This window comes from Micromonospora sp. ZG13, assembly GCF_059359355.1.
In genome coordinates, this window is sequence record NZ_JCADBQ010000005.1 from 343741 (window position 1) to 401411 (window position 57671).

Below are 57671 nucleotides of genomic sequence, written 5' to 3' on the forward strand. Positions count from 1 at the left end.
CTCTACCACGCCGGCTCCGGCAACAACTGCGTGGTCACGATGAAGGAGACCGCGGTGGGCACGGCGACGACCGCCTCGGCGTGGCTGGAGGTGCGCGGCCGGGCACGCAGCACCGACAGCGGGTCGTTCTCCTACTACGCCGGGCCGGTACGGGCGAAGGCCGCCGGGGTCTGCGTGAAGTGGGGCGGCGCCACCGGCGGGGCCAGCTACGGCAGCGGGTTCGAGCACTGCGGCTGAGCGCGCCCTGCCCGACGACGACCGGCGGCTCGGGGCCGGGGCGGAGCGCAACGCACCTCCGGGGGGCCGCGCCCGGGTGCTGGCTCTAAAGTACGGGCATGTCCGTTGACGGGTGGAACACGGTCCTGGTGCTCGGCGGTATCCGGTCCGGAAAGTCCGAGTTCGCCGAGTCCCTGGTCGCCGACGCGCCGACGGTCCGCTACGTGGCCACGGCCGCCGACGCGCCCGCCGACGACGCGGAGTGGGCGGCCCGGCTGGCGGCGCACCGCGAGCGCCGACCGGAGACCTGGACCACCGAGGAGACCGCGGCCGACCCGCGCCGCCTCGCGGACGTGCTCGCCGCCGCCGGGCCGAACGAGACGCTGCTCGTCGACGACCTCGGCGGCTGGGTGACCGTGCTGCTCGACCCGGCCCACCAGCCGGCGGACGACACCGCCACCATCGCCGAGCTGGCTGCGGCGGTGCGCTCCTGCGCGGCCCGGCTGGTGCTGGTCAGCCCGGAGGTCGGGCTCTCCCTGGTGCCCACCACCCCGCTCGGGCGGGCCTTCACCGACGCGCTGGGCGCGGCCAACCGGGCGGTCGCCGACGCCTGCGACGCGGTCGTCCTCGTGGTCGCCGGCCAGGCCGCCTGGCTCAAGCCGGGCGCCCCGCACCCAGCCACCGTCCCCGTGCAGGCCGGACCCGCGCAGGCCGGGCCCGCGCAGGCCGGCGCGGCGGGCGTTCCCGGCGGCGTTGGCGGGTCGGTGGCAGCGTCGGAGCCCTCCCCGGACGTGTTCACCCCCACGCCGCCGGCCGCCCCGGACGCGGTGCACGGTGCCGAGCCGACCGGCACCGCCTGGGCCGCCCCGACCATGGCACTGCCGATGGTCGCCACGGGCCTGGTCATCCAGCCCGGCATGGAACTGCCCATGCCCGACGAGTACACCGGCCCGCAGGCGATCGAGCGGCTCGCCACCCTGGACGTGCCCGGGTCGGGGCTGGGCGTGCTGGAGCGGGCGGTCGGGTTCGCCGCCGCCACCCAGGGCACCGCCACCCCGGCCCCGTGGGGCGCGGTGCGGGTGCTGCTGCTGCACGGCGACCACCTCGGTGGCGCCGCCGCCGGCACCGTCGAGGGCGAGTCGGCGCGCCGCGCCCGGCAGGCCCGCGCCGGGCAGGGGGCGCTGGCCCGGCTCGCCGCCGAGAGCGGCGCCGAACTCCAGGTGGTGGAGGCACCGTCGTCCGCACCGATGGAGGCCGAGCCGACGTTGACCGGCGAGCAGGTCGAGGTCGCCCTGCGCTACGGCTGGCGGCTCGCAGAGGAGGCCGCCGACGCGGGCGTACGGCTGCTGGTGCTCGGTGCGTGCGGCGCCGGCACCGAGGCCGCGGCGGCGGCGGTGCTGGTGGCGACGGCGGGCGCGGAGGCGCCCGCGGTGCTCCCGCGGGTGCTCACCGACTCGGGCGAGATCGACGACGCGGCCTGGATGACGCGGTGCGCGGCGGTGCGTGACGCCCTGCACCGGACCCGGAACTCGCCGCGCAGCGCCAAGGACGTGCTGGCCGAGCTGGGCGGTGGGGACGTCGCCGTGGCCACCGGCGTCCTGCTGGGCGCCACCGCCCGTCGGCTGCCGGTCATGCTCGACGGGCCGGTCGGGGTGGCCGCCGCCATGGTCACCCGCGACCTCGCCGGACAGGCCCGGCACTGGTGCCTGCTGGCCGACCACGGTGGGCACCCCGCCGTGCGGCTCGGCGCCGACGTGCTCGGCCTGACGCCGCTGCTCGACCTGCGGCTCGACCTGGGCGAGGGCGCGAACGCGCTGGCCGCGCTACCGCTGCTGCGCTCGGTGCTGGCGCTGGCCGCCGCGCTGCCGGCCCACCCGTCGCTCGACGGCGGACCGGAGACGGCCCCCGACACCGACGAGCCCGACTTCCGCGAGCCGGAACCGGCCGGGCCCGGACCGACCAGCACCGAGCCCGACTTCCGCGAGCCGGAGCCCGCCGGCCCCGGCCCCACCAGCACCGGGCCGGAGTCGCAACCGGTGGACCCGTCCGGCCGGCGTGCCGGCTGAGTCGCGGCTCGCCGACGGGGCGCGGCTGGCGCTGACCACCTTCACCACCCTGCCGGTACGGGCCGGTCGCATCGACCGGGCGGTGGCGGGGACGGCGATGGCGCTCGCCCCGGCGGTCGGCGCGCTGCTCGGCGTCGTGCTCGCCGGAATCCTGCTCCTGCCCGGTGCGCTCGCGCCCCCGCTGGTCGCGGCGGCGGTGACCGTCGGCGCCGGGGCGCTGCTCACCCGGGGGCTGCACCTGGACGGGCTGGCCGACACCGTGGACGCGCTGGGGTCGTACCGGCGCGGAGCGGCCGCGCTGGAGATCATGAAGAAGCCGGACGTGGGCCCGTTCGGGGTGGTCGCGCTGGTGGTCGTACTCATGGTGCAGACGGCGGCCCTCGCGGAGCTGGCCGGACGGTCGTGGCCGGCGGCGCTCGCGGCCGTGGTCGCGGCGAGCGCCGCCGGCCGGCTCGGGGTGGCGGTGGCCTGCCGGCGCGGGGTGCCGGCCGCCCGCCCGGAGGGGCTCGGCGCCCTCGTCGCGGGCACCGTCGGGCCGGTCGCCCTGGCCGCCGGGGCGGTCGCCGTCGCGCTGCCGGCGCTCGCGGCCGTGCCGGGCCGCCCGTGGCAGGGGCCGCTCGCCGTCGCCGCCGCCCTCGCCGTCGCGGTGGGGCTGCTGCGCCACGTGGTACGCCGACTCGGCGGCGTCACCGGCGACGTGCTCGGCGCCACCGTGGAGGTGGTCACCACGCTGGTCTACCTGGGAGTGGTGCTGTCCGGCTGAACGGGGCACACCGCGCCGGGTAGCGTTCTCCCACGACAGCACCGGCGCGGCCAACCGGGGGACGACATGCTCATCACGGACGACTTCCTGCCCGTACCGGTTCCGGAGTCGCTGAGCGCGACCTACCTGGTGCCGATGACGGGGCTGCCGAAGGTGAGCGCGAAGACCGCCGTGGCGCGGCTGAGCGGCCGGCTGGCCGAGCCCGTGCACGGGCTGGCGCGGCAGATGCTCGACAGCCCGCTGATGAGCGTGGACACCCGGCCGATCGGCGAGTTCCCCGAGCTGCCGCCCGATCTGCTCACCGCGTTCGGCGCCACCGAGGAACAACTGGCCCGGCTGGCCGCCGCGAGCCACCTGGTCGTGGTGCAGGCCGAGTACCGGCCCGGCTGGCCGCCGGCCCACGAGTGGGCGGCCCGGGCGGTGGCCGCCGCCGTCGCCGAGTCCGTCGACGGCGACGTGGTGGACGTGTTCGGCCTCCAGTTCCTCGACCCGGCGACGGCGCTGCGCTCGCTGCCGGACGCACAGGGGCGGATCCGGCTGGTCGACTGGGTGCTGGTGCCCTACTCCTCCGACGCCGAGGGGCTCTGGTTCACCACGAAGGGGCTGCGCCGCTTCGGGCTGCTGGAGTTGCAGACCCAGGGCGTACCGGACCACCTGACCCGGGCCTGGGGGGCGGTGATGACCGGCGCCGCCCGGCGGCTGCTGCGGGACTGGACCGACGGGCTCTCCGGCGAGGAGGTGCCGGCGTTCGTGCAGCTGCCGGTGCTGGCCACGGTGACCGGGCACGACATCGCGGTGGCGTACGGCAATCCGGAGCAGCACGGGGCGACGGCGCCGGTGCTGCTGCGGCTGGAGCTGGATCCGGCCACCGATCCCGACGCCGACTCGTTCCTCAGCCTGCGCCCGCCCGCCGGGCATCCGGGGCCGGACGGCCGCTACTACGCCGCCGCCTGCGCCACCCTCTTCGCCGGCATCCAGCCGGACGTGCGCTACGCCCGGGCGGGCGACGCGATGAGCAGGGCGGTCGCCACCGCCCGCGCCGGGCTGGGCGACATCCGGGCCCGGTTCCTCGCCGGCCAACTGCCCCCGGAGACGCAGCTCGTGGTCAAGTACGGCCTGCCCGGCGACGACGGCCCCGAGTACGTCTGGGCGGGGGTGACCTCGTGGGACAGTCCGGAGCGGATCGTGGCCGCCAGCGCGTGCGACGCCAACACCGACCCGACCGTGCGCATCGGCTCACCCGTCGTCGTGGAGGCCACCGACGTCGTCGACTGGGCCGTGCTCGACGGCACCGGCGTCATCGAGGGCGGCTGGACGCAGGCCGTCCTGGACGCCGGCGAACGCCCCCGCCCCCCGGTCTGAACCGGGGGGCCGGGGCGGGGGGTCAGCGGACCGAGGGGGTGACGAACGGGGGGCGGGTGACGCGCATCTGGGCGCGGCGGCCGCGGATGTCGACCTCGACCAGGTCGCCGTCGGCGAGCTTCGCGGCGGTGTCCAGCAGCGCCAGGGCGATGCCCTGCTTCTTCGTGGGCGAGAACGTGCCGCTGGTGATCGTGCCGACCCGCGCGTCGCCGACGTGCACCGTCATGCCGGGGCGCGGGATGGCCCGGTCGACCGCCTCCAGGCCCCGCAGCGTACGCCCCGGGCCGGCGGCCCTCTCCGCGAGCAGCGCGTCGCGACCCCAGAAGGCCGGCTTGTCCCAGCCGACCGCCCAGCCGGAGCGGGCCTGCACCGGGGTGATCTCCGGCGACAGGTCCTGGCCGTGCAGCGGGTACCCCATCTCGGTGCGCAGGGTGTCCCGGGCGGCCAGCCCGCAGGCGCGCAGCTCGGGGTCGGCCGCGAACAGCGCGTCCCAGACCGCGACCACGTCGGCCGCCGGCACCACCAGCTCGTAGCCCAGCTCGCCGGTGTAGCCGGTGCGGCACACCGTCAGCTCCACCCCGTTGAGCGTCGCGGTGGAGAAGCTCATGTAGTCGTGCCCGGTCGGCAGGCCCAGCGCGTCGAGCAGCTCGACGGAGCGCGGGCCCTGCACGGCGAGGACGGCGTACGCCTCGTGCTCGTCGGTGACCGTGACCGACGGCGGCGCGGCGGCGCGCAGCCGGCGCACCACCTCGGCGGTGTTAGCGGCGTTCGGGATGAGGAAGACGTGGTCGTCGCCGTGCAGGTAGGCGATGATGTCGTCCACCACGCCGCCGGTGGCGTCGTCGCAGCAGAGCGTGTACTGCGCCCGGCCCGGCCCGACGCGGCCCAGGTCGTTGCTGAGGCAGGCGTTGACGAACTCCGCGGCGCCCGGCCCGGTCACCCGCGCCTTGCCCAGGTGGGAGACGTCGAAGACGCCCACCCCGCTGCGCACCGAGGTGTGCTCCTTCAGCACCCCGCCCCCGGCGTACTCCAGCGGCATCTCCCAGCCCCCGAACGGGGCGAACTTGGCACCGAGAGCGGTGTGCCGCTCGTGCAGCGGAGAACGGCGCAGCCGGGTCGCGGCGGCGTCGGAGGTCACGTCGGTCATGGGTGGGAACTTACCGGGAGCTGGACGGCTGGTTAGCATCGGCGGGACCCGTCGGAGCAGTCGGCGGGACAGCCCCGACCTCCGACGGGTACGTTCCGCCGGAGACCTCCATCGCCGGTACGCGACGACGCGACCGGCCCGGCCCGCCCGGAGTAGCTTCAGTGACATCGCCCAGCACCACCCTGAGCCTGGTCGACACCGACCCCGCCGAGCTCGCCGTCGACGCGATCGTGATCGGCGTGCACAGTCAGACCGCAGAGCAGGCCACCACCGTCGGCCTGGCCGGGACCCTGCTGCTGGCCAGCGGCGCGGAGAGCATCGCCGCCGCCTTCGACGGCAAGCTGACCGAGACGCTGGCCCTGCTCGGCGCGACCGGTGGCCCCGGCGAGGTGATCAAGCTGGCCACGCTGGGCACCGTGACCGCCCCGGTGGTCGTCGCCGTCGGTCTCGGCCCGGAGCCGACCGGCGCCGCGCCGGCCCCGGAGACCCTGCGCCGGGCCGCCGGAGCGGCCGTACGGGCCCTCGCGGGCGCGCCCCGGGTGGCCCTCGCGCTGCCGCTGCCCGACGACGCCGACGCCCCGGCGGCGCTGCGCGCGGTGGCGGAGGGGGCGATGCTCGGCGGCTACCGCTTCGCCGGCTACAAGACCCGGCCCCAGCCGGCCCGGCGCGAGCCGGTCGCCGAGGTGCTCGTCGCCGTGCCGGACGCCGGGGACGCCGGCGCCCAGGCCGAGATCGCCCGCGCCCAGGTGGTCGGCGGCGCGGTCCGGCGCAGCCGGGACTGGGTCAACACCGCCCCGAACGAGCTGCGCCCGCCGTCGTTCGCCGACTCGGTGGCGGACGCCGCCCGGGAGGCCGGCCTGACGGTCGAGGTGCTCGACGAGGCGGCCCTGGCCGCCGGCGGCTACGGCGGCATCATCGCCGTCGGGCAGGGCTCGGAGGCCCCGCCGCGGCTGGTGAAGCTGAGCTACACCCCGGCCGGCGGCGGCAACGGCAAGCGGGTGGCGCTGGTCGGCAAGGGCATCACCTTCGACACCGGCGGCATCTCGATCAAGCCCGCGCAGGGCATGTGGGAGATGAAGTCCGACATGGGTGGCGCCGCCGCGGTGGCCGCGACCATGCTGGCGATCGCCGCGCTCAAGCCGTCGGTGGCCGTGACGGCGTACCTGCCGATGGCGGAGAACATGCCGTCCGGGCGCTCGTACCGGCCGGGTGACGTGATCAGCATGTACAACGGCAAGAAGGTGGAGGTGCTCAACACCGATGCCGAGGGCCGGATGATCCTGGCCGACGCGATGGCGCGGGCCTGCGAGGACGGCTGCGACTACCTCTTCGAGACGTCCACCCTCACCGGCGGGCAGGTGGTCGCGCTGGGCAAGCGGATCGCCGGCGTTATGGGCACCCCCGAGCTGTGCGAGCGGGTCCGCACCGCCGGCGACGCGGTCGGCGAGCCGGCCTGGCCGATGCCGTTGCCGGACGACGTGCGCAAGGGCATGGACTCCGACGTGGCCGACATCTCCCAGGTCAACGCGGGCATGGACCGGGCCGGTCACATGCTCCAGGGCGGGGTCTTCCTGCGCGAGTTCGTCACCGCCGACGTCGCCTGGGCCCACATCGACATCGCCGGCCCGAGCTACCACTCGGGCGAGCCGACCGGCTACTGGACCAAGGGCGGCACGGGCGTGCCGGTCCGCACGCTGGTCCAGCTGGTGGAGGACGTCGCCGCCAACGGCTGACGTACGCGACGGAGGGCCCCTCGTTCGACGAGGGGCCCTCCTCGCGTTTCACCCGGCCGGGCGCGGACGCCGGCTCAGAACAGCTCGGGGCGGCGCTTGCGGCGCTCGTTGTAGTCGCGCATCCGCTGCGGGTAGCCCATCAGCCGCACGTCGTAGACCGGGATGCCCATCCGGTACGCGAAGCGGCGGGCGCCGTCGGGCCCGTCGATGCGACGGCGGGTCCACTCGCCGTCGTCGGCGATCAGCATGACCGTTGTCTCGGTGACGGTGGTCCGCGGCTCGATGTAGGCCTCGACCCCGCGCCGGCTGCGTACGAAGCCCTCGAGGTGTTCCAGGTCGCCGCGGTCGGCGGCCCGGTCGAGGCTGACCGCCCGCGTCTTCTTGCGTCGCCGGAACAGTCCCACCGAGCGTCTCCCCCTCTGGTCCGTGATCGAAGCCAGTGCCAAGCGTACGTGTCACGGACGTGTCGTTGGGCACCTCAGTACGCGGGCGGCGGGCGGTGGTGACAAGATGACCGAGGTGGGGTGTGCCCGTGTTACCCCGCCGTGACCCCCCGAAGCAGTGACGCGACCTGGGAGTTGGACGTGAGCGAGCCGAACGACGCAACCTTCGACATCGTCATCCTCGGAGGTGGCAGCGGCGGCTACGCGACCGCCCTGCGCGCCGTCCAGCTGGGCCTGAAGGTCGCGCTGGTCGAGAAGGGCAAGCTCGGCGGCACCTGCCTGCACAACGGCTGCATCCCCACCAAGGCGCTGCTGCACGCGGCCGAGATCGCCGACCAGACCCGCGAGTCGGAGCAGTTCGGCGTGAAGGCCGAACTGGTCGGCATCGACATGGCGGGGGTCAACGCGTACAAGGACGGCGTGATCTCCCGGCTCTACAAGGGCCTTCAGGGCATGCTCAAGGGCAACAAGGCGATCACCATCGTCGAGGGCCACGGCAAGCTGGTCGGCAAGAACGTCGTCGAGGTCGACGGCAAGCGCTACACCGGCCGCAACGTCGTGCTGGCCTCCGGTTCGTACGCCAAGAGCCTGCCCGGCCTGGAGGTCGACGGCGAGCGGGTCATCACCAGCGACCACGCCCTCACCCTCGACCGGGTCCCCGCCTCGGCGATCGTGCTCGGCGGCGGCGTGATCGGCGTCGAGTTCGCCAGCGTGTGGAAGTCCTTCGGGGTGGACGTCACGATCGTCGAGGCGCTCCCCCGGCTCGTCGCGGCCGAGGACGAGGAGTCCTCGAAGGCGCTGGAGCGGGCGTTCCGTAAGCGGAAGATCAACTTCAAGGTCGGCAAGCCGTTCGAGAAGGTCGAGAAGACCGACAAGGGCGTCAAGGTCACCATCGCCGGCGGTGACACCGTCGAGGCCGAGCTGCTGCTGGTCGCGGTCGGCCGCGGCCCGAACACCGCCGACCTCGGCTACGAGGAGCAGGGCGTCAAGATGGACCGCGGCTACGTGCTGACCGACGAGCGGCTGCGCACCAGCGTGCCGAACGTCTACGCCGTCGGCGACATCGTGCCCGGTCTCCAGCTCGCCCACCGGGGCTTCCAGCAGGGCATCTTCGTCGCCGAGGAGATCGCCGGCCAGAACCCGGCCGTCATCGACGAGGTCGGCATCCCGCGGGTCACCTACTCCGACCCGGAGCTGGCGTCGGTCGGCCTGACCGAGGCGAAGGCCAAGGAGCAGTACGGCGCCGACAAGGTCAAGACCTACAACTACAACCTGGGCGGCAACGGCAAGAGCCAGATCCTCAAGACGGCGGGCTTCGTCAAGCTCGTCCGGGTGGAGGACGGCCCCGTGGTCGGCGTACACATGGTCGGCGCCCGGGTCGGCGAGATGGTCGGCGAGGCGCAGCTCATCTACAACTGGGAGGCGTACCCGGCCGAGGTGGCGCAGCTCGTGCACGCCCACCCGACGCAGAACGAGGCCCTGGGCGAGGCGCACCTGGCGCTCGCCGGCAAGCCGCTGCACGCACACGCCTGATCACGACAACCGCGGCGTCCGGCGACGGGCGATGATCCCACCAGGGGAATGAAGGAGTCTTTGAAGATGCCGGTATCGGTCACCATGCCCCGGCTCGGTGAGAGCGTCACCGAGGGCACCGTCACGCGCTGGCTCAAGCAGGAGGGCGACACCGTCGAGGTCGACGAGCCCCTGCTCGAGGTGTCGACCGACAAGGTCGACACCGAGATCCCGTCCCCGGCGGCGGGCGTGCTGAGCCGGATCGTGGTCGGCGAGGACGAGACCGCCGAGGTCGGCAGCGAGCTGGCCGTGATCGCGGGCGAGGGCGAGTCCACCGGCGGCGGCGAGGCCGCCGGGCAGCAGGAGGAGCCGGCCGAGCAGGCCGCCGAGGCCGCCGAGGAGCCGCAGGCCGAGGCGGAGGAGCCGGCCGTCGAGGAGCCGGCGCAGGAGCAGGCCGCCCCGGCGCCGTCGGGCGAGGGCACCCCGGTCAAGATGCCGGCCCTCGGCGAGAGCGTCACCGAGGGCACCGTCACCCGCTGGCTCAAGCAGGTCGGCGACACCGTCGAGGTGGACGAGCCCCTGCTGGAGGTCTCCACCGACAAGGTCGACACCGAGATCCCGTCGCCGGTGGCCGGCACGGTCCTGGAGATCAAGGTCGCCGAGGACGAGACCGCCGCCGTCGGCGCCGACCTGGCCGTGATCGGTGCCGCCGGCGCCGCCCCGGCCGAGGCGAAGCCGGAGCCGAAGGCCGAGCCCAAGGCGGAGCCGAAGCCCGAGGCCAAGCCGGAGCCGAAGCCTGAGCCGAAGGCCGAGGCCAAGCCGGAGCCCAAGGTCGAGGAGCCGACCCCGGGCATGTCGTACAACGAGCCGTCGGCGGAGGCCGAGACCTCGGCGCGGCCCGCGCAGGCCGAGCAGAAGGCCATGCCCTCGGCCCCGCAGACGCAGCGCCCGTCGGCGCCCGCCCCGAGTGGCGGCGAGGAGGCTGCCGGCTACGTGACCCCGCTGGTGCGCAAGTTGGCCGGCGAGCACGGCGTCGACCTCTCCTCGGTCAACGGCACGGGTGTCGGCGGGCGGATCCGCAAGCAGGACGTGCTGGAGGCGGCGGAGAAGGCGAAGGCGGCCAAGGCCGCGCCGGCCCCGGCGCAGCAGCCCGCCGCGGCGGCCCCGGCCAAGCCGGCCGCCAAGCCGCAGCCGAGCGCCAAGCGCGGCACCACCGAGAAGCTCCCCCGGATCCGGGCGACGATCGCCAAGCGGATGCAGCAGTCGCTGCACGAGATGGCGCAGCTGACCACCGTGGTCGAGGTGGACGTCACCAAGGTCGCCAAGCTGCGGGCGCGGGCCAAGGAGTCGTTCCAGCAGCGGCACGGCGTGAAGCTGTCGTTCCTGCCGTTCTTCGCCCTCGCGGCGGTCGAGGCGCTCCAGGCGTACCCGATCGTCAACGCCAGCATGGACCTCGACGCCGGCACGATCACCTACCCGGAGTCGGAGCACCTCGGCATCGCCGTGGACACCGAGCGGGGTCTGATGGTGCCGGTGATCCACGGTGCCGGTGACCTCAACCTGGGCGGCATCGCCAAGCGCATCGCCGACCTGGCCGAGCGCACCCGGACCAACAAGATCAGCCCGGACGAGATCGCCGGGGCGACCTTCACGCTGACCAACACCGGCAGCCGGGGCGCCCTCTTCGACACCCCGATCGTGCCGTCGCCGCAGTCGGCGATGCTCGGCACGGGTGCCGTGGTCAAGCGTCCGGTCGTGGTCAACGACCCGGAGCTGGGCGAGGTCGTCGCCGTCCGGTCGATGGTCTACCTGGCCCTGTCGTACGACCACCGGCTGATCGACGGCGCGGACGCCGCCCGTTTCCTGGTGGCGGTCAAGGAGCGGCTGGAGGCCGGCAACTTCGAGGCCGAGCTCGGCCTGTAGTTCCCGCCTGGACCACACGACGGGCGCCCCGGTCACCGACCGGGGCGCCCGTCGCCGTTCCGGCGGCCCGCCCGGCCCCACCGGTCCGCCACCCCGACCGGCCTGCCCGGCCTCACCGGCCCGCCACCGCCGGCCCGGTAGGCCCACCGCCCGACCGGTCCGGCCGCGCCGTCCCGCCCACCGCCCGACCGGTCCGGCCGCGCCGTCCCGCCCGCCCCGTCCACCGCGGCCCCGGGGCCCTCGGCGGGCTCACGCGATTCCGGCCCGGTGGTGACAGGGCGCTGCCAGAGTGGATGGGGTGGGCGGCATCCGATGGCGCGGGCGGCTGGGACCGGCCGTCTCGATCGCTCCCGGCGCCCGCGTCGACCGGTTCGAGATCTTCTTCGACCTGGTCTTCGTCTTCTCGTTCTTCATCATCACCCGGGCCACCGCCGCCCACATCTCCGGCTGGCAGCTCGCACACGCCATGCTCGTGCTCGCCGTGCTGTGGTGGTGCTGGGTGGTGCACTGTGTGGTCGCCACCCGCGTAAGGCTCGGCGAGGGCTTCGTCCCGGTGCTGATGGTCGTCGGCATGGCGGCGCTGTTCTGCTTCGCGCTGTCGCTCCCCCAGGCCTTCAGCGACGCGACCGACGTGGCCGCCGGCCCGATGGTGGTCGCGCTGAGCTACGTGGTGATCCGGGGCGTGCACCTGTCGCTGTACTGGCACGTCGCGCGGGAGAGGCCCGGGGAGCGCCGGCTGTTGCTGAAGTACTCCCCGGAGATGGCGGTCAGCACCCTGCTGCTCATGGCCGCCGCGCTGATCCCGCCGCAGATCGACGACCCGGGGCGGGCGGCGCTGCTGCGCGACGGGCTCTGGGTCAGCGTCGTCCTGCTCCAGTACGGCATGGGCCTGGTCGCGGGCGCCTGGGGCTGGACGGTGACGTCCGCCGAGCACTGGACCGAGCGGTACGACCTCATCCTGATCATCGCCCTGGGCGAGTCCGTCATCTCCGTCGGCGTCGGCAGCAACCTGCTCGGCCAACCTCCGACGTGGCCGGCGGTCGCCGCGGCGGTGCTCGGCATCTTCTTCACGGCCGCGCTCTGGTGGGCGCACTACGACGTGATCGCACCGGCCGCCCGGATCGCCCTGCACGCGGCCGAGGGCCGGCCCCGGGTCTCGATGGCCCGCGACGCGTACGCCTACCTCCACCTGCCGATGATCGCCGGGATCATCCTGTTCGCCCTCGGCGCCGAGGAGATCGTGCACCAGGTCGCCGACCCCGAGGTGCCGGTCGCGGACCCCGCGCACGGCCCCGGCGTCCTGCTGCTGTTCGGCGGGGTCGCCTGCTACCTGTGCGCGAACATGCTGTTCCAGTGGCGCACCCTGCGCACCGTCTCGTGGACCAGGGTCGGTGCCGTGCTCCTGTTGGCCGCCACCGTTCCCGTCGGCCAACGGCTGCCGGGGTTGGCCGCCCTCACCCTGCTCACCGCGATCTGCGTCGGTCTGGTGGCCGTCGAGGCGGTGGTCATGGCGGACTCCCGGCGTGCCCTGCGCGAGATGGTCTTCGAGGAGAAGACCACCCACGAGGCGCACGAGGCCGCCTGGCGCGCCCGCTGGCGCGAGCCCACCCCGGACGAGCCGTCGACCTGACAGTTGGGCACCGGAGCACACCCTCCTCGGCAGGTGCGTAGCACTTCGTAGCACCCTGAACTAGGATCGTGTCGTGGCAGAGCACGCTCACCGGGAGATAACACAGCGGGAACTGCGCAACGACTCGGGCGCGATCATGCGGCACGTCGAGTCCGGCGAGTCCTTCGTCATCACCCGCAACGGCACCCCCGTCGGGAAGCTCATCCCGCTGCGGCGGCGCACGTTCGTCCCCCGGGCGGAGGTGCTCGCCGCCTTCGCGACGGCCCCCGTACTCGACGGCGAGAGGTTCCGCGCGGACATCGATTCATCGGTCGAGCAGGACCCGTTCAGCCGTGAGTGGTGAGGCACCGGTCCGTGGCCTGATCGACACGAACGTCGTGATCCATCTCGGCGCCCTCGGCCCGGAGGACCTGCCCGAGCAGATGGTGATCAGCGCCGTGACGCTCGCGGAGCTCTCCGCCGGCCCGCACCACACCGACGACCGCGCCGAGCGGGCCCGGCGGACCAGCGTCCTCCAGCACGCCGAGGCCGTGTTCGAGCCGCTGCCCTTCGACGCCGAGGCGGCGCGGGCCTTCGGCCTGGTCGCCAGTGCGGTCCTGGCCACGGGACGCACCACCCGCCGCCGGCTGGCGGACCTGATGATCGCCTCCATCGCGTACGCGAACGGGCTGTCGCTCTACACCACCAATCCGGCCGACTTCGTCGGGCTGGAGGAGTTGGTCTCCGTCCGGCCGGTCCGTCGCCCCTGACCGGGCACGTGTCGCCGTGCCTGCTGTCGTAGGCTGGGCGCAGCGTCGCGGTGCACCCGGCAAGGAGACCGCCGAGGGCATGGAGGCGCGGGACAGCATGGGACACACATGCCCCCCATCACGCCGCACGAGCGCCTGAGGGCCTTCGGCAACCAACTGGTCGAGATCCACCTCTGGCTCCGCGAGGAGCTGGCCCGCCTGCGCGAGGGGGTGGACGACCCCGGCGTACGGCCGAGGGACCTGCGGGCCCACTGCCTGGCCTTCTGCGCGGCACTGACCCGGCACCACACCGGCGAGGACGCCGGGGCGTTCCGGGTGCTGGGCGAGCAGGTGCCCGAGCTGGCCCCGGTGCTGCGCGAGCTGGAGGCCGACCACCACATCGTGGCGGACGCCCTGCGCCGGGTCGAGGAACTGGTCGGTGGGGCCGCGCCGCCCGACGAGGTGCGGGCCGAGCTGGACACTCTCGCCGCGCTGCTCGAGACACACTTCCTCTACGAGGAGAAGAAGCTCGTGCGCGCGCTCAACGGGCTGACCGAGGGCAGCACCGAGAGCCTCCTCGGGGTGCCCCTCCCGCCGCCGCAGGACGGGTAGGTCTGCCGGTAGCAGAATCGCCCCCGTCGGGCTTGGTCGGTCGGGCCGTGCCCGGCAGGGTGGGCCCATGGCGACCTTCACCCTCCAGGCGACCCCGTCCGACGGCCCGAGCTGGCTGGAGCTGGCCCGGCGGACCGAGGCGGCCGGCTTCGACGCCCTGTCCACCGCCGACCATCCCGGGGCCGCCGCGTCCCCGTTCGTCGCTTTGGCCGCCGCCGCGGCGGTGACCGAGCGGATCGGCCTGGGATCGTACGTCTCGAACGCCGGCGTCCGGGAGCCGATGCTGCTCGCCTCGGACGTGGCCTCCCTCGACCTGCTCTCCGGCGGGCGGGCCCGGTTCGGCCTCGGCGCCGGCCACACCCCGGCCGAGTGGCGCGCGATCGGCCGGGAGCGCCCCGACGTCGCCGGGCGGGTGCGCCGCTGCCTGGCCGTGGCGGACGCCGTCCGAGCCCTGCTCGACGGCGAGGAGGTCAGCGTCGACTCCCCCGACCTGGTGCTTCGGGGCGCGCGGCTGGACACTCCGCGCCCGGTGCAGCGGCGGATCCCGTTCACCCTCGGCACGGCGAACTCCGCGATGCTGCGCTGGGCCGGCGCGCACGCCGACGTGGTCGGGCTGTCCGGGCTCGGCCGCACCCTGCCCGACGGCTACGCGCACACGGTGCGCTGGCGCGAGGCCGACATCGACAGGCAGCTCGACTGCGTCGCGGCCGGGGCGGCCGGGCGGGCCGAGCCGCCGGTGCTGGAGGCGCTCGTGCAGCACGTGGCCGTCACCGACGACGCCGAGGCCGCCGCCGCTCCCACGGCAGCCGACGTCGGGCTGACCGTGCCCGAGCTGCTCGCGACGCCGTTCGTGCTCATCGGCACCGAGGACGAGATCGTCGCCGCGATCGCCGGGCACCGGCGCCGCTGGGGCGTCACCCGCTTCGTCGTACGCGAGGACGCGCTCGACCCGCTCACGCCCGTGCTGGCCCGCCTCGCCGCCTGAGCGACGCACCGGCCGACTCTCAGTACGAAACGATCCCGAGATCCTCGACGAACTGCCAGACGTCGGTATATGGATCGCGCCGGCTGAGCGGGGTGCGGTCGTCGTGCTGCTCGTTGATCTGAAGGGCACGCTTCTTCGCTTCCAGGAACCCGCCCTGAATCTGGTTCAACGTGACGGCCTTTCGCTGCTGAGCGGTGGTGCCAGGAGCGAATCGGATGCGACGGGCTGCCTCCTCGCAGCTCCCACCGAACGTGGCCGTGTACGACTGCTGATGCAGCAGCCGCCACAGCTCGAAGCACGGGTGGGAGAAGGCCACCTTGACCCCCGCCTGTCGGGCACAGCGGATCGCCTGGTCGACCCCCTCGTGCTGATCCCGGTCGAAGATGCACCACACGACCGGGGCGAACTCGTCCGGCTGGCCGCCAGCCTGCCGTTTCAGTTCGGCGAGCCGCGCGATCGCCGCCTCCACCAGCTCTCTGGGCTTGCGATCCCCGCGACCGTCGCCGCTGCCGCGTCTTCCTCCATCCCGCCGCGTGTCGTTGGCGATGTGGACCTCGTTGCGCCGCACCGGCTGCATGTCCTTGACCAGGTCCACGTACTGCGGCTCGGTGAGTTCACCCTCGGTGAAGACCCACACGTCCCGCCGTCGCCGGTTCTCGCGGGACCGACGCTCGAAGGAATCCCGACCACGGGTCCTGCTCATCAGGCGGCCCCTCTGGTTGCCCGCAGCGCACGGAGTCTCCGGCCGATCTGCCCTTCGGTGAGGGCAGGCACCGCCCCGAATCGACCGGCAAGATACGACTGGGCGAGATCCTCAGCGGAACGGGGCTCCGCGTCCGCCAGCGCGAACAGCTCGCTCGCGCCGGCCTTGTCCTTCTCCACGAGCCACACCTGGCCTGAGTCGAGCAGACGCGGCTCCGCCGGCCCGCTGCCGAGGATCGTGACGTCGTGCGAAGTGAAGATCAGCTGACTGCCAAGCGTGTTGACCTCGGGGTCCTGGAACAGGCGGATGATCTCGGCGGCCAGCCTCGGGTGCAGGCTCGCATCCAACTCGTCGACGAGCAGCGCGCGTCCCTCGTCGAGCGCGATCAGCATGGGGCCGAGAAGGGCGAACCAGGAGCGGGTGCCGAACGACTCGTCCTCCCACTTCACCGGGTAGGCGTCCCCGCCCGTTCCCCCATGCCACAACCGCACTTCCTGCTGGTCAGCGGCCTCCGCAGAATTGACGACCTCTACGCGTTGGATCCCCAGGTCGGCGACGCGAAGTAGTTCCTGAATCCGCTCGCGCTTGGGTCGGCCCAGCAGTTCCTTGCGGGTGAACTCCTCGCGGACGTGCAGATTCTTGTCGGGGCTCGCCCACAGCAGGTTCCGCCTGAACCACTCGAAGATCGGGCCCAGTTGCGGATGGTTGCTTGTGCCAGCGACGGAGAGGAAGAGTGCATCGGGTCGGGTCAGCCGCACGAGCTGTGCCCGGTCCTTCAGCCGACCGCCGGGAAACTCGAACTCCTTGGTCCGGCCGACCGCCCGGTCAAACCATACTTGCCGATGCCCTCGCGGATAGGCGTGCAGCCACTCCCCTTCGACCCGCGCCGCGCCCAGTTCGAAGCCGTACGTGTAACGCACGCCGCCGTGCACGAAGTCCAGCTCGAAGAAGGAAGCCCGACCGGCCGCCTCGGGGTCGAGGCCGAACACCTCCCGCGGTACCTCGGACCGGGATGCCCAGTCGGCATAGGAACGAAGGACCGCCTGGCGCATCTCGTACAGCGCCGTCAGCAGGTTGGACTTGCCCGAGGCGTTCGCCCCGAACACGCCGATGACGGGGTAGACATCAAGGTGTTCACCGGTAGTCAGCCGGACTTCACGTGCCCAGGCCGCGTCGGCGCCATCAGGCACGACGAGCACAAGCTCCTGCTCGTCGCGGAACGATCGCACGTTGGCGACCCGAAACCTCAGCAGCATGCCGCCTCCTTCAGGCTGCCAGCGTAGCGACGCGTCTTCCCGCGACTCGGCAGCGACGCCGCTGCGGGCCCACTCCTCACGTACCCTTCGATGGTCAACTGGACATGGCCGACGGCATGGGGACCGAAGCTACGTGATCACTGGTGAGTTGAAGAGCAGGATCGACCGCATCTGGGACGCCTTCTGGTCGGGTGGGATCTCCAACCCGCTGGAGGTGATCGAGCAGATCACCTACCTGCTGTTCATCAAGCGCCTGGACGACCTGCACACCCTCGAAGAGAGCAAGGCCGCGCGCACCGGCAAGCCGATGACGCGCCGGATCTTCCCCGAGGGCTGCGACGACCAGTGGCGCAAGTACGACGACCTACGTTGGTCGCGGTTCAAAAGCGTTGCGCCCGGCGAGATGTACGAGATCGTCGGCGAGCGGGTCTTCCCATTCCTGCGGACACTCGGCGGCGATGGCTCGACATACTCGCACCACATGCGCGATGCCCGGTTCACCATCCCCAACCCGGCACTGCTGTCCCGGGTGGTCGACATGCTCGACCAACTGCCTGCTGACGACCGGGACCCACAGGGCGACCTGTACGAGTACATGCTCGGCAAGATCGCCACGGCCGGTCACAACGGACAGTTCCGCACCTCGCGGCACATCATCCAGCTCATGGTCGAAATGACCAAGCCGACACCCACCGACGAGATCTGCGACCCGGCCTGCGGCACCGCCGGCTTCCTCGTCGCCGCTGGCGAGTACGTCCGCGACCATTACCCGGACGCCCTGCACGACGCAGCGCAGCGAAAGCACTTCCACGAGAGCATGTTCCACGGGTTCGACTTCGACGGGACCATGCTGCGCATCGGCAGCATGAACATGCTGCTGCACGGCGTCGAGAACCCCGACATCCGCTACCACGACTCCCTCGCGGAGAACGTCAGCGGCGAGTCGGAGAAGTACTCCCTCATCCTCGCCAACCCGCCCTTCGCCGGCAGCCTCGACTACGAGAGCACGTCAAAGGACCTCCAGCGGGTCGTCAAGACCAAGAAGACCGAGCTACTGTTCCTCGCGCTCTTCCTGCGGCTACTCAAGCCCGGCGGCCGTGCGGCGGTCATCGTGCCAGAAGGGGTGCTCTTCGGATCGAGCGGGGCGCACAAGGAGCTGCGCCGCATCCTGGTCGAGGAACAGAAGCTCGACGGCGTGGTCAAGCTGCCCAGCGGCACGTTCAAGCCGTACTCCGGAGTGTCGACGGCGATCCTGCTGTTCACCAAGACCGACAGCGGCGGCACCGACAACGTCTGGTTCTACGAGGTAACGGCCGACGGCTGGAGCCTCGACGACAAGCGCACTCCCCTACTGCCTACCGAGAAGCTCGGGCCGGCACCCGAGGTGGCCCTGACCGAGGACGAGCACGCCAAGAACAACCTGCCCGACGCGCTGGCCCGCTGGTTCCGGCGCGACGGCGACGAATTGCAGCGGGCGCGGACCGAGCAGAGCTTCTGCGTCCCCAAGGCCAACATCGCCGAACAGGGCTACGACCTCAGCCTCAACCGCTACAAGCAGCGCCCGGAGAGCAAGAGACTCTATCAAGAAGGAGCTCAGAGACTAGGTGATATTGCAGAGGTCTTCGCCGGCTGGGTAAGTGCCTCCGAGACAGAAGCAGCCCGCGAGGCATCAAGAGAGGAGCGAGTCCTACACCCATCGCTGCTAACTTCAACTCTGCCCTCAGTAGACGGACTTCCAGCGAGAAAATTGGGAAGAGAACCGAAGCGGCGACTTCAGGCTGGCGACATTGTGGGGCGAGACCTGGCAGAATCGCGCCACTGGACGATCCTTCCTGCGGAGTACGAGGGAGTCCAAGCCGGGCGAGGAATCATCGTAATACGAATGACGCAAGGCACCACTCCAGCCGATTACCTGGTCGAATTCCTGTCGAGCTCACAGGCGGAACAGCAGTTCACACGATATGATGTGATCCCAAGGATCCAAGTGGCAAGCTTGTACGAAGTCCTGATCCCCCCTTGCGACGGCACCACTTCCTCGATCAGCGCAGCCATCGCAAGCATGAGCGACGCCTCAGCAGAAACACGAATGATTCAAAGGACCTTGGATGAGTCGCGTGCGCGAGTCTTCGAGGACTGCTCTAGTGCGGAACGCCGGACCCGACTAGAGAAGGCAGCCGAGATCAGCGCTCTAACGGCCCGGAACTTACGTAAGCAGCGACATCCATACCAGGTATTCCAGGATACCTACCCTTATGCAATCGCCCGGTCCGCCCGGAAGTACCGTCACAGCACCACACTAAGAGAGAGACATGAAAGCGCACTCCAATGCGCCGAGTCCCTCATCTTGTCTTTGGGCATCGTCTCGCTAGCACATTGCGCCGACAGGGGATGGCACGACTTGAATGACGTTGCCGCCTGGTCGAGACACGTTCAGCAAGGAGGCGCATCGCTCGGCCATTGGCTGGGAGTAATCAGGGCGACAAGCAGCTTCGCCAGGGAACAGCGAGAAGAGGCGGCGGGACTTGTGGAAGCCACTGCATCCAGGAAGAAAGGAAAAGGCCTACTCAACGATTTAGGGAAGTTGGTTTCCCTCAGAAATACGATCCGACACGGCGGAGGGCCGCGAACAAAGGCGGAAATAGCAAAGAGCTTGGAGGAGGTGGAATCCTTGCTAGTGAGCGCTCTTTCAGCCAGCACCTTCCTGGCCAAGGCAAAGTGGGTGTACATGACTAGGTTGCGGTGGTCGGCTCGCGATACGACCTTTAAAGTGCAGGGCCTCGCGGTTATGGGAGATCACCCAGACTTTGAACCCACAGAATTTGATGCAGCCCGCCCCCTGGAGGAGGACCGATTGTACCTGGTCACCCAAGGCGGGGAGATACTTTCGCTCGCGCCCTTTTGCATCCTCGATGATTGTCCAGCCTGCTTGGCGCCAGAGCTATACTTTCCGGATCGCTTAGTTAATTCGGTCGCAACCTTAAAGAGCTTGGATAGAGGGCATGAACTTGAAAGCCCATCTATTTTCGCGGAACTGCAAGCGTGGATGAACCGAAACTAGCGGCAGTTGCAGATGTGACTACCGGTAACGAAAGAGACCGCCTACGTGATCACTGGTGAGTTGAAGAGCAGGATCGACCGCATCTGGGACGCCTTCTGGTCGGGTGGGATCTCCAACCCGCTGGAGGTGATCGAGCAGATCACCTACCTGCTGTTCATCAAGCGCCTGGACGACCTGCACACCCTCGAAGAGAGCAAGGCCGCGCGCACCGGCAAGCCGATGACGCGCCGGATCTTCCCCGAGGGCTGCGACGACCAGTGGCGCAAGTACGACGACCTGCGCTGGTCGCGGTTCCGAAGCGCCGAGCCGAAGCAGATGTACGAAACCGTCGGTGAGCGGGTCTTCCCATTCCTGCGCACACTCGGCGGCGACGGGTCGACCTACTCCGGCCACATGAAGGACGCCCGGTTCACCATCCCCAACCCGGCGCTGCTGTCCCGGGTCGTCGACATGCTCGACGGCATCCCGATGGAGGACCGGGACACCAAGGGCGACCTCTACGAGTACATGCTCAGCAAGATCGCCACCGCCGGGCACAACGGACAGTTCCGCACCTCGCGGCACATCATCCAGCTCATGGTCGAAATGACCAAGCCGACGCCCAGGGACCAGATCTGTGACCCAGCCTGCGGCAGCGCCGGCTTCCTGGTCGAGGCCGGGGAGTACGTCCGCGACCACCACCCGGACGCCCTGCACGACGCGGAACTGCGGGAGCACTTCCACAAGCGCATGTTCCACGGCTTCGACTTCGACGGGACCATGCTGCGCATCGGCAGCATGAACATGCTGCTGCACGGCGTCGAGAACCCGGACATCCGCTACCGCGACTCCCTCGCCGAGAGCGTCAGCGGCGAGTCGGAGAAGTACTCCCTCATCCTCGCCAACCCGCCCTTCGCCGGCAGCCTCGACTACGAGAGCACGTCAAAGGACCTCCAGCGGGTCGTCAAGACCAAGAAGACCGAACTGCTCTTCCTCGCGCTCTTCCTGCGGCTCCTCAAGCCGGGCGGCCGGGCGGCCGTCATCGTGCCGGACGGCGTGCTCTTCGGCTCCACCAAGGCCCACAAGGAGCTGCGCCGGATCTTGGTCGAGGAACAGAAGCTCGACGGCGTGGTGAAGCTGCCGAGCGGCACGTTCAAGCCGTACTCGGGGGTGTCGACGGCGATCCTGCTGTTCACCAAGACCGACAGCGGCGGCACCGACAACGTCTGGTTCTACGACGTGACGGCCGACGGCTGGAGCCTGGACGACAAACGCACACCGCTGCTGTCCGCCGAAAAGCTGGGGCCGGCGCCCGAGGTGGCGCTGACCGAGGACGAACACGTCAAGAACAACCTGCCCGACGCGCTGGCCCGCTGGTTCCGGCGCGACGGCGACGAGTTGCAGCGGGCGCGGACCGAGCAGAGCTTCTGCGTCCCCAAGGCCGACATCGCCGAGCAGGGCTACGACCTCAGCCTCAACCGCTACAAGGAAGTCGTCCACGAGGAGACCGAACACCGTCCACCGCTGGAAATCCTCGCCGACCTGGAACGCCTGGAATCCGAAATCCAGCAGGGCATGTCCGACCTGAAGGCGATGCTCGGATGACCAACCTTCCTCCTAGCTGGAAACTCGTATCACTCGACTCGATCGCAGAAGTGCGACTCGGCCGCCAGAGGTCCCCCAAGAACCACACGGGGGACCAAATGCGACCGTACGTCCGAGCGGCAAACGTCGGCTGGCGCGGCCTGCTGCTTGATGACGTGAAGTCGATGAACTTCACAGACGCTGAGATGGAAACATACCGACTCCAGCCGGGTGACCTCCTGCTGAATGAAGCGTCAGGCAGCCCCTCAGAGGTGGGAAAGCCCGCCCTGTGGCAAGGCGAGATCCCGGAGTGCGCCTTTCAGAACACTCTAATCCGAGTGCGTCCGAAAAATGTAGAGCCAAGATACCTTCTTCATTTCTTCCGCTATCAATCATCGACACGAAAATTCGTTGCGGCATCGCGTGGAGTCGGAATTTATCATCTCGGCCGCGAGACTCTGGCCTCGTGGCAGGTCCCATTGCCTCCATCCGAAGAGCAGCGAAGGATCGCGGAGGTGCTGGATCGGGCGGACAAGCTGCGCGCCAAGCGCTGGGCAGCCCTCGGCTACCTTGACGATCTCACCCAGTCCATCTTCCTCGACATGTTCGGCGATCCCATGAACGCGGCAGGCCGGTGGCCTACCATTCCTCTCAAGGTAGTTGCGTCAGTGCAGATCGGGCCGTTCGGCTCACTCCTGCATCAGGAGGACTACGTTAACGGCGGCATCCCTTTGATCAATCCAATGCACATCGTCAAGGGGGAAATCCAGCCCGACGTCAAATACACGGTCAATCCCTCCAAGCATGCGCAGCTCGCGCTGTACCATCTTCGGGCTGGCGACGTCGTATTGGGACGGCGCGGCGAGATGGGCAGATGCGCAATCGTGAATGATTCACAGGCGGGTATGCTTTGCGGAACGGGATCCTGCATCATACGACCCGACGAAGCGAGGGCGACGAGTTCCTTCTTGCAGGCTACGCTCTCACATCCGAGCACAAAGCGATATCTGGAGGGAGCATCGCTGGGGGCAACGCTACCCAACCTTAATCGGACGATCGTGGGGAACATTCCGATCCCCCTACCTCCGCTACCAGTTCAGAATGACTTTAGAGTCCGAATCGCTATGGCAAGAACCGTGAAGGGCCGACAGCACATGGGCCTGGCGGAAATTAACGCCCTGTTCGCGTCATTGCAGGATCGGGCTTTTCGAGGTGCGCTCTGATTGGCAATCGGAGAGGCAAGAACGCCGCTTCCCCTAAACCGCGGATACACAAGAGCAGAGGTCAGAGAACTTCCTCTGGCCTTTCGCGCTGGAGTGATTCAGGCGTCCCGAGCGCTGCAGTCGGGGCGTCGTCCAGGTAGAAGCGCCCGCTCCGGCGTCGGGGCGAGCGCTGCTGTGGGTCTACGGTCGGTCAGCTTTGCTCGGCGATCCGGGCGACGAACGCCTGCCAGGCTACCGGCGTGAAGACCAGCGCCGGGCCGCTCGGGTCCTTCGAGTCCCGGACGCCGATGACGCCAGGCAGGTTGTCGGCGACCTCGACGCACGAGCCACCGTTGTTGCCGCTCTTCGTGCTCTTGCGCCACCGCGCACCGGTCATGTCCATGATCCTGCCGCTTCCCTGATCAGCTCTAAGGATTGGGTTCGGGAGAGGGCTTCGCCCCTGATGCGCTCCCACCTCCGGCTCAGCGTAGCAACGTCCGCAGGCTGCTTAAGGATCTGCGCGGGGGCTTGGCTGTCAACGTGTGCGACGTGCTCGCCGTCCGGCAACTCGGCGAGGATGAATCCCCCACCAAGGCCCGGATACATACCGACATCTTTCGGCACGATGTGCACTTGGACCGTGGCCAGGGTCGCGCACTGTGCAAGGTGCTCGGTCTGCTCGCGCATCAACGCCCGGTCACCGTACGCCGATTGATAGAGCACTCCTTCGAAGATGACAGCAGTCAGCAGTGGCGGGCGCTCCCGGCGCAGGATGGCCTGACGCTCGAGACGAGAACCGACCAGTTCGTCCACCTCGGCGGGGGTCAGCGCCTCCCCGGCCAAGGTCGCCCGTGCGTACGCCTCAGTCTGGAGCAGCCCGGGTATCCACGCGTGCTCGAACCACCGCAGCGCGACTGTCTCCCGTTCCCAGTCGACCCACTCGCGGAGCCACTGCGGCTCGCGTCGCTTCAGGACATCGGGCCATAGGTCGCCAACGTTCCGCCCAAGGATCGCAGCCACTTGCACACGGCGGCGCGGTTGCGGCACGCGTCCCGGCGAGACCCAACGCGCTGCAGTCTTTGGATCAACGCCCGTCTGAGCTGCAAGGCTCTCCGCAGTCTCCCCAACCTCAACCATTGCCGCTTGGAGTATGTGATTCATCCCGCCTCCCCTGTGGACGTCCCGGATATCTCCGCACCATACATTAACGCTGTGTACTGATCCCATGACTCTCGGCAAGGTGGCTTGCATGCGGCGCTACCTGGTGGAGGCTCGATGCCCGGCGGGAGCGCTGTCGGGGCCGCCCTCGGGCGAGCAGCCGGGGCGGCCCCTTCCAATCCGCGAAGGAGGCCCGCCGTGAACCTGCGCTTCTGGCGCCGCAAGCCCGCCCCGCCCCCGCCGCCTCGGCCGCCCGTCGGGGGCACGAACCTGCCGGCCGCCCTGTTCGCGCCGACCCGGCCGATCCCCACCGTCCAACCCGGCCGCGCGGGGACACTGACTCCGGCACAGCAGTGGCGGGCGAACGGGGGCCGCTGGTGAGCGCCGGCCCGCTGCGCGCCGGGGACGTCGTCCTGCTGACCCGCGAGGCGTCGCCTCAGTTCACCCGGCCGCTGACCGTGCGCGTGATCCGGGAGCTGACCGACCGGCACCCGTACGCCGGCTGGTTCTGGTTCGAGGGCTACGAGCTGAACCGGCGCGGCGCGGCGGTCCAGCAACGCGAGCTGTACGCCCTACGCGCCGGCGTCCGCTGGCTGAGCAGGGCGATCCGCGAGGTGCCGGCTGGCCGCCGCACTCCGGTTCCGCCCGTTCCCGCACGGGCAGGCACCCGGTGAGCCGCCGCAGCCGCGACCACCTGCCGAGCCGGCCCACCTGGCGCTGCTCGGCCTGTGGCATCGCCTGGCCCTGCTCGTCGGCGAAACTCCGTCTCCTGGGCGAGTACCGGGAGAGCCGGACGGCTCTGCTCGTCTACCTGGCGACGCTCCAGGTCGAGGCCGCGCAACAGCTCGCCGAGCTGGACGGCGGCACGCCGCCGGACAACCTCGCCGAGCGCTTCACCGCCTGGGCTCGCGCCCGGTAGCCGTGGGCAGCCACCACGGACGCCTTCAACTCACGCACCCGGGACAACGTTGTCGAATGCCTCATCGGGCCACAGGGCCACATTGTGCTTGCGCAGGGTCCCACCGACCAGGTCAGCACCCCCATCAACCGGTGATGAGGTGCTCCAGGTGGTAGTGATTCCACCAGCTTGTGCGGTGTGTACGGATGACGCCGTTGGTGCGGGTCAGGAGGAGGTAGTTGCCATCCTGGATCAGGGCCGCGTCCTCGTTCCGACCGGCCAGCACTCTGGCCACCGTCGTCACCATGTTGGGGATGCCCTTGTCGACCAGGTCGTCGGCGTGCATGGAGAAGGTGACGTTGACGTACGTCTCGGGTTCCCATTCCCAACGAGAGTCGCCGTCGGTGTCGGCCTCGTAATAGCCGTGCGTGCCGGAGCGGAGGGTGATGGCATAGCCGCGTTGGTCGTACAGGCGGGCGGTGAACAAGCGCCGATCCGACGTCGGTTGTGGCTCCTCGCGGGGATCGGCGGCAGTCAGGACGGCGATCTCGTCGACGGGCGGATCACCGGCCAGGATCAGACGGAACTCGACGGCCATGTCTGCCCCTCTCAGTCGCGCCGGATGATCTGTTGGATCGTACCGTCGGGTTTCACCACGACCAGCTCCTTCAGCCCGTCGATGGGCCAGTCGTCGAACTGGCGCCGCAGAGCCGTCATGTCACCCTTCCAGTCCTTGAGGTGCACCACCACGCGCTGGGTCTGTTCGTCATCCACCTTTTCCCGCACCTGGCTCCAGACGTTGCGCACCGACGTACGAGCTGTCGGTGAGTAGCAGTCGAAGACATGACCTTCGACGAGGTAGTCCGGATCCTTGTCAGCGTTGCCGCTGTCGCCGGTGCGAAGGCGGGCGTCCCCAACTTCCTGCCGGGTCGGATTCTGGTGTATCCGGTAACCCCTGCCTGCCACGGTGTCGGCACACTCGTTCTCCAGCTCCAGCGCTCGTCGGGTGCTGGCGTCCACTCTGGGGCCGATCCTGGTACGCGATCCGGTCGGTCTGCCGTTCCTGACTCCCGTGGGTTGCCTGCTCCACGGCGGGAACTCGTCGTGGTTGTCCCGCACCTCATCAGATTCGACAGGCGGCGGCTCGTTACTGGTGGTCGGGGCGGGGCTGGCCGCTGGGCGACGGACAGCCCCGATCAATTTCCCGACGCCCCCAGCTGTCGAGCCTGGTTGGTCGCCGCTTCGACGGCCTGCTGGGCGCTGCCACTGCGCTGCACGAGGAGCACCGACACCTGCTTGACGGCATCGAGGGCCCCCAGGAGCGGACCGGGTTGTCCGCCATGCAGGACCACGCTGACGATTTGTCGGGCGTTGTCGACCTGCGCTATTACCGTGGTGGTGGTCTCGCGCGCCCTGGCGACACCCTGCTGGACCGGCGCCAGTCCGGCGACGGTCTCCTGCGGAGTTGCCTGCCGTGGCACGGACGCGGCGGCGCTGTTCGCCTCCCCGACCGCAGTAGCAGCACTACTCAGCCCGGCCTGGATGGTGGAGACGGCGGCCCGTACCCGGGCTATTCCGGCAGCGACCCCGGCGAACCCCGTGCCGGCAGCCCGCACGGCGATCTCCCGGGCCTGGTTGTCAACCGCAGCCGCGAGGCGCTGGGCCCGTTCAACAGCCGCTGCCAGGGCATGCAGTTCACCGGTGATCTCTTCGATACTCGACACGTACCAGCCATCCCGACCGAGAACGGATTCCGGAGCCTGCAACCTGGGCATTCACCCTGCCCGCCGCTAGGACGAAAGGAGCACCGGCCGGGCGCCCCTTTCGTGGTCGTTCTGCGCTTTTCAGCTCAGCGCGAGCCGTTCGTCCCCGAAGTCCGCGACGATCTCCACCTTCACAACAATCGTGTTCCTTGGTTCAGACGTGCGGATTGTCATCACCACAGCGCAGCACGTACGCGGAGCGGCCCACAAGGCCCCGTAGACGCTCAGTCGGATCCACGACCATCTCGACATCCGGGCCGGAAGTGTGCGGCGCTGGCGTGAGAAGATCAGGGGCTGCTGTCGACTGTGGGGGTTGGCGCTACATGAGCAATTTTCTCTTCCTGCGTGCCGAGTGGCCCGACCTGTTCCGGGAAGCCGCCAAGGCCGAGCGGAACACGGTGCTCGATCCGCGTACCGCCTGTTTCTATGCCCGTCGCACGTTGGAGCACACCCTCACGTGGCTGTTGGAGGCCGACCGCACGCTCGCTCCGCCGTACAAGAAAGACCTGGCGGCGATGATCCACGAGCCGACGCTGCGGCACCTGGTCGGGCCGGCGCTGCACGCCAAGATGGAGATCATCCGCAAGCAGGGCAACTGGGCGGTGCACAAGAGCGCCCCGGTCAAGTCGACCGATTCCCTGCCGGTCGTGCGCGAGCTGTTCCACGTCCTCTACTGGGTGGCCCGCCGCTACACCCGCGACCAGTCGCAGGTGCCGCCGAGCGCGCTCGCCTTCGACGAGACGATCATCCCCCGGCCGGCGCACGGCAGCCCGCAGCAGACCAGCCAGGCCGACCTCAAGGCGCTGGCCGACAAGCTCGCCGCCCAGGACGCGACGCTCGCCGCCGAGCGGGAGAAGAACGCCAGCCTCGACGCCGAACTGGCGAAGCTGCGTGCCCAGGTCGCCGCCGCGAAGGCCGCGAACGAGGCTCGGCCCGACGACCACGACTACGACGAGGCGCAGACCCGCGATCTCTTCGTCGACGTGCTCCTCAAGGAGGCCGGCTGGGCGCTCGACCAGCCGCGTGACCGGGAGTTCCCGGTGATCGGCATGCCCAACGGCAGCGGCGCGGGCGTTGTCGACTACGTGCTCTGGGGGGACGACGGCAAACCGCTCGCCGTGGTGGAGGCCAAGCGGGCCCGCCGCGACGCCACCGCGGGCCAGCAGCAGGCCAAGCTCTACGCCGACTGCCTGGAGCAGACGTACGGGCAGCGCCCCGTGATCTTCTGCACCAACGGCTACGAGCACTGGCTCTGGGACGACACCGCCTACCCGCCCCGCCCCGTACAGGGCTTCTACACGAAGGCTGAGCTGCACCTGCTCGTGCAGCGGCGGGAGACCCGCCGGCCGCTCGTCGGGTCGGAGATCAACGAGCGGATCGTCGAGCGGCACTACCAGAAGCGGGCCATCGGGGCGGTCGGTGAGGCGTTCGAACTGCACCGGCAGCGCCAGGCTCTGCTGGTCATGGCGACCGGGGCGGGCAAGACGCGCACGGTCATCGCCCTCGTCGAGCAGCTCATGCGGGCCAACTGGGTCAAGCGGGTGCTCTTCCTCGCCGACCGCACCGCCCTGGTCAAGCAGGCCGTCAACGCCTTCAAGGCGCACCTGCCCGAGGTGGCCACGGTCAACCTGGTCACCGAGAGGAACACGGACGGCCGGGTGTACGTGTCGACGTACCCGACCATGATGGGCCTGATCGACGAGACCGTGGGTGGCGTGCGGCGCTTCGGCCCCGGCTATTTCGACCTGGTCGTCATCGACGAGGCGCACCGCTCGGTCTACCAGAAGTACCGGGCGATCTTCTCCTGGTTCGACGCGCTGTTGGTCGGCCTCACCGCGACCCCGCGCAACGAGATCGACCGCAACACCTACAGCCTCTTCCGCCTGGAGGACGGCGTGCCCACCGACCACTACGACCTGGACGAGGCGGTCGAGGAGAAGTACCTGGTTCCCCCGCGCGCGGTGTCCGTGCCGCTGAAGTTCCAGTGGGACGGCATCCGCTACGACGACCTCAGCGAGGACGACAAGGAGCGGTGGGACGCCCTGGACTGGGGCGAGGACGGCCCGCCGGACGGGGTCGACCCGGACGGGGTCAACAAGTGGCTATTCAACACCGACACGGTCGACAAGGTGTTGCAGACCCTGGTGACCCACGGGCACAAGGTCGCCGGCGGGGACCGGCTCGGCAAGACGATCATCTTCGCCAAGAACAAGGACCACGCCAACTTCATCCGGGACCGCTTCGACCTCGCCTACCCCCACCTGGCGGGTCACTTCGCCCAGGTCATCACCCACCAGGTCGACTACGCCCAGAAGCTCATCGACGACTTCTCCGTCAAGGAAAAGGCCCCGCACATCGCGATCTCGGTGGACATGCTCGACACCGGCATCGACGTGCCCGAGGTCGTCAACCTGGTTTTCTTCAAGGTCGTACGGTCCAAGTCGAAGTTCTGGCAGATGATCGGCCGCGGCACCCGTCTCTGCCCCGACCTGTACGGGCCGGGCCAGCACAAGCAGGACTTCTACGTCTTCGACTGCTGCCGCAACTTCGAATACTTCAGCCAGGACGTGCCGGTCACCGAAGGGTCGCTCGGCCAGTCGCTCACCGAGCGGCTGTTCAGGGCGCGGCTCGAACTGGTCTACCGGCTCGACCAGCGCCTGCCGGCCGAGGCCGAGCCCGAGACCGACGGCACCCGCAGCGAGGCCGGCCTGCGCTGGGACGTCGCCCACCACCTGCACGAGCGCGTCGCCGGCATCAACCCGGAGAACTTCGTCGTACGCCCCAAGCGCCGCGCCGTGCAGTTCTACGTCGACTTCGCCAACTGGCACCGGCTGACGCCGCAGGCGTACGACGAGATGGGGCGCCACCTCGCCGGGCTGCCGAGCGCGGTCAGGGACGACGACGAGACCGCCAAGCGCTTCGACCTGATGATCCTGCGGCTCCAGCTCGGCCAGCTCGACGGGAAACCGGCCGACGAACGGCTGCGCAGGCAGGTGCAGGAGATCGCGTCGGCCCTGCTGGAGCAGACCAGCATCCCGGCGATCCGCGAACAGCAGGAGCTCCTGGACGAGGTGGCCGGCGACGAGTGGTGGCAGGACGTCACCCTGCCGATGCTGGAACGGCTGCGTCGCCGCGTCCGGTCGCTGGTCCGGCTGATCGAACGCTCCCGGCGCACCATCGTCTACACCGACTTCGCCGACCAACTCGGCGAACTGACCGAGGTCACCATCCCGCGGGCGAGGATCGGCACCGACCACGAGCGGTTCCGGATCAAGGCCCGCGCCTACCTGCGCTCCCACGAGGATCACCTGGCGTTGCAGAAGCTGCGGCGAAACCGGCAGCTCTCCCCCGCCGACCTGGCGGAGCTGGAGCGGATGCTGACCGAGAGCGGCGCCGGTGCCGCCGAGGACGTCGAGCACGCCCGGCAGACGACGGACGGACTCGGGCTGTTCATCCGGTCGCTGGTCGGCCTGGACCGGGCCGCGGCCGTGGAGGCGTTCGACGAGTTCCTCGTCGGGCGGAGCCCCACGAAGAACCAAATGCACTTCATCCACATGATCATCGGTCACCTGACGCAGAACGGGATGATGGAGGTCGACCGGCTCTACGAGTCGCCGTTCACCGAAATCGCCCCGCACGGGCCGGAGTCGCTCTTCGCCTCCGACGACGTGGACCGCATCGTCTCGATCCTCAAGTCCGTACGCGCCACCGCCGCGCCGGCTCACGAGGTGGCATAGCCGCCCGGAGCCAGCGCATCAATAGCCTTCGACCGCTTCCGGTCCTCGGAGCTTTCTGACATCATCCGGCAGATACATCGAAGGTTATGACCGTGGAGGTTCGGATGCGTACCCGTCTGACGAGTTCCCTCAGCGTCGCCCTGCTGGCCACCGCCGCGTTCCTGGTGCCGGCGTCGCCCGCCGCCGCCGCGCCGTCGTTCCGCACGCCGTTCCCGTGCAACCAGACGTGGTCCGGTGAGACCCGCACCGGGCACAGCCCGCAGTACGCGATCGACTTCAACCGGGCCAACGACCACGGCGATCCGGTCAAGGCCAGCGCCCCGGGCACGGTGGACGTCGTCGCCAACCTCGGCGACACCAGCTACGGCCGGTACGTGCGGATCAACCACGGCAACGGGTACACCACCTACTACGCCCACCTGAGCGGATTCAACGTCTCGGTCGGCCAGTCCGTCGGTTACAGCACCACCATCGGGTACGTGGGCAACAGCGGCGGCTCCGCCGGCTCGCACCTGCACTACGAGCAGCGCCTGAACGGCAGCGACATCAAGGTGCGCTTCAGCGGCAACCTGGCGCTCTACTTCGGGACGCGCAACTACACGCGTACCGCCGGCTGCTGATCCACCGGGACGCGGCGCGCCGCCGGCCGTCCGGTCGGCGGTCGCGCCCGGTGGGGGTGCGCGACCGCCTCAGCGCATCCGATCGGCCCTCCGTGCCCGAAGATGGGAGCATGCGGATCCTCATCGCCGGCGCGTCCGGCTTCCTCGGCACCCGGCTGGTCGACCGGCTCACGGCGGACGGCCACCAGGTAACCCGGCTGGTCCGCCGGCTGCCGCGCACCGCCGACGAGCGGCAGTGGAACCCCTCCGCCGCGCAGCTCGACCCGGCGGTGGTGGCGGAGGCGGACGCGGTGGTCAACCTGGCCGGGGCGGGCGTGGGCGACAAGCGGTGGAACGACGAGTACCGGCAGCTGATCCGTTCCAGCCGGGTCGACACCACCACCACGCTGGCGATCACCATCGCCGGCCTGCCCCAGGCCGACCGGCCCGGGGCGCTGCTGAACTCCTCGGCGGTCGGCTGGTACGGCGACACCGGCGACCGGGCCGTCGAGGAGGACGCTCCGGCGGGCGAGGGCTTCCTGGCCGACGTCTGCCGGGTCTGGGAGGCCGCGACCCGGCCGGCCGAGGACGCGGGCGTACGCGTCGTGCGGCTGCGCATCGGGCTGCCGCTGCACCGCGACGGCGGACTGCTCAAGCCGCAGCTGCTGCCGTTCCGGCTGGGCATCGCCGGCCGGCTCGGCAGTGGCCGGCAGTGGCTGCCGTGGATCTCCATGGCGGACTGGCTGGACGCCACCCGGTTCGTCCTGGACCGCGACGACCTGGTGGGGCCGGTCAACCTGGTCGGGCCGGCCCCGGTGACCAACGCCGAGTTCACCCGGGAGCTGGCCCGGCAGCTGCGCCGACCGGCGATCGTCCCGATCCCGGCGCTGGCGTTGAAGGTGGTGCTGGGCGGCTTCGCGCACGAGGCGCTGACCAGCACCCGCGTCCTCCCCGGCGTGCTCACGGGGGCCGGCTTCACCTACCGCCACCCCACCCTGGCCACCGCCCTGCACGCGGCCCTCACCGATTAGCGCGGCGGGCGGGGTGACCGGCTGGCCGAACAGCTCGCGCGGCCGGGCTAGGCGTGTGCGCCGACGCTGATCGGACCGACGGTCAGCGACGGCGTGCCCTCCAGGATCTGACCGACCCGCTCGACCTGCGCGTCCAGTGCCCGCCGCCGGTCGGCGCGCAGCTCGGTCAGCGGTTCCACGGTGACGTGGATCCTGCGACCGGAGCGGCGCTGGTGCCACACCCCGGCGACCGTCCCGTCCACCAGCAGCACCGGATAGTTCCCGGCCTGGCCGCCGGCCAGGGCACGTGAGCCGGCGGCGCCGGGGAACAGCAGCTCGCGCGGGTGGCAGCCGACCTGGTAGGTGTCGAAGTACGGCAGCAGCCACACCCCGGTGGGGCCGTCGGGTGGGAAGTCGGTGTCACCGGCCGCCACCCACGCCCGGGTGCCCTCGACGGTGACCTGTTCCAGGTCCAGCGACCCGAACAGCTCGGTCGCCCACCGCCGGGGCACCGCCAGCCACTGGGCGAAGTGCGCCGGGGTGGCCGGGCCGTACGCGTACAGGTAGCCGCGTGCCAGCTCGGCGAGGGCGGCCGGGCCGGCCATCGGGGCGAACCCGGGCAGCCAGCGCGCCGGGCTGGTGTGGGTGGTGACGCGGCCCCGGTTCGGGCCGGAACACATCGCCCCACGCCGGGTCGCCGCCGCCATCGCGGCCATCCAGCGCGGCCACCTGTCCTGGAATGCCTCCATCACCCGGTCGCCGGCCCACGGGCCGGTGCGGGCCACGACCTGCTCGGTCAGCTCCTCGGTGGTCAGCTCGGCGTCGCGCAGCGCGTCGGCGACGGCCGCCACCACCTGCTCGGCCTGCGCGGGAGTGAGCAGATCGCGGTTCTGCCCGTGCGGCGGGACCGGCATCGCGGACAGCGCGCCGATCCACATCGGCAGGTCGGCGGCGGCGAGCAGGTGCACGGTGCCGCGCGGCCCGCGCGTCTTGACCAGGGTGCGGTCCGCCCACAGCGCCTGACGGACCGTCGTCCGGGTGGCCCCGGCGACCCGCAGCCCGACGGAGAGCTCGGCGGCCGAGGCCACCTGGGCGTGCGCGCCGCAGATCGCGGACACCACCCGGGCCACCGGGTCCGCCGCCGGAGCGCTCCGGGTGGCACCCGCGTCGAACGCCCCGGGGGCTGAGAGCGCGTGCCGCTCCAGCCGCCGGGCGTGCACCCGGGGCCAGGTCAGGCCGGTCACCGCAGGCCGCCGAAGAACGCCCGGATGTCGGCCGCGTGGGCCTGCGGTTCCTCCATCGCGACGAAGTGGCCGCCCGGGTTCCCCGCCGGCCAGTGGATGATCTTGTTGTGCCGCTCGGCGAGGCGGCGGAACAGCGGCGGGCCACCGCCGTAGACGCCGCTGGGCACCAGCGCCTGCCCCTTCGGCCAGGCGAATCGGGTGCTGTCGTACATGAACCAGGACGAGGTACCGGCGGTGCCGGTCAACCAGTACAGGGTCGCGTTCGTCAGGATCAGGTCGCGGGCGATGGCCTGCTCGGGCGTGGGCGCGGTGAGGGTGAACTCCTTGAACTTCTGGACCAGCCAGGCCAGCAGCCCGACCGGCGAGTCGTTCCAGGCGTACGCGAAGGTCTGCGGCGCCGCCCGCAGCAGCGCGTGGTGGTCCACGCCGCCGCTCATCCACTGCTGCATCTCGGCGTAGAGGGCACGCTCCTCGTCGCTCATGTCCGGCACGTCGGCTTCGGTGGGAAAGCCGAGCCCGCCGTCGACGTGGACCCCGACGACGTGTTCCGGGTCGGCCAGGGCCACCTCCGGCGCCACGTAGGCGCCGAGGTCACCGCCCTGGGTGCCGTACCGGTCGTAGCCGAGGCGACGCATCAGCTCGGCCCACGTCCGGGCGACCCGGCCGACCGTGCAGCCGGTCTGCGGCGGTGCCTGGGAGAACCCGAAGCCCGGCACCGACGGCACCACCACGTGGAAGGCGTGTGCCGGGTCGGCCCCGTACGCCCGGGGATCGGTCAGCGGCCCGATCAGCTCGGTGAACTCCACGAACGAGTTCGGCCACCCGTGGGTGAGGATCAGCGGCAGCGCGTCCGGCTCCGGCGAGCGGACGTGCAGGAAGTGCACGTCCAGCCCGTCGATCGCGGTGACGAACTGCGGGAACGCGTTCAGCCGCGCCTCCTGCGCCCGCCAGTCGTAGCCGGTCGCCCAGTACCCGGCCAGGTCGCGCAGGTAGTCCAGTGGCACCCCGCGGCTCCAGCCGTCGCCCGGCAGTTGCCGGGGCCACCGGGTGCGGGTGAGCCGGTCGCGCAGGTCGTCGAGGTCCGCTTGCGGGATGTCGATCCGGAAGGGCGTCATGCCGACCACGCTAGGAGCCATGTAGGTCAGCTTCTGTCACACATCGCTGGCATTCTCGGCGCCGTGCCCGACACCCCCGGCCGACTGCTGACCCTGCTGTCGCTGTTGCAGACCCCTCGCGAGTGGCCCGGCAGCGAGCTGGCCGCGCGGCTCGGCGTCAGCCCGCGGACCATCCGCCGCGACGTGGAGCGCCTACGCGAGCTGGGCTACCCGGTGCGCGCCACGATGGGCGCGGTCGGCGGCTACCGGCTGGTCGCGGGCCGGGCCATGCCGCCGCTGCTGCTCGACGACGAGGAGGCCGTGGCGATCGCGGTGGGCCTGCGGACCGCCGCCGGGCACGCGGTGACCGGCATCGAGGAGGCGTCGGTCCGGGCGCTGGCGAAGCTGGAGCAGGTGCTGCCCGCCCGGCTGCGGCACCGCGTCGGTGCGCTGGGCGCCGCCACCGAGCCCATGCTGACCTGGAGCCGGCCGACGGTGGGTCCCGAGCAGTTGACCGGGCTCGCCGCCGCCATCGCCAACCGCGAGCGGCTGCGGTTCACCTACCGTCGGCACGACGGCGTGGCCGCCGAGCGCCGCGTGGAGCCGCACCGGCTGGTGTCGGCGGGACGCCGGTGGTACCTCGTCGGCTATGACAACGACCGGGACGACTGGCGGATCTTCCGGGTGGACCGCATCGGCGAGCCGGTCTCCATCGGGGTGCGCGCCGCGCCACGGCAACTGCCCGCCCCGGACGCCGCCGCGTACGTGACGGAGAAGCTACTCGAACGGACCCCGGTGCACCGTGCGGTGGCGACCCTGCACGCCCCCGTCGAGGCGGTGGCCGGCCGGGTCGGCGACGCGCCCGGCGATCTCGTGCCGATCGACGCCGGCAGCTGCCGGCTGAGCGGGCACACCGACACCCTGGAATGGCTGGCCTGGCGGCTGCTGACGCTCGGCTGCGAGTTCGAGGTGCACGAGCCGCCGGAACTCGTCGCGTACCTGCGTGAGATCGGCGGCCGGGCCGCCCGGGCGGCGGGCCCGGCCCCCATGGGAGCCGGGCACACGCCGCCCGAGGTCGGGAAGGGCAGCGCGTAGCGGATCAGCAGCCGATCACCCAGTGGTTGGGGCCGGTCTGCTTGAGGGTGCTGGTGTAGAAGGTGTTGTAGAGGCCCATCCGCTGGTTGGAGCCGTTGGCGTAGGCGTAGCCGCCGGAGTGGTAGGCGCGGCCGGCGGTGACGTGGGCGTAGTTGCTGGCCGTGACGCAGGTCGGGGACGCCGTCGGGGAGGCGGTCGGGGTGGCCGTGGGGGTCGTGGTGGGGGTCGTGGTGGGGGTCGCCGTCGGCGTCGCGGTGGGGCTCGGGCCGGGGTTCCCGTTCAGGCCGAAGAAGACCGCGTCGTGGTACGCCGAGCAGATGGTGTCCAGCAGGTACGCCCCGGCGGTGCCGCACTGCTCGGCTCCGGGACCCGGGTCGACCGGGGTGCCGTGGCCCATGCCGGAGACCCGGTAGACGCGCACGTCGTCGTTGCCGTACACCTCCAGGGCGGTGTTGGCGGGCAGCGACGCGGTGCGGGTGGGGGTCTGCGGGACACCCCGGACGTTGGTCCACTGGTCGCGCAGCTCGGTGGCGTTGGCCGGTACCACCGTGGAGTCCGAGGTGCCGTGCCAGACGGCGACCCGGGGGCGCGGGCCCGTGTGCCCGGGATACGCGGCCCGCACGAGGTTGCCCCACTCCTGCGGGGTCTTGTTCACCCCGCTGTACTGGCAGGTGCTGGTGGAGGCGGGCGGGGAGCAGCGGTACGGCAGGCCGGCCACGACCGAGCCGGCGGCGAAGACGTCCGGGTAGGTGGCGAGCATGACCGCGCTCATCCCCCCGCCGGCGGAGAGCCCGCTGACGAAGACCCGGCGGGCGTCGGTGCCGTAGTTGTTGCGGGCGTGGTCGACCATCTGCTTGATCGACAGCGCCTCGCCCGAGCCGCGGGTGATGTCCTGCTCCACGAACCAGTTGAAGCAGCTCAGCGGCTGGTTGGCGCTGGACTGCTGCGGCACGATGAGGGCGAACTTCCACTGGTCGGCGAACTTCTGCCAGCCCGAGTTGGCGAAGTAGCCGGCCGCGTTCTGGGTGCAGCCGTGCAGCAGTACGACGGCCGGGGCCCCCGCCGGCAGGTTGTCGGGCCGGTACGCGTACATGGCGAGGTTGCCGGGGTTGGAGCCGAAGTTGGTGACCTGGGTCAGGGTGGCGGCCTGGGCGGGGGCGGCGACGGCCGTCACCGCGGCGGCGGCGAGGACGGCCCCGGCGACCACGCCGGTCAGCCGGGCGAGCAGGGACGGGGAGCGGCGCACGGGGGCCTCCTGGGGACGGGGTGTGAACTGGGTCACCCGCGAATTGCCGCGACGTTACGTCGATGCGTCGATGTTGTGACATGGGGCACGCTCACACATTCCCGTCCCGAGGGATGTGCGTCCTGACCGGCCTGCCCCGGTGCGGTTGGTAACGTCCGCTGCGTGCCGACCTCCCCGTCCCTGGCGCCTTCGCCGGCCCCGCCGCCCCGCGTCGTCCGCCACCGGCGGGCCGACCTGACCGTGGCGCTGGTCGCGCTGGCGCTCGCCGTCTGGGTGACAAGCGGGCTGTGGCGGGACCCGAACACCCGCACCATCACGGTCAACTCCAGCGACCAGGCGCTCTTCGAGTGGCTGCTGGCCTTCGGCGGCCACGCGGTGACCCACGGCGACAACCCGCTCTTCACCTACCTGGTCAACGTGCCCGACGGGGTGAACCTCGCGGTCAACACCTCGATCACCGTCTACGCGGTGCTCTTCGCGCCGCTGACGTACCTCATCGGGCCGCCGGCCACGTTCCTGGTGATCCTCACCCTCAACCTGGCCGCCACCGCGCTGGCCTGGTACTGGCTGCTCTCCCGGCACCTGCTCCGCAGCCCGCTCGCCGCAGCCGTCGGCGGGCTGTTCATCGGCTTCTCCCCCGGCATGGTCTCGCACGCCAACGCCCACCTGAACTGGACGGCGGGCTGGCTCGTACCGCTGCTGATCTGGCGGACCTTCGCGCTGCGCCGCTCCCGCCACCCGCTGCGCGACGGCGCGATCCTCGGCGCGGTCGTGGCCGTCGCCTTCTCCATCGCCGCCGAGGGGCTCTTCTTCACGGCGCTGGCGCTCGGCGTCTTCGTCGCCGTCTGGGCGCTGCACCCGGCCCACCGCGCCGAGGCCCGCGCGGTGCTGCCGACCTTCCTGCGCGGCCTCGGCGTCACCGCCGTCGTCGCGGGCGTGCTGCTGGCGTACCCGCTGTGGCTGCACTTCGCCGGCCCGCAGCGCTTCCACGGCACCGGCTTCGACGCCGTCATCCACTCCGAGGACGTCGTCGCCTACGCGGCGTACCCGCGCCGCTCGCTCGCCGGGGAGGCGGGGCTGGGCACCCAACTCGCGCCCAACCCGACCGAGGAGAACTCCTTCTTCGGCATTCCGCTGCTGCTGCTCACCGCCGCCTGCTTCGTGGCGCTGTGGCGCCGGGCCGACGCGGGCCGCCGGGCGACGCTCTGGGCGCTGGGCGTGACCGCCGCCGTCTTCACGGTGCTGTCGTTCGGCCCCGTGGCCAAGGTCGACGGGCGGCGCGTCGACCTGCCGATGCCGTTCGACCTGCTCGGGCACCTGCCGGTGGTCAACGCCGCCCTGCCGGCCCGGCTGGCGCTGATCGTGGCGCCGGTGATCGGAGTGCTGCTCGCGTACGCCGTCGAGGAGCTCCGGGCCGCCCCACCCCGGCGCCGCCGGACGCGGCTGGCCTGGTGGGCGGGGTTCGCGCTGGCACTGCTGCCGCTGGTGCCCACCCCGCTGCTGACCATCGAGCGCGAACCGATCCCGCGCTTCATCACCGCCGGGACGTGGCGGGAGTACGTCTCCCCCGGCGGGGTGCTGACCCCGGTGCCGCTGACCCTCGACGTCTATCCCGACGGCCAGCGCTGGCAGGCGTACGCCCTGGCGCACCGGCAGGGCGAGTTCGCGATCCCCTCCGGCTTCTTCCTCGGCCCCGGCGGCCCCGACGGCCGGGGGCGCATCGGCCCGACGCCACGCCCGTTCGGCGCGCTGGTGGACCAGGCCGGCCGGAGCGGGCTGGTGCCGATCATCACCGAGGGCAGCATCCAGGAGGTCCGCGCCGACCTGCGGCACTGGCGCATCGAGACGGTCGTGCTGGCCGACGAGGTGCACGGGGCGAAGTGGCCGGTCGACGAGGAGGCGATCCGGCGTACGGTGACCGCGCTGCTCGGCCCGCCCGAGCGGGTGGACGACGTGTGGCTGTGGCGGGTCCCGCAGGGCTGAGCCGGGCCGCCCGGGCCGCCCGCCGCCGGGTCCTCCTCGTGAGCCGCGTCACCGATGGTGACCGGCCGGTACGGGTCTAGGCTTGGCGGCGTGACCACGACGACCTCCGGCCTCACGGCCGTCCGCGCCGGTGTCCTCGACTACCAGGCCGCCTGGGACGAGCAGCGCCGCCTGCACGAGTCGGTGGTGGCCGGCGAACGCGGTGACACCGTGCTGCTGCTGGAGCACCCGAGCGTCTACACCGCCGGCAAGCGCACGGAGCCGTGGGACCGCCCCATGGACGGCACCCCGGTCGTCGACGTGGACCGGGGCGGCAAGATCACCTGGCACGGCCCGGGGCAGTTGGTCGGCTACCCCATCGTGCGGCTGCCCGACCCGGTCGACGTGGTGGCCTACGTCCGCCGCACCGAGCAGTTGCTGATCGACGTCTGCGCCGAGTTCGGGCTGACCGCCGGCCGGGTCGAGGGGCGCAGCGGGGTCTGGGTGCCCGAGGACGACCGGGGGCCGGCCCGCAAGGTGGCCGCCATCGGCATCCGTGTCGCCCGCGGGGTGACCCTGCACGGCTTCTCCATCAACTGCGACTGCGACCTCGGGCACTTCGACCGGATCGTGCCCTGCGGCATCCGCGACGCCGGCGTCACCTCCCTGACGGCCGAGCTGGGCCACCCGGTCACCGTCGCCGACGTGCTGCCGTTCGTCGAGCGTCACCTGCCCACCCTCGTCACGGCCTGACCGGTGCGGATCGACCTGGTCACGATCGTCGTGGCCGAGTACGACCCGGCCATCGACTTCTTCACCGAGGTGCTCGGCTTCGAACTGGTGGAGGACTCCCCGTCGCTGACCAACGACGGCCGGCCGAAGCGCTGGGTCGTCGTCCGCCCGCCGGGGGCGCAGACCGGGCTGCTGCTGGCCCGCGCCGACGGCGACCGGCAGGCCCGATCGGTCGGCGACCAGGTCGCCGGCCGGGTCGGCTTCTTCCTTCAGGTCGACGACTTCGACGCCGTCCACCGGCGGATGGTCGAGGCGGGCGTCGAGTTCGTGAAGCCGCCGCGCGCCGAGCCGTACGGCCGGGTCGCCGTCTTCCGCGACATCGCCGGCAACCTCTGGGACCTCCTCGGCCCACCCCGCCCCTGACCCCACCCCGGCCCACCGCGGTGGGCCGGGGGTCGGGGGCGTTACGGGGTCAGGCGGTGGAGGTCGCGGGGGAAGGCCGTGACCTCGCGGACGTTGGTTGCGCCGGTGAGGCGGGCCACGAAACGTTCCAGCCCGATGGCGAAGCCGCCGTGCGGGGGCATCCCGTGCCGGAACGCGTCGACGTAGCCGGCGTACGGCTCGACCGGCTCGCCCCGGGCGGCGAGCGCCGCCAGGTAGTCGGCGTGCCGGTGCAGCCGCTGCCCGCCCGTCACCAGCTCCAGGCCCCGGAAGAGCAGGTCGAACCCGTTGGAGTACGCGGGCCGCGCCGGGTCCGGATGGGTGTAGAAGGGTCGCTTCGCCATCGGGTAGCCGGTGACGAAGAGGAACTCCGAGCCGTGCTCCCGCCGCGCCCACTCGCCCAGCGCCCGCTCGTGCGCCGGGGCCAGGTCCGGCTCGTCGGCCGGCGCGCCCGCGATCCGGAGCGCCTCGGTGAAGTGCACGGCCGGGATCTCCGCCGGCACGTCCGGGGCGGTGACGCCCAGCGTGGCCAGCGCGGCACCGGCCCGCTCGGTGACGCTGCCCAGCATCCCGGCCAGCGTGTCGCGCAGCACGACCATCACGTCCCGGTGGTCGGTGACGAAGCCCAGCTCGGCGTCGAGCGAGGTGTACTGCGCCAGGTGCCGGACGGTGTCGTGCGGCTCGGCCCGGAACACCGGCCCGACCTCGTAGACGCGCTCGAAGACGCCGACCATGAGCTGCTTGTAGAACTGCGGCGACTGGGCCAGGTACGCGGGCCGGCCGAACCAGTCCAGCGCGAAGACGTTCGCCCCGCTCTCGGTGGACGAGCCGACCACCTTCGGGGTGTGGATCTCCACGAAGTCGCGGGCGTCGAGCGCGGCCCGGAAGCCGGCCACCGCCGCCGCCGAGACGCGCAGCGCGGCCGCGCGGGTCGGGTGGCGCAGGGCCACCGGAGCGTGGTCGAGCTGGGTGGGCAGGCTCGCGGTGAGCGCCGGCCGGTACAGGTCGAACGGCGGCGGTACGGCGGGCGGACCGAGCGGTCGTACCGTCGGCGCGGTCAGCTCGACCCCGGCGGGGGCCGTCGGGTTCGCGACCACCGTGCCGGTGACCTCGACGACCGTCTCCTCGGTGAGTGCCTCCACCTCGGCGCGCACGGCCGGGTCGGCGACCACCACCTGGGCGAGGCCGGCGGCGTCCCGCACGATCAGGAAGGCCACCGACTTGAGCAGGCGGCGGCGGTGCACCCAGCCGGCGATCCGGACGGGCACGCCGACATGGGCGGAGAGCTGGGTGGAAAGGATGCGTTGCACGGCGGTACCTCCTCGATAATCGCAACGCGATCCCCGGGAGGTGTGGGCGAGCGGGAAACCTCGCGGTGCCACCACACCTTCGCCCCCGCTGGCGGGGGCCTCGTTCGTCGCCTTTTCACCGGGGCCAGCCGGGCGGGCTCTACTGGGCGGGGTGCCGTCCGCGCAGTCGCGCGGCGTCGGCCACCCGCCGTTCTTCCCGCAGCTCGGGAGGGTCTTCACGCGCCCGGTGCCAGACCGCCTCACAGCAACCGGCGGCTCTCTTCAACTGGCGGGTCGGGGCGCTACTCGGCTCCGTCACAGCTCTGCCGGGCACGCTAGCACCCCCGCCGACGCTCCTGTGACGGGATTTCCCCTGCCCCGGTGGCCGGCGTCACAAGGTTCCCGGGGTGACGCCCGTCGCCCGCGCTACATCGACGGCGACCGTCGGGCGTAGGCTCGGTTTCGTGACGATCGAGCACTCCGCGCCGACGACCGGCCAGGCAGCGCGCACGACGACGCCCGCCCCCGAGGGGCGGCGCCTCCTGCGGATCGAGGCGCGCAACGCCGAGACGCCGATCGAGCGCAAACCGCCGTGGATCAAGGTCAAGGCCAAGATGGGGCCGGAGTACACCCAGCTGCGCGGGCTCGTGACGCGCGAAGGGCTGCACACGGTCTGCCAGGAGGCCGGCTGCCCCAACATCTACGAGTGCTGGGAGGACCGGGAGGCCACCTTCCTCATCGGTGGCGACCAGTGCACCCGGCGCTGCGACTTCTGCCAGATCGACACGGGCAAGCCGGCCGAGTTCGACGCCGACGAGCCGCGCCGCGTCGCCGAGTCGGTGGTCTCGATGGGCCTGCGCTACGCGACCATCACCGGCGTGGCCCGCGACGACCTGCCCGACGGCGGCGCCTGGCTCTACGCCGAGACCGTCCGGCAGATCCACGCCCTCCAGCCCGGCTGCGGCGTCGAGCTGCTGATCCCCGACTTCAACGCGGTCCCCGAGCAGCTCGCCGAGGTCTTCGGCGCCCGGCCGGAGGTGCTGGCGCACAACGTGGAGACCGTGCCGCGGATCTTCAAGCGGATCCGGCCGGCGTTCCGCTACGAGCGGTCGCTGGACGTGATCCGGCAGGCCCGCGCCGACGGGCTGGTCACCAAGTCCAACCTGATCCTGGGCATGGGCGAGGAGCGCGCCGAGGTCTCCCAGGCGCTGCGCGACCTGCACGACGCCGGGTGCGAGCTGATCACCATCACGCAGTACCTGCGCCCCACCCCCCGGCACCACCCCGTCACCCGCTGGGTGAAGCCGGAGGAGTTCGTCGAGCTGCGCGAGGAGGCCGAGGAGATCGGCTTCGCGGGCGTGATGAGCGGGCCGCTGGTGCGCTCGTCGTACCGGGCCGGGCGGCTCTACCGGCAGGCGCTCGAGGCCCGCGGCATGCTTCTTGCTGAGGACAGGGTCCAATAGCTGCTGCGTACGCCGCTAGGCGTTGGTCGCAACCGCCTTCAGGCGATCGTGCAATGATTTGCCGTAGGCGCTGACCCGGTTTCGTGGCAGTTCAACCAAGGTTGATCCCTTGGCCAGGAAAACGCTACACCGTCCCAGCCAAGGGATCACAGACTACGCAAACCTCGATCTCTATTGACTCGCCATCAAGGTTGACGGGTCACATCGCCAGCATCGTCATCGTTGTCGCCATACCAGACGTTCGTACATTGCAGGGCGCCGGATCGACGAAGGCAGACCCGCACGTAGCGGTGAGCGCCATCAATTCGCTGTGACGTAAGGGTGCCACTCGAGCTTGCCGTCTTTTGACAGTAGTCCCAGGTCCCCAACGCCTGAATTTGGCTGGTCGTCTTCCAGTAGTGCTCCGCCGTACCAGTCACGGAGAAATTGGACCTGTCGATAGAGACAACGTCCCCCGAAGAGGCGTTCTCGACCTTCGCGATCACTGACGCGTTGGCGCGGTTGCTGTAGAGGCGCACGGTCTTCCCATGCAGGGTCGCAGGATAACGCGTGTCTCCGGTCGTACCGCTGCGGAGCACCTCGCCGTCCCCCAGCGCATTCCAAGCTCCCGAGACGCACCGTTCAGCGGCTTGCGCCGGGGCAGTCGCCGCCACCTGCACTCCCACTATCCCCCCGGCGGCCATAACTAAGGCAACGAATCCCCGCCCCGCACTAAGAATAGGCCTTCTCACTGCACCCTCCCCCGCTTCGGTCAATATTTCTCCATCGATACAACCAGATGCACTAGTCGGAGGCAAGACCCCGAGAACATCGACCTACCCCGCTCCGCCCACCTCACAAACCGCCTAGAGAATTGCGCTTGACCTGGATGCGCCCACTAAATAGAATGTCGCCCCTTCGCAGGATGAACCACGACGCGGAGATAGATATCCAGCTTGACCAGAGGCCCGCCTCGACCAACAACTGACCCCACTACGCAACATTTGCAATGGGGCCGGCGCCAAAACCGCGTTGACCGAGGTACACAGCCCGGTCACCCGGAACTGGTCAGGGTCACTCATCTACGGGATCGCGCCGAACAAATTCGCCGCTAGAAGGATCTCAGCGAGGCGATCCCCCTCGCTGCACGCCGGCCTGACGCTCTGGAGAAGCAGGGGTATCACTCCTGATCTTCGCCCGGCGCCCCTCCTTACCCCGGGCCGCCGGGGCGCCGGGGCGGCGTAAGGTACTCAGCCCGGCCGCGGACAGGGCGACGTGCGGCGACCACTAGACTCTGCGGCATGGCAAAGCCCCAGGAGAAGGTCTCGTTCGGCCAGCGGCTGAAGCAGATCGGGATGGTGTTCAAGTTCACCGCCAAGCAGGACCGGTGGTTCGCGCCGATGGCCGCCGGCGCGGTGCTGATCCCGCTCGCGCTCACCGTGGTCGCGGTCATGCTCTGGGGCTGGATCTGGCTGCCGCTGGGCATTCTGTTCGCCCTGCTCTGCCTGCTGATCGTGCTCAACCTGCGCTCCAACCGGGCGATGATGAACGCCGCCGAGGGGCAGCCCGGCGCGGCGGCCCAGATCATGGAGAACATGCGCGGCGACTGGCGGGTCACCCCGGCGGTCAGCTCCACCACGCAGATGGACATGGTCCACCTGGTCATCGGCCGACCCGGGGTGATCCTGCTGGCGGAGGGCAACCCGCAGCGGGTACGCGGCCTGCTCGGCCAGGAGAAGCGGCGGCTGGCGAAGGTGATCGGCTCCGCGCCGCTCTTCGACTACGTGATCGGCCAGGAGGAGGGCGAGCTGCCCATCCGCAAGCTGCGGATGACGCTCATGCGGCTGCCGCGCAGCCTCAGCGGCAAGGACGTCAACTCGCTGGACAAGCGGCTCAAGGCGCTCACCGCCCGCCCGCAGATGCCCAAGGGCGCGATCCCGAAGAACATGCGGCCCGCGCGGGGCGCGTTCCGCCAGACGCGCGGTCGCTGACCCACGACGCGTACGCGAAAGAGCCGGGCCTGCTCGCAGGGCCCGGCTCTTCGCCTGTGTCAGGAGCGGGGGGCGTCGGTGACGACGGAGCCCGTCAGGCGGTCGTGCAGGCCGCGGCGGTGGCCGTCCATCAGCAGGGCCGGAACGACCAGGGCGAGCAGCAGACCACGCAGCAGGGCCCGGGCGACCCCGATGCGGCCGCCGTCGGCCCAGGCGACGCAGCGGATCTTCGTGATGAACATGCCCGGCGTCTGCGCGAAGAGCCCGAGGAAGAAGCCGTACTCGACGATCAGCACCAGCACGGGCGCCCACCCGTCGCGGACCGGGTCGGCGAAGCCCCTGGCGGCGAGGAGGCAGAGCACCCAGTCGATCACCAGTGCGCCGAACCGGCGGCCCAGGCTGGGCGGGGTGAAGGCGGGATCCGACGCGGGCGGTACGGGGCGATCATGCGGGTTGGTCACAGCGGTCAAGGGTATCCAGGTCGCATGGATGGATCGGGGACGACCGCCCGTGGCGGGGTGGGGGTGCGCCGCGCGCCTGACCGGGCGGGTGACGGATGGGCGGGCGACGGGTGGGCGGCGACAAAAAGGGGCGAAGGCGAGCAACTGTCAATAGAATGGCACAGCCGATGACGTCCGGCCGCCCGGTTCGGCCCGTCCGAGCGGCGCGGATGACGCTCCGCGAGGGACGTAACACGGCAGAAACACTCAAGACATGGCCGGGCAACCGCGCGGCCATAGCGTCGCCAGGAGCCTAGCCACCCGTGGACGTGCCAGGAGGACGTGTGTTCGCCAATCCCGAGGAACTCCTGCGATACCTCAAGAACGAGGACGTGAAGTTCGTCGACGTACGTTTCTGTGACCTGCCCGGCGTGATGCAGCACTTCAACCTGCCGGTCGAGTCTGTCGACGATGCCTTCTTCACCGAGGGCCTGGCCTTCGACGGTTCGTCGATCCGCGGTTTCCAGGCGATCCACGAGTCGGACATGCTCCTGCTCCCGGACGTCGCCACCGCCTTCATCGACCCCTTCCGGGCGCAGAAGACCCTCGCGCTCAACTTCTTCATCCACGACCCGTTCACCCGCGAGGCCTACAGCCGGGACCCGCGCAACGTGGCGAAGAAGGCCGAGGCCTACCTGGCCGCCAGCGGCATCGCCGACACCGCCTACTTCGGCGCGGAGGCGGAGTTCTACATCTTCGACTCCATCCGCCACGAGACCTCGGCCCACCAGTCGTTCTACTACATCGACTCCGTCGAGGGCGCCTGGAACAGCGGGCGTGAGGAGCCGGGCGGCAACCGCGGCTACAAGACCCCCTACAAGGGCGGCTACTTCCCGGTCCCGCCGGTCGACCACTACGCCGACCTGCGCGACAGCATCGTGCGCCGCCTCGTCGACAGCGGGTTCACCGTGGAGCGCTCGCACCACGAGGTGGGCACCGCCGGCCAGTCCGAGATCAACTACCGGTTCTCGACGCTGCTGCACGCCGCCGACCAGCTCCAGCTCTTCAAGTACATCGTGAAGAACGAGACCTGGGCCAACGGCAAGACCGCGACCTTCATGCCGAAGCCGCTCTTCGGCGACAACGGCTCCGGCATGCACACCCACCAGAGCCTCTGGCTCAACGGCGAGCCGCTGTTCTACGACGAGACCGGCTACGCCGGCCTGTCCGACATGGCCCGCTGGTACATCGGCGGTCTGCTGCACCACGCCCCGTCGCTGCTGGCCTTCACCAACCCGACCATCAACTCGTACCGCCGGCTGGTGCCGGGCTTCGAGGCGCCGGTCAACCTGGTCTACTCCCAGCGCAACCGCTCCGCCTGCACCCGCATCCCCGTCACGGGCAACAACCCGAAGGCCAAGCGGGTCGAGTTCCGCGTACCGGACCCGTCGGCCAACGTCTACCTCGCCTTCTCGGCGATGATGATGGCCGGCCTGGACGGCATCAAGAGCAAGATCGAGCCGCCGGCGCCGATCGACAAGGACCTCTACGACCTCCCGCCGGAGGAGTGGGGCGACGTCAAGCAGGTCCCCGGCTCGCTGTCGGCGGTACTCGACTCCCTCGAGGCCGATCACGACTACCTGCTCGACGGCGGCGTCTTCACCCCCGACCTGATCTCCACCTGGATCGAGTGGAAGCGCACCAACGAGGTCGACCCGGTGCGCCTGCGCCCGACCCCGCACGAGTTCGCCATGTACTTCGACTGCTGACGCAGTCAGCGACACGCAGGAAGGCCCCGGGTCCGCCCGGGGCCTTCCTGCGTGTCGCCCCCTACGGGCACGCGCCTGCCCCGTCCGGCCCACCCGCACCCCGACCCGACCGGCTCCGCGACCCGGCCGGTGGAACACCACGGGTGTCACCGGTGGGCTTTGACACCCGTGGTGTTCCACTCGACGCGCCATCGGCGCCCAGTCAGCCGGCACGACCGGACGGCGCGGCCGGAGCAGGTTCAGCACGTAACGGGCCACCGCATACCTTCGCGTCCGATATATTGCGGGGCGTGGACACACCGCTGCGCGAACCCACCTTCCTGATCCTCACCGCGCTGGCCGGCGAGCCGATGCACGGCTACGGATTGATCGGCGAGGTCGCCGCCCTCTCCGACGGGCGCGTGTCGCTGCGCCCCGGCACCCTCTACGGGGCGCTCGACCGGCTGACCGACGCCGGCCTGGTCGAGGTCGACCGCGAGGAGGTGGTGGACAGCCGGCTGCGCCGCTACTACCGCCTCTCCCCTGCCGGCGACGCCACGCTGGCCGCCGAGACCGAGCGCCTGCGCCGCAACGTCGAGGCGGCCACCGCCCGGCTGCGCGCCCGCGCGGCCCGGCCGCTCGCCCCGCGTACCGCCGGGGGTCTGGCATGAGCGAGCTGGAGCGGCGCTACCACCGCCTGCTGCGGGCGTACCCGGCCGAATACCGGCGGGCGCGCGGCGCGGAGATCGTCGGCACGTACCTCGACCTGGCCGGCCCGGAGCGGCGCTGGCCCTCGCCGGCGGACGCCGCGGACCTGCTGCGCGGCGGCCTGCGCCAGCGGCTGCGGGCCGCCGGGGCCGCCGACCTGATCCCGGGCGTACGCCTCGCCGCCGTCCTCGCCTTCCTCACCGCGACGGCGCTGGCCGGGGCCTGGTCGGGGCTGGAGCTGCACCCGCCGATGGCGCAGTGGGGCGTGCCGCACGCCGGGCCGTTCGTCTCGCTCGGGATCGGGGTGTGGGCCGCCTGGCTGCTCGCCGCGGCCGTGTACGCGGCGGCACCGGGTCGCTGGAGCCGCCGTGCCGTGGCTCTCGCCCTGCTGTTCACCGTCGCGGTCGTGCCGGTCACGACCCTCGCCGGCCTGCCCCGACCGCCGCTGTTCGTGCTGTTGCCACAGGTCGGGCTGGGGCTGGTGGCGCTGGGCCTGCCCGAACGGCCGCCGGCGCTGATCCGGGCGGCGCCCCTGCTCGCGGTCGCCGCCGCCAACCTCACGAGTGTCAACCTGCTGCCCCGCTACGACTCCTACGTCAGCTACCACGGCTGGACGGCGAGCGGAATCCTGCCCGGCGCCGCCGTGACGCTGCTCGTCGTGGTGCTGCTGCTCGGCGCGGGGTTGGCCCTGCGGGCCGACCATCGGGGCGGCTGGGCGCTGCTGGTGCTGCTGACCCCGCTCGGCCTGCTCTTCCTTCAGCCGCTGGCCGGCGCGCTCGACGGCAACATGCGCGGCGCCCCCAACCCCGGCTGGGACGCGCTCGCCGCGACGGCCGTCGTGGTGGGCCTGGCCGGCCCCGCGCTGCTGCCGCTGGCGATCGCCTTGCGCACGCGCCTGCGTGGAGCTGGGCCGGTCGGGACCGGCGACCGCTGCCCGACCTGCGGACGCACCGCCGAGCGGGCCCCTTGGACCAGCGGCAGCGGCACCCGCGCGAGGTCCGCTCGCGGCGGCAAAGGGCGGTCAGCGTAGGGCGGCCTCCCATGCGTCGACGTGGGCGTCGAGGTGATCGGCGGTGGCCAGCCAGTACGGGCCGTCCTCGGTCCAGATCCGGGCCCACGGCTCGCGCCGCTGCTCCGCGCCCTCGCGCAGCAGGTCGTACATGGCCCGGGCGCGACGGCCCAGCGTGGCGGCCAGGGCCGGACGGGACGCCTCGTCCAGGCGGTAGCCGTCGGCGAAGGCGCGCAGCCGGGCCGCCGACTCGGCCACCGGCCGGTCCGGGCGCAGGCCGCCCATGCTCTGCACGGCGTACGCGACGTCCCAGAGCCGGGAGCCCGGCGCGGCGGCGTCCCAGTCGATCAGCACCCAGCCCCGGTCCGCCCTGATCAGGTTCCACGGGGCCACGTCGTTGTGGCACACGAGTTCCTCCCGGTCCGGCGGGATGAGCCGCTGCCACGCCGCCCCGGCCGGCGGGATGAAACCGGCCAGCGCCTCGTGCAGCTCGGCCAGCATCCGGCCGATCGCGAACAGGTCCGCCACCGGGTACGTGCCCGACGCCGCGCCGACCTCGCCGGGGACGTACTCCAGCACCTGCCGGCCCTGCGCGTCCCGGCCCAGCGGTCGGGGTGCGCCGGAGAACCCCACCGCGTGCAGGTGTTCCAGCAGCGCGTCCACCGCGTCGGTCCAGGGGCCGACCGGGCGGCGCACGGTGTCGCCGACGCGCACCACGCCGGCGGTGGCGTTGCCCGGCAACGGTTCCTCGGTTGCGCTCATCCCCCGATCATGGACCCGCCGGCCGAAGCACGCCGCACGGCCCGCCGTCCGAAGCAGGCGGCACGGCCCCGCCGTCCGAAGCACCCCGCACGGCCCCGCCGCCGCCGGGACGGGCTCCTCAGCCCGGATGCGCGGCACCGGTCCGGCGGAGTCGGAGCAGGCCCCACACCGTGAGTCCGAGCGCCAGCGCGGTCATCGCCAGCGCGCCCGGGGCCTTGCTGAACCGGGCCAGGTTGGTGCCGTCGGGCAGGGTGAGGAAGGCCGCCGCCGCGCAGGGCGCCACGAACCAGGTCGTCCGCGCCGCGGCGGCCGCGAGCACCGCCAGGGGCCAGGTGGCGTACCAGGGGTGGAAGACCGGCGCCAGCACGACCGTGGCGGCCAGCGCCAGTCCGGCCCCGAGCAGGGCGGCCCGGGGGCGGGCGGCGTCCAGGCGGGCCGCCCGTTGCCGGACGTCGTTCAGCCGGCGCAGACCCGACCACGCGCGCCACCACAGCGCCGCCACCGCCACCGCTAGCAGCAGCAGGGCCACCGCGCGGGCGACCGGCACCGCGCCCGGTTCCCGGCCGGCGAGCCCGCCCGCGTAGTCGACGACGAAGCCGAGCGCCGTGGGCGGGGAGGTCCACTGCTCGGAGTCGCCGCTGCGGGTCAGCCCGCCGACCCAGCCGAGGCCGAGGCCGGACAGCAGCGAGGTGGCCGCCACCACGCCGATCACCCCGCCGGCCAGCCAGCCGCCGTCGCGCAGCAGCGCCCGCAGGGTGTAGCGGCCGAGGACCGCCGCCAGCACCGCGAACGGGAGCACCACCACGGCGGTCGCCTTGACGGTCACCGCCAGCCCGAGCAGCGCCCCGGCCAGCAGCAGCGGCCCCGGCCTGCCGGACCGACGGACCAGCACCAGCAGGCCCGGCAGGAGCAGGCCGAGCATCACGGCGTCGTTGTGCGTGCCGGCCACCAGGTGCACCCCGACCAGCGGGCTGGCCAGCGCCAGCCAGGCCGCCCGGCGGGTGGGCACGCCGGTGGCCCGGGCCAGCCCCGGCAGGCACCCGGCGGCCAGCAGCACCCCGGCGACCGCGAGCAGGCGGAACGCCACGACCGCGCCCACCAGGCCACCGCCGAGGGCCACGGCGAGCGCGGCGAGCAGCATGAAGACCGGCCCGTACGGCGCCGGTGTGTCCCGCCAGATCGGCGCGACCGCGTCCACCCAGGGGCAGCCGGCCTCGGCCACGCCGGTGGCGTACGGGTCGACGCCGTGCGCGTACGCCCAGCCCTGACAGGCGTACGAGTAGACGTCCCGGCTGCCCAGCGGCGGCGCGGCCAGCAGCGGCAGCGCCCACAGCCCGGCGGTGAGGTACGCCCACCGCGTCGACGGCGCGCCACCGCGCAGCGCCCACCAGGCGCCGACCATCAGCCCGGTGCCGCCCAGCCACAGCGCGACGGTCCACGGCTCGTCGGCCGGGCCCGGCGCAGGGGCGGCCCGGGGCAGCGCGCCGCCGAGCCAGCCGGCGACGGTCAGCAGCACCGCCCCGGCCAGGCCGGCCCAGCGGGCGGACCGGGCGGCGCCGGGTGACGGCGGCGGGGGCCCGGATGGCGGCGGTCCTTGGGGCGGCGGCGGGGATCCGGGCGGCTGCGGGATGCCGGGCGAGGCCGGCGGAGCGCCGGGAGTGGTCACCGGCGTACCTCTCCTCAGTCCACGACGGCCGGCCGACGTGCCGCCCGAGCCGACCGTACCAAGCGGACCACCACCACGATCACGAACAGCGTCATCAGCGGCGCCCCGACGGTCTTGGTGTACCGGGGCAGCCCCGTACCGTCGGCGAGCACCAGGAACGACGAGACGATCGCGACGACCACGAACCATCCGGTGCGCCGGGCCGAGGCCGCGAGCACCGCCAGCGGCCACACCCAGTACCAGGGGTGGTAGAGCGGCGCGAGCGCGACCGTGGCGGCCAGCGCCAGGCCGGCGTGCCAGATCGGCTCCCGGTGCCGCGCCCGCCACCACAGCCAGAGCAGCACCAGCGCCAGCGCCGCCATGCCGATCCCCCGGGTGACCGGCAGCGGATCACCGTGCCAGCCGAACGGCGCGGCGAGGTAGCCGACGGTCTGGCCCACCGCCGTCGACGGCGAGGTCCAGGCGATCACCAGGCCGCCCTGTTCCAGCCCGGTCACCCAGCCGAAACCCAGGCCGGTGGCGAGGGTCGCGCCGACCACGGCGGCGACCGCCCCGCCGACCACCCACCCGCCGTCGCGCACCAGCGCCCTGATCGAGTACGCCCCGACGATCGCGGCCAACGCCGCGAACGGCACCACGACCAGCGCGGTCACCTTGATGGCGGCGGCGAGCCCGAGCAGCACTCCCCCGCCGAGCAGCGGCCCGGGGCGGCCCGGCCGGGACACCACCACCGCCAGTCCGGCGACGAGCAGCCCCACCATCAGCGCGTCGTTGTGCGCCCCCGAGACCAGGTGCACCCCGATCACCGGCGAGCCCAGCGCCAGCCAGACGGCCCGGCCGGCCGGTACGCCGCAGCGGCGGGCCAGCGCCGGCAGGCTGGCCGCCGTCAGCCCGATGCCGGCCACGGCGAGCAGCCGGAACAGCACGATGCTGCCGACCAGCGACCCGGTCGCCTCCACCACCGCGCCGGCGAGCAGCACGAACAACGGCCCGTACGGGGCCGAGGTGTCCCGCCAGATGTAGGAGACGGTGTCCAGCCACGGGCACGGCAGCGCCGAGACGCCCTGCTCGTACGGGTTCAGACCGGCGGCGTAGCTGGCGCCCTGGCAGGCGTACGCGTAGACGTCCCGGCTGCCCAGCGGCGGCGTGACCAGCAGCGGCAGCAGCCACAGCCCGACGGTGACCAGCGCCCAGCGGGTCGACGGCACCCCGTCGCGCAGCGCCCACCAGGCGTACGCCATCAGGCCGGTGCCGACCGCCCAGGTGGCGATGATCAGCGGGCCGTACGGGCCCTGCCAGATGCTGACCGGGGTGGGGCGCAGGTTGCCGTGGGGGAACGCTCCGCCGAGGAACGCGGCCACGGCGAGCAGCGTCGAACCGGCGAGGCCGAGCCAGCGCGCGAGGTGGTGAGGCACGCCGGACATGCTGCCAGCACGGCGGCCGGGGACCGACGGGTGGGCACTGCCAGCCGATCTCCCCGGTGGCCCCGGGCGGCGTCGCGTCACGAGCCGGTCGGGCCGCAGTGCCCCGCCGGGGAGAGGCTGCTGGTGACCCGGTACGTGCCGGCGACCCGCGCCCGCACGGTGGTCCAGCCGTCCGCACCGGGGCGCAGGCAACCCTCGGCGTCCGGCAGTGACAGCCAGCGGGACCAGCGCACGCGTACCAGGACGTCGGCGGGGGTGTCGACGGTGAACCGCACGCCGGCCGCGGTGGACTCGACGAGGCTGGCCGGCGGGCTGACCAGCGGCGCGGGATCCACCACCTCGTAGAGCCGCCAGCGGCCCGGCCGCGCCACCTCGCGCAGGTACGGCTGCCCGGTGAGCACGAGAGCCGCCTCGCCGCGCGCGTACCGGTCGGGGACGTCCTCGGGCGCCACCGCCACGAGGCTGACCGCGTTACGCCGCAGCCAGTCGCCGTACTCGGCGGCGTCGGGCCCGGAGCCGTAGAACAGCGGGTTGCGGTCCACGTCGACCTGCCGCTCCCAGCCGCGCGCCACCGGTACGGCCTCCGCCACGTACGCGCTCTCCCAGTGGTCGCGCAGCGGCACGACCTCGACCCGACCGACCGGTGCCCGCCGGCGCAGCTCGTCCAGCAACGGTTCATAGAACGCGGCGTGCACGGGTGCCGACCCCATCCGGGCCAGGTCGCTGGTCATCACCGGCGACTGCCACCAGAGCAGGGCAGCCAGCAGGGCGGCCAGCCACCGCGGGCCGAGCACGACGAACGCGGCGACGACCGGCAGCGCGAAGAGCATCGGCAGGCGCAGCGCGTTCGACCCGATCGGGGTGGGCAGGTAGTAGGCCGCCACGAGCAGCAGCGCGCTGAGCGCCGCCCCCACGCGCAGCACCCGGAGCGGCACCAGCGCGAGCACCACGACGGCGAGCGCGACGTTGATCCGCATGGACTCGGCGGTGAAGGGTTGCCGGCCACCGTTGCCGAACATGAGCGCCATCGGCCCGATCGCGGCCAGCGGGGCCAGACACAGCACCAGGCCCTCCGCCCGGAGCGCGCGCAGCGACCGCGCCCACGGTTGGTGATCACCGCGCTGGTGTGCGGCAGCGCGCCACACGTCGGTGACCAGGAGGGCTCCCCCGGCCAGCCCGGTGAACAGGCCGGCGACCGGGCTGCCCCAGGTCGCGAGCGCTCCCAGCGCCCCGGCCAGCACCAGGCGCGCCCAGCGGGGGCCGCGGTGGGTCGCGACGGCGCAGAGCCCCAGCAGGCCGAGCATCAGGCCGACCGCGAAGGTGATCCGGCCGCTGGCCAGGTTTCCCACCAGCACCACGGCGCCGAGCACGCCCCCGAGCAGGGGCCTGGGGGCCCGCCCCCGCAGCAGCAACCAGGCCAGCGCCACGGCGGAGACGACGGCTGCGACCGCGCCGACCTGCCGTGTCCCGACCGCCGCGCCGAGCGTCTGGGTGTAGAGGCTGTAGCCGAACTGGTTGACGCCGCCGTACCACGAGAAGTCGATGGGCGCGAAGCCGTGGCGGGCGGCGAACCCGGCGCGGGCGGCCTGCGCCGCCAGGTCGGTGCCCATGGGCGGCGCGAGCAGGAACGCCCCGGCCAGCACGACCGACACCCCGAGTGTGCCGAGCAGGGTGCGCCGGGCGTCTCGCGTCGCGGCCACGTCCACCCGCCGCCCGGGGGTGGCGGGCGGTTCGGCGGTGTTCGTCGGGGAACTGCCCCGGTTGGTCGGCACCGAGCAGTCCTACCACGTCAGCCGGCCGACGGCCGGGCCGGGGCGACGGACACCGCCTCGGCCATTGTTGCCGTTCCGGCAACATTGCTTGCTCCTTCCGCCGCCGGCGCGCACGATCGGGACAGCAGGTCACGAGGCAGCGCAGCAGGAGGACGAGACGTGCACCACGACACGACGGCCGGGCAGCACCGGCACGACGACACCCCAACGACCACCGGTCAGGGCGGGCGGCACCCGGACGTGGACCAGGAGACCGCGCGGTTCTGGGAGGAGCACTACGGGCGGCACGAGCGGGTCTGGAGCGGCCGGGCGAACCCGATCCTGGTCGACGTCGCCGGCTCGCTGCCGGCCGGCACCGTGCTGGATCTCGGCTGCGGGGAGGGCGGCGACGCGCTCTGGCTGGCCGGGCGGGGCTGGCGGGTGACCGCCGTCGACGTCTCCGAGACCGCCCTCGCCCGCGCGGCCGAGGAGGCGAGCTCCGCCGGGGTCGCGTCCCGCATCGAGTTCCGCCGGCACGACCTCACCCGCACCTTCCCGCCGGGCGAGTACGACCTGGTCTCCGCGCAGTTCCTCCAGTCGCCGCTGGAGTTTCCCCGGGCGGAACTGCTCCGCTCGGCGGCCCGGGCCGTGGCACCCGGGGGCCGGCTGCTGATCGTCGAGCACGGCGAGGTCCCGCCGTGGGGACGGCACGACCACGCGCACGTGCGCTTCTCCACGCCGCAGGAGACCCTGGCCGCGCTCGACCTCGACCCCGAGCGGTGGGACACCGAGCGGCTCGACGCCCCGCGCCGCCAGGCCACCGGCCCGAACGGCGAGACCGGCGAACTCGTCGACCACGTGGTGCTGGTCCGCCGCCGCTGAGGATCCGGCCGTCCGGCGGGCTCAGGAGTCGAGCACGCGTTCCATCGCCGTCCGGGAGCGGCGGCAGGTGCGCAGATATTCGTCGAGGAACTCGCCGGGGTCGTCGCGGCCCAGCAGCCGGACCACCCCGGCCAACTCGACGCCGTGCCGGGGCAGCTGGTCGCCCTCCCGGCCCCGGACCAGCATCAGCGCGTTGCGGACCTGCGCGGCCAGCGTCCACCCGGCCGCCATCTCCGTGGCGTCCGTCGGATCGACCAGGCCCGCGTCCCGGGCCGCCGCGAGGGCGTCGAGCGTACGCGTGCCGCGCAGCGCCGGGATCGCCCCCGCGTGCCGGAGCTGGAGCAGCTGCACCGCCCACTCGACGTCGGCGAGGCCACCCCGCCCCAGCTTGGTGTGGGTGGCCGGGTCGGCCCCCCGGGGCAGCCGCTCGTGCTCCACCCGCGCCTTGATCCGGCGGATCTCCACCACCTGCTCGCGGCTCAGCCCGTCGGCCGGGTAGCGCACCGGGTCGACCATCGCCTCGAACTCGGCGCCGAGATCGGCGTCGCCGCAGACGAACCGGGCGCGCAGCAGCGCCTGCGCCTCCCACACCTTCGACCAGCGGGCGTAGTACTGCGCGTACGCGGCGAGGCTGCGCACCAGCGGGCCCTGCCGGCCCTCCGGGCGCAGGTCGGCGTCCACGCCCAGCGGCGGGTCGGGCGCGGGCATGCCGAGCAGCCGGCGCAGCTCCTCGGCGATCGCGCGGGCGGCGCCGGCCGCGCGATCGCCCGCGTCGGCCGGCGCGTCGTAGACGAAGAGCACGTCGGCGTCGGAGAGGTAGTTCGACTCGTACCCGCCGAGGCGGCCCACGCCGATCACGGCGAAGCGCAGCCCCGGCACGGGCGGTTGGGCGACCCGGGCGGCCCGCAGCGCGGCGGCCAGGGTGGCGTCGGTGACGTCCGCCAGGGCGGTGCCGACGGCGGTCACGTCGGCGAGGCCCAGCGCCGCCCGTGCGCCGTCGGGCCGGGGCGGCGACGGGGCCAGCGAGCCGGCCCGGCTCAGCAGGTCGGCGCAGGCGATCCGGACGAGTTCCCGGCGGCGCAGCGCGCGGATCGCCCGGGTGGCCTCGACCGGGTCGGCGTGCCGGGCCGCCGCGGCGGCGAAGCCCTCGCAGAGGACCGCGCGGGGCCGGGGGGTCAGCTCGCTCTCCTCGGCCAGCAGCCGCAGCGCCTCCGGCTCGCGGGCCAGCAGGTCGGCGGCGTACCGGGAGGAGGAGAGCACCCGGGCCAGCCGGCGGGCCACCGGCCCGGAGTCGCGCAGCAGGCGCAGGTACCAGGGCGTGCTGCCGAGTTTGTCGGAGACCTGCCGGTAGTTGAGCAGGCCCCGGTCGGGCTCGGGGGCGTCGGCGAACTCGCTGAGCAGCACCGGCAGCAGGGTGCGCTGGATGGCGGCGGTGCGACTCACCCCGCCGGTGAGGGCCTGGAGGTGACGCAGCGCCCCGGCGGGGTCGGCGAAGCCGAGGATCTCCAACCGGTGCCGGGCCGCCTCGGGGGTCAGCCGCAGCCCGTCGGCCGGCACCCGGGCCACCGACTCCAGCAGCGGCCGGTAGAGCAGCTTGGCGTGCAGTCGGCGTACCTCGGCCGCGTGGGTGACCCACTCGGCGCGGAACTCCTCGACGGCGCTGCGGCCCGGCGTGGCGGTGTGGCCCAGCGCGGCGGCCAGCCAGCGCAGCGCGGCGGGCTCGGTCGGCACGGTGTGGGTGCGGCGCAGCCCCTGGAGCTGGAGGCGGTGCTCGACGCCGCGCAGGAAGCGGTAGCCGCGCAGCAGCGCCTCGCCGTCGGCCCGCCCGACGTAGCCGCCGGCGACCAGCGCGCGCAGCGCCGGGATCGTGCCCGGTACCCGCAGCGACTCGTCGCCCCGGCCGTGCACCAGTTGCAGCAGTTGCACGGCGAACTCGATGTCGCGCAGCCCGCCCGGGCCGCGCTTGATCTCGCGCTCCAGCTCCTTCGGCGGGATGTTGTCGATGATCCTGCGCCGCATGGCGCGCACGTCCTCGACCGCCTCGGGCCGCTCGGCGGCCCGCCACACCAGCGGGGCGAGCTGGTCGATCCACTCCCGGCCCAGCGCCAGGTCGCCGGCCGCCGGCCGCGCCTTGAGCAGCGCCTGGAACTCCCAGGTGCGCGCCCAGCGCCGGTAGTAGGCGAGGTGACTGGCCAGCGTCCGCACCAGCGGCCCCCGGTTGCCCTCCGGGCGCAGCGCCGCGTCCACCGGCCAGGCGACCAGCCCGCAGACGTGGATCAGCCGGGTCGCGACCGTGGTGGCCGCCGCGAGGTCGTCGTCCTCGGCAGCCACGAAGATCACGTCGACGTCGGAGACGTAGTTTAGCTCGTCGCCACCGCACTTGCCCATCGCCACGACGGCGAGCCGGGGCCGGGGGGTGCCCTCCGGCAGCTCCCCGACCGCGATCTCGTACGCCGCCGCCAGGGTCGCGTCGGCCAGCGCGGAGAGCGCCGCCATCGTCTGCTCCAGGCCCCGGCCGCCAGTCAGGTCGGCCGCCGCGATCCGCAGCAGCGCCAGCCGGTACGCCTTGCGCAGCACCGCCACCGGCTGCCCCTCGCCGGACAGGTCGAGCCGTCCCTCGGCGGTCGGCGCCAGCCCGTCCGGAGCGGTGCGCAGGGCCGGCCACTGGTCGGGGTTGG

Annotated in this window: 49 protein-coding genes (2 of these 49 only partly in view); 30 read left to right on the forward strand and 19 right to left on the reverse strand. The window is 72.0% G+C overall.

Annotated elements, in window-relative coordinates; translation table 11 throughout:
- The 4 genes from AC5L34_RS14350 to AC5L34_RS14365 form a co-directional block, all read left to right on the forward strand.
- Window positions 1-237: the 3' end of a serine/threonine-protein kinase gene (locus AC5L34_RS14350; protein ID WP_494825268.1), read on the forward strand. It extends 1764 nt beyond the left edge of the window; the window shows 237 of its 2001 coding nt (coding positions 1765-2001); its start codon lies beyond the left edge, outside the window; the stop codon is at window positions 235-237.
- A gap of 98 nt (window positions 238-335) precedes the next feature.
- The gene (locus AC5L34_RS14355; RefSeq protein WP_494825270.1) at window positions 336-2282 is read left to right on the forward strand and encodes a bifunctional adenosylcobinamide kinase/adenosylcobinamide-phosphate guanylyltransferase; all 1947 of its coding nucleotides are present in this window, start codon (window positions 336-338) and stop codon (window positions 2280-2282) included.
- Window positions 2272-3045: an adenosylcobinamide-GDP ribazoletransferase gene (cobS, locus tag AC5L34_RS14360; protein WP_494825272.1), complete on the forward strand. Its 774-nt coding sequence runs from the start codon at window positions 2272-2274 to the stop codon at window positions 3043-3045. Before AC5L34_RS14355 ends, cobS begins: the two co-directional genes overlap by 11 nt.
- A 66-nt stretch (window positions 3046-3111) precedes the next feature.
- Complete coding sequence (locus tag AC5L34_RS14365) at window positions 3112-4407, forward strand: DUF2314 domain-containing protein (RefSeq protein ID WP_494825274.1); 1296 nt, start codon at window positions 3112-3114, stop codon at window positions 4405-4407.
- A 22-nt stretch (window positions 4408-4429) separates the two neighbouring features.
- Here the strand turns inward: AC5L34_RS14365 and gcvT are convergent, their stop codons facing one another.
- On the reverse strand, window positions 4430-5554 hold the full coding sequence (gene gcvT, locus AC5L34_RS14370; RefSeq protein ID WP_494825276.1) for a glycine cleavage system aminomethyltransferase GcvT: 1125 nt from the start codon (window positions 5552-5554) through the stop codon (window positions 4430-4432).
- Window positions 5555-5715: 161 nt separating this feature from the next.
- Here gcvT and AC5L34_RS14375 point away from each other — a divergent pair, with 161 nt between their 5' ends.
- A complete protein-coding gene (locus tag AC5L34_RS14375) occupies window positions 5716-7287 on the forward strand; it encodes a leucyl aminopeptidase (protein ID WP_494825278.1) in 1572 nt (523 codons plus the stop codon).
- Between the two features lie 74 nt (window positions 7288-7361).
- Here the strand turns inward: AC5L34_RS14375 and AC5L34_RS14380 are convergent, their stop codons facing one another.
- The gene (locus AC5L34_RS14380; protein ID WP_101412058.1) at window positions 7362-7691 is read right to left on the reverse strand and encodes a hypothetical protein; all 330 of its coding nucleotides are present in this window, start codon (window positions 7689-7691) and stop codon (window positions 7362-7364) included.
- 141 nt (window positions 7692-7832) lie between these two features.
- On the opposite strand from AC5L34_RS14380, the gene lpdA reads away from it, so the two are divergent.
- From lpdA to AC5L34_RS14415, 7 genes are all read left to right on the forward strand, one after another.
- Window positions 7833-9263 carry a dihydrolipoyl dehydrogenase gene (gene lpdA, locus AC5L34_RS14385; protein WP_441174923.1) on the forward strand — a complete coding sequence of 477 codons (1431 nt, stop codon included), beginning with the start codon at window positions 7833-7835 and terminating at the stop codon, window positions 9261-9263.
- 66 nt (window positions 9264-9329) lie between these two features.
- Window positions 9330-11165 carry a 2-oxoglutarate dehydrogenase, E2 component, dihydrolipoamide succinyltransferase gene (sucB, locus tag AC5L34_RS14390; protein ID WP_494825280.1) on the forward strand — a complete coding sequence of 612 codons (1836 nt, stop codon included), beginning with the start codon at window positions 9330-9332 and terminating at the stop codon, window positions 11163-11165.
- Between the two features lie 298 nt (window positions 11166-11463).
- A complete protein-coding gene (locus AC5L34_RS14395; protein ID WP_441174925.1) occupies window positions 11464-12795 on the forward strand; it encodes a low temperature requirement protein A in 1332 nt (443 codons plus the stop codon).
- 73 nt (window positions 12796-12868) lie between these two features.
- Window positions 12869-13138: a type II toxin-antitoxin system Phd/YefM family antitoxin gene (locus AC5L34_RS14400; RefSeq protein WP_366641959.1), complete on the forward strand. Its 270-nt coding sequence runs from the start codon at window positions 12869-12871 to the stop codon at window positions 13136-13138.
- On the forward strand, window positions 13128-13544 hold the full coding sequence (locus tag AC5L34_RS14405; RefSeq protein WP_441174926.1) for a type II toxin-antitoxin system VapC family toxin: 417 nt from the start codon (window positions 13128-13130) through the stop codon (window positions 13542-13544). The genes AC5L34_RS14400 and AC5L34_RS14405 overlap by 11 nt, the downstream gene beginning before the upstream one ends.
- Before the next feature lie 108 nt (window positions 13545-13652).
- Window positions 13653-14135: a hemerythrin domain-containing protein gene (locus AC5L34_RS14410; RefSeq protein WP_494825282.1), complete on the forward strand. Its 483-nt coding sequence runs from the start codon at window positions 13653-13655 to the stop codon at window positions 14133-14135.
- 67 nt (window positions 14136-14202) lie between these two features.
- Complete coding sequence (locus AC5L34_RS14415; RefSeq protein WP_441174928.1) at window positions 14203-15120, forward strand: LLM class flavin-dependent oxidoreductase; 918 nt, start codon at window positions 14203-14205, stop codon at window positions 15118-15120.
- A gap of 19 nt (window positions 15121-15139) precedes the next feature.
- On the opposite strand, the gene AC5L34_RS14420 is transcribed toward AC5L34_RS14415, so the two are convergent.
- Both AC5L34_RS14420 and AC5L34_RS14425 read right to left on the reverse strand, forming a co-directional pair.
- Window positions 15140-15823 carry an RloB family protein gene (locus AC5L34_RS14420; RefSeq protein ID WP_494825284.1) on the reverse strand — a complete coding sequence of 228 codons (684 nt, stop codon included), beginning with the start codon at window positions 15821-15823 and terminating at the stop codon, window positions 15140-15142.
- Window positions 15823-17079: an AAA family ATPase gene (locus AC5L34_RS14425; protein WP_494825286.1), complete on the reverse strand. Its 1257-nt coding sequence runs from the start codon at window positions 17077-17079 to the stop codon at window positions 15823-15825. The genes AC5L34_RS14420 and AC5L34_RS14425 overlap by 1 nt, the downstream gene beginning before the upstream one ends.
- A gap of 133 nt (window positions 17080-17212) precedes the next feature.
- Here AC5L34_RS14425 and AC5L34_RS14430 point away from each other — a divergent pair, with 133 nt between their 5' ends.
- Genes AC5L34_RS14430 through AC5L34_RS14440 form a run of 3 tightly spaced genes read left to right on the forward strand, consistent with a single transcriptional unit; the run spans window position 17213 to window position 22923 of the window.
- Window positions 17213-20137, forward strand: coding sequence for a type I restriction-modification system subunit M (locus AC5L34_RS14430; RefSeq protein ID WP_494825288.1), 2925 nt, complete (start codon window positions 17213-17215; stop codon window positions 20135-20137).
- Window positions 20138-20182: 45 nt separating this feature from the next.
- Window positions 20183-21721 (forward strand): type I restriction-modification system subunit M, encoded by a 1539-nt coding sequence (locus AC5L34_RS14435; RefSeq protein WP_494825290.1) that lies wholly within the window; start codon window positions 20183-20185, stop codon window positions 21719-21721.
- Window positions 21718-22923, forward strand: a complete 1206-nt coding sequence (locus AC5L34_RS14440) for a restriction endonuclease subunit S (RefSeq protein ID WP_494825292.1) — start codon at window positions 21718-21720, stop codon at window positions 22921-22923. Before AC5L34_RS14435 ends, AC5L34_RS14440 begins: the two co-directional genes overlap by 4 nt.
- A 190-nt stretch (window positions 22924-23113) precedes the next feature.
- Here the strand turns inward: AC5L34_RS14440 and AC5L34_RS14445 are convergent, their stop codons facing one another.
- Both AC5L34_RS14445 and AC5L34_RS14450 read right to left on the reverse strand, forming a co-directional pair.
- The gene (locus tag AC5L34_RS14445; protein WP_494825294.1) at window positions 23114-23305 is read right to left on the reverse strand and encodes a DUF397 domain-containing protein; all 192 of its coding nucleotides are present in this window, start codon (window positions 23303-23305) and stop codon (window positions 23114-23116) included.
- Window positions 23296-24063, reverse strand: a complete 768-nt coding sequence (locus tag AC5L34_RS14450) for a DUF5753 domain-containing protein (protein ID WP_494825296.1) — start codon at window positions 24061-24063, stop codon at window positions 23296-23298. The genes AC5L34_RS14445 and AC5L34_RS14450 overlap by 10 nt, the downstream gene beginning before the upstream one ends.
- Window positions 24064-24437: 374 nt before the next feature.
- On the opposite strand from AC5L34_RS14450, the gene AC5L34_RS14455 reads away from it, so the two are divergent.
- Entirely contained in the window at window positions 24438-24734 is a 297-nt protein-coding gene (locus AC5L34_RS14455) for a hypothetical protein (RefSeq protein WP_197697799.1), read from the forward strand.
- Window positions 24731-24979, forward strand: coding sequence for a flavin reductase (locus AC5L34_RS14460; RefSeq protein WP_088999129.1), 249 nt, complete (start codon window positions 24731-24733; stop codon window positions 24977-24979). Before AC5L34_RS14455 ends, AC5L34_RS14460 begins: the two co-directional genes overlap by 4 nt.
- Before the next feature lie 124 nt (window positions 24980-25103).
- Here AC5L34_RS14460 and AC5L34_RS14465 read toward each other — a convergent pair whose 3' ends face one another.
- From AC5L34_RS14465 to AC5L34_RS14475, 3 genes are all read right to left on the reverse strand, one after another.
- A complete protein-coding gene (locus AC5L34_RS14465) occupies window positions 25104-25556 on the reverse strand; it encodes a SitI3 family protein (protein ID WP_494825299.1) in 453 nt (150 codons plus the stop codon).
- Window positions 25557-25567: 11 nt separating this feature from the next.
- Window positions 25568-25978, reverse strand: coding sequence for a CdiA C-terminal domain-containing protein (locus AC5L34_RS14470; protein ID WP_494825301.1), 411 nt, complete (start codon window positions 25976-25978; stop codon window positions 25568-25570).
- Between the two features lie 176 nt (window positions 25979-26154).
- A complete protein-coding gene (locus AC5L34_RS14475) occupies window positions 26155-26682 on the reverse strand; it encodes a DUF6244 family protein (RefSeq protein WP_494825369.1) in 528 nt (175 codons plus the stop codon).
- Between the two features lie 362 nt (window positions 26683-27044).
- Between AC5L34_RS14475 and AC5L34_RS14480 the strand changes: the two genes are divergently transcribed.
- The 3 genes from AC5L34_RS14480 (at window position 27045) to AC5L34_RS14490 (ending at window position 32088) form a co-directional block, all read left to right on the forward strand.
- Window positions 27045-30458: a DEAD/DEAH box helicase family protein gene (locus AC5L34_RS14480; RefSeq protein ID WP_441174938.1), complete on the forward strand. Its 3414-nt coding sequence runs from the start codon at window positions 27045-27047 to the stop codon at window positions 30456-30458.
- A gap of 104 nt (window positions 30459-30562) precedes the next feature.
- Window positions 30563-31078 (forward strand): M23 family metallopeptidase, encoded by a 516-nt coding sequence (locus AC5L34_RS14485; protein WP_441174939.1) that lies wholly within the window; start codon window positions 30563-30565, stop codon window positions 31076-31078.
- Between the two features lie 110 nt (window positions 31079-31188).
- Entirely contained in the window at window positions 31189-32088 is a 900-nt protein-coding gene (locus AC5L34_RS14490; protein ID WP_494825303.1) for a TIGR01777 family oxidoreductase, read from the forward strand.
- A 47-nt stretch (window positions 32089-32135) separates the two neighbouring features.
- On the opposite strand, the gene AC5L34_RS14495 is transcribed toward AC5L34_RS14490, so the two are convergent.
- Entirely contained in the window at window positions 32136-33311 is a 1176-nt protein-coding gene (locus AC5L34_RS14495; RefSeq protein WP_494825305.1) for a winged helix DNA-binding domain-containing protein, read from the reverse strand.
- Window positions 33308-34426 (reverse strand): epoxide hydrolase family protein, encoded by a 1119-nt coding sequence (locus tag AC5L34_RS14500; RefSeq protein ID WP_441174942.1) that lies wholly within the window; start codon window positions 34424-34426, stop codon window positions 33308-33310. The genes AC5L34_RS14495 and AC5L34_RS14500 overlap by 4 nt, the downstream gene beginning before the upstream one ends.
- 63 nt (window positions 34427-34489) lie before the next feature.
- Between AC5L34_RS14500 and AC5L34_RS14505 the strand changes: the two genes are divergently transcribed.
- Window positions 34490-35500, forward strand: coding sequence for a helix-turn-helix transcriptional regulator (locus tag AC5L34_RS14505; RefSeq protein ID WP_441174943.1), 1011 nt, complete (start codon window positions 34490-34492; stop codon window positions 35498-35500).
- A gap of 4 nt (window positions 35501-35504) precedes the next feature.
- Here AC5L34_RS14505 and AC5L34_RS14510 read toward each other — a convergent pair whose 3' ends face one another.
- Complete coding sequence (locus AC5L34_RS14510; protein WP_494825308.1) at window positions 35505-36746, reverse strand: extracellular catalytic domain type 1 short-chain-length polyhydroxyalkanoate depolymerase; 1242 nt, start codon at window positions 36744-36746, stop codon at window positions 35505-35507.
- Between the two features lie 162 nt (window positions 36747-36908).
- On the opposite strand from AC5L34_RS14510, the gene AC5L34_RS14515 reads away from it, so the two are divergent.
- The 3 genes from AC5L34_RS14515 (at window position 36909) to AC5L34_RS14525 (ending at window position 39863) form a co-directional block, all read left to right on the forward strand.
- Window positions 36909-38729, forward strand: coding sequence for a TgpA N-terminal domain-containing protein (locus AC5L34_RS14515; RefSeq protein WP_494825310.1), 1821 nt, complete (start codon window positions 36909-36911; stop codon window positions 38727-38729).
- A 90-nt stretch (window positions 38730-38819) separates the two neighbouring features.
- Window positions 38820-39461: a lipoyl(octanoyl) transferase LipB gene (gene lipB / locus AC5L34_RS14520; protein WP_494825312.1), complete on the forward strand. Its 642-nt coding sequence runs from the start codon at window positions 38820-38822 to the stop codon at window positions 39459-39461.
- 3 nt (window positions 39462-39464) lie between these two features.
- Window positions 39465-39863 (forward strand): VOC family protein, encoded by a 399-nt coding sequence (locus AC5L34_RS14525; protein ID WP_441174947.1) that lies wholly within the window; start codon window positions 39465-39467, stop codon window positions 39861-39863.
- A 41-nt stretch (window positions 39864-39904) separates the two neighbouring features.
- Here the strand turns inward: AC5L34_RS14525 and aspS are convergent, their stop codons facing one another.
- Window positions 39905-41191, reverse strand: coding sequence for an aspartate--tRNA(Asn) ligase (aspS, locus tag AC5L34_RS14530; RefSeq protein ID WP_250100991.1), 1287 nt, complete (start codon window positions 41189-41191; stop codon window positions 39905-39907).
- A gap of 386 nt (window positions 41192-41577) precedes the next feature.
- On the opposite strand from aspS, the gene lipA reads away from it, so the two are divergent.
- Window positions 41578-42633, forward strand: a complete 1056-nt coding sequence (gene lipA, locus AC5L34_RS14535; protein WP_441174948.1) for a lipoyl synthase — start codon at window positions 41578-41580, stop codon at window positions 42631-42633.
- Window positions 42634-43913: 1280 nt separating this feature from the next.
- The gene (locus AC5L34_RS14540) at window positions 43914-44603 is read left to right on the forward strand and encodes a DUF4191 domain-containing protein (RefSeq protein ID WP_101412071.1); all 690 of its coding nucleotides are present in this window, start codon (window positions 43914-43916) and stop codon (window positions 44601-44603) included.
- A 59-nt stretch (window positions 44604-44662) separates the two neighbouring features.
- Here AC5L34_RS14540 and AC5L34_RS14545 read toward each other — a convergent pair whose 3' ends face one another.
- Window positions 44663-45064: an RDD family protein gene (locus AC5L34_RS14545; RefSeq protein WP_392567291.1), complete on the reverse strand. Its 402-nt coding sequence runs from the start codon at window positions 45062-45064 to the stop codon at window positions 44663-44665.
- 323 nt (window positions 45065-45387) lie between these two features.
- Between AC5L34_RS14545 and glnA the strand changes: the two genes are divergently transcribed.
- The 3 genes from glnA (at window position 45388) to AC5L34_RS14560 (ending at window position 48529) form a co-directional block, all read left to right on the forward strand.
- Window positions 45388-46812 carry a type I glutamate--ammonia ligase gene (gene glnA, locus AC5L34_RS14550; RefSeq protein WP_088999117.1) on the forward strand — a complete coding sequence of 475 codons (1425 nt, stop codon included), beginning with the start codon at window positions 45388-45390 and terminating at the stop codon, window positions 46810-46812.
- A gap of 290 nt (window positions 46813-47102) precedes the next feature.
- Window positions 47103-47462: a PadR family transcriptional regulator gene (locus tag AC5L34_RS14555; protein ID WP_441174949.1), complete on the forward strand. Its 360-nt coding sequence runs from the start codon at window positions 47103-47105 to the stop codon at window positions 47460-47462.
- Complete coding sequence (locus AC5L34_RS14560; protein ID WP_494825316.1) at window positions 47459-48529, forward strand: hypothetical protein; 1071 nt, start codon at window positions 47459-47461, stop codon at window positions 48527-48529. The genes AC5L34_RS14555 and AC5L34_RS14560 overlap by 4 nt, the downstream gene beginning before the upstream one ends.
- Here AC5L34_RS14560 and AC5L34_RS14565 read toward each other — a convergent pair.
- The 4 genes from AC5L34_RS14565 to AC5L34_RS14580 all read right to left on the reverse strand — a co-directional run bounded on the left by AC5L34_RS14565 (window position 48521) and on the right by AC5L34_RS14580 (window position 54132).
- Window positions 48521-49270, reverse strand: coding sequence for a phosphotransferase (locus AC5L34_RS14565; RefSeq protein ID WP_494825318.1), 750 nt, complete (start codon window positions 49268-49270; stop codon window positions 48521-48523). The genes AC5L34_RS14560 and AC5L34_RS14565 overlap by 9 nt on opposite strands.
- 118 nt (window positions 49271-49388) lie before the next feature.
- Entirely contained in the window at window positions 49389-50798 is a 1410-nt protein-coding gene (gene mptB / locus AC5L34_RS14570) for a polyprenol phosphomannose-dependent alpha 1,6 mannosyltransferase MptB (RefSeq protein WP_494825371.1), read from the reverse strand.
- A 152-nt stretch (window positions 50799-50950) separates the two neighbouring features.
- Window positions 50951-52351, reverse strand: coding sequence for a polyprenol phosphomannose-dependent alpha 1,6 mannosyltransferase MptB (gene mptB, locus AC5L34_RS14575; RefSeq protein ID WP_357975801.1), 1401 nt, complete (start codon window positions 52349-52351; stop codon window positions 50951-50953).
- 86 nt (window positions 52352-52437) lie between these two features.
- A complete protein-coding gene (locus AC5L34_RS14580) occupies window positions 52438-54132 on the reverse strand; it encodes a hypothetical protein (protein WP_441174953.1) in 1695 nt (564 codons plus the stop codon).
- A 159-nt stretch (window positions 54133-54291) separates the two neighbouring features.
- Here AC5L34_RS14580 and AC5L34_RS14585 point away from each other — a divergent pair, with 159 nt between their 5' ends.
- The gene (locus tag AC5L34_RS14585) at window positions 54292-54993 is read left to right on the forward strand and encodes an SAM-dependent methyltransferase (protein WP_441174954.1); all 702 of its coding nucleotides are present in this window, start codon (window positions 54292-54294) and stop codon (window positions 54991-54993) included.
- 21 nt (window positions 54994-55014) lie between these two features.
- Here AC5L34_RS14585 and AC5L34_RS14590 read toward each other — a convergent pair whose 3' ends face one another.
- Window positions 55015-57671, reverse strand: partial view of a bifunctional [glutamine synthetase] adenylyltransferase/[glutamine synthetase]-adenylyl-L-tyrosine phosphorylase gene (locus tag AC5L34_RS14590; RefSeq protein ID WP_441174955.1) — the 3' portion only. Its footprint extends 430 nt past the window's final position; the window shows 2657 of its 3087 coding nt (coding positions 431-3087); the start codon falls outside the window, past its right edge; the stop codon is at window positions 55015-55017.

Coding starts and splice junctions, on each gene's coding strand:
- AC5L34_RS14500 (WP_441174942.1), bottom strand. CDS start 34,426: ATGACGCCCTTCCGGATCGACATCCCGCAAGCGGACCTCGACGACCTG.
- AC5L34_RS14450 (WP_494825296.1), bottom strand. CDS start 24,063: ATGAATCACATACTCCAAGCGGCAATGGTTGAGGTTGGGGAGACTGCG.
- AC5L34_RS14565 (WP_494825318.1), bottom strand. CDS start 49,270: ATGAGCGCAACCGAGGAACCGTTGCCGGGCAACGCCACCGCCGGCGTG.
- AC5L34_RS14485 (WP_441174939.1), top strand. CDS start 30,563: ATGCGTACCCGTCTGACGAGTTCCCTCAGCGTCGCCCTGCTGGCCACC.
- AC5L34_RS14465 (WP_494825299.1), bottom strand. CDS start 25,556: ATGGCCGTCGAGTTCCGTCTGATCCTGGCCGGTGATCCGCCCGTCGAC.
- AC5L34_RS14410 (WP_494825282.1), top strand. CDS start 13,653: ATGCCCCCCATCACGCCGCACGAGCGCCTGAGGGCCTTCGGCAACCAA.
- AC5L34_RS14445 (WP_494825294.1), bottom strand. CDS start 23,305: ATGGACATGACCGGTGCGCGGTGGCGCAAGAGCACGAAGAGCGGCAAC.
- gcvT (WP_494825276.1), bottom strand. CDS start 5,554: ATGACCGACGTGACCTCCGACGCCGCCGCGACCCGGCTGCGCCGTTCT.
- AC5L34_RS14540 (WP_101412071.1), top strand. CDS start 43,914: ATGGCAAAGCCCCAGGAGAAGGTCTCGTTCGGCCAGCGGCTGAAGCAG.
- AC5L34_RS14365 (WP_494825274.1), top strand. CDS start 3,112: ATGCTCATCACGGACGACTTCCTGCCCGTACCGGTTCCGGAGTCGCTG.
- AC5L34_RS14480 (WP_441174938.1), top strand. CDS start 27,045: ATGAGCAATTTTCTCTTCCTGCGTGCCGAGTGGCCCGACCTGTTCCGG.
- AC5L34_RS14440 (WP_494825292.1), top strand. CDS start 21,718: ATGACCAACCTTCCTCCTAGCTGGAAACTCGTATCACTCGACTCGATC.
- AC5L34_RS14415 (WP_441174928.1), top strand. CDS start 14,203: ATGGCGACCTTCACCCTCCAGGCGACCCCGTCCGACGGCCCGAGCTGG.
- AC5L34_RS14490 (WP_494825303.1), top strand. CDS start 31,189: ATGCGGATCCTCATCGCCGGCGCGTCCGGCTTCCTCGGCACCCGGCTG.
- AC5L34_RS14355 (WP_494825270.1), top strand. CDS start 336: ATGTCCGTTGACGGGTGGAACACGGTCCTGGTGCTCGGCGGTATCCGG.
- AC5L34_RS14560 (WP_494825316.1), top strand. CDS start 47,459: ATGAGCGAGCTGGAGCGGCGCTACCACCGCCTGCTGCGGGCGTACCCG.
- AC5L34_RS14420 (WP_494825284.1), bottom strand. CDS start 15,823: ATGAGCAGGACCCGTGGTCGGGATTCCTTCGAGCGTCGGTCCCGCGAG.
- AC5L34_RS14425 (WP_494825286.1), bottom strand. CDS start 17,079: ATGCTGCTGAGGTTTCGGGTCGCCAACGTGCGATCGTTCCGCGACGAG.
- sucB (WP_494825280.1), top strand. CDS start 9,330: ATGCCGGTATCGGTCACCATGCCCCGGCTCGGTGAGAGCGTCACCGAG.